Genomic DNA, 57,238 nt, shown 5'->3' with positions numbered 1-57,238 from the left:
TCGCGGGCATGCCCCACGATGCGTTCGCGCAGCGGCTCTTCGTGGAGGTCGTCCTCGTCGTCCAGCCACTGCTGCACCGGCAGGTCCAGCCCGAACTCGCCGTTGAGGGCCTGCTGCAGGCCCTCAACGTCCCACTCGTCCTCGATCGAGCCCGGCGGGATGTACTGGCTGATCTGGGCATTGACGACGTCCTCGACCAGGGTGTCGATGGTGTCGCTGATGTCTTCGGTGGTCAGTAGTTCGGCGCGCTGGTCATAGATCACCCGGCGCTGGTCGTTGGCCACGTCGTCGTATTCCAGCAGCTGCTTGCGGATATCGAAGTTGTGGGCCTCGACCTTGCGCTGGGCGTTCTCGATGGCGCGGGAGACCCAGGCGTTCTCGATCGCCTCGCCCTCCTTCATGCCCAGGCGCTGCATCAGCCCGCGCACGCGCTCGGAGGCGAACACCCGCATCAGGTTGTCTTCCAGCGACAGGAAGAAACGGCTGGAGCCCGGGTCACCCTGACGCCCGGAGCGCCCGCGCAGCTGGTTGTCGATGCGCCGCGACTCGTGGCGCTCGGAGCCGATGATGTGCAGACCGCCGGACTCGAGCACGGCATCATGGCGCTGCTGCCAGTCGGCCCGGATGGCCTCCTGCCGGGCCGTGTCCTCCGGATCCACCTCGGCCAGTTCGGCATCCAGCGAGCCGCCCAGGACGATGTCGGTGCCGCGCCCGGCCATGTTGGTCGCCAGGGTCACGGCTTTGGGACGGCCGGCCTGGGCAATGATCGAGGCCTCGCGCTCGTGCTGCTTGGCGTTCAGGACCTCGAAGGCGATGCCGGTCTTTTTGAGGGCCTGGGCCAGGCGTTCGGAGGCCTCGACGGATGCAGTGCCGACCAGCACCGGCTGGCCGCGATCCACGCACCACTGGATCTCCTTGATGATGGCGGTGTATTTCTCTTCCTGGGTCAGGAACACCAGGTCCTGCATGTCTTCGCGCACCAGCGGTTTGTTGCCGGGGATCACGACCACTTCCAGGTCATAGATGGTCTTGAACTCGTATGCCTCGGTGTCCGCGGTACCAGTCATGCCGGCGAGTTTGTCGTACAGCCGGAAGTAGTTCTGGAAGGTGATCGAGGCGAGCGTCTGATTCTCGCGCTGGATCGGCACGCCTTCCTTCGCCTCGATGGCCTGGTGCAGCCCCTCGGACCAGCGCCGCCCGGCCATGATGCGTCCGGTGAACTCGTCGATGATCTGGACCTTGTCGTCGCGCACCAGATAGTCGACGTCGCGATGGAACAGGGCGTGCGCGCGCAGGGCCGCGTTCAGGTGATGCAGGACCGCGATGCTCGCGGAGTCGTACAGGGTCTGGTGTTCTTCCAGCAGACCCGCCTGGCGCAGCAGTTCCTCGGCCTTCTCGTGACCCTCTTCGCTGAGGAAGACCTGTTTGGCCTTCTCGTCGACAAAGTAGTCGCCCTCGCTCTCCTCGTCTTCCTGACGAGTGAGCTGCGGCGGGATGGTGTTCAGCCGCTCGTAGAGCTCCGAGCTGTCGCCGCTGGGGCCGGAGATGATCAGCGGGGTACGCGCCTCGTCGATCAGGATCGAGTCGACCTCGTCCACCACCGCGAAGTTGAGCGCCCGCTGCACCCGCTGGTCGGCCGAGAAGGCCATGTTGTCGCGCAGGTAATCGAAGCCGAACTCGTTGTTGGTCCCGTAGGTGATGTCCGCCGCGTAGGCCTCCCGACGGGTGACCGGGCGCAGGTGCTCGAACCCGCCCTCCTCGGCGTGATAATCCGGATCGAAGAGATAGGAGGCGGAGTCCACGCCCAGGCCGCCGGAGCTGTTGACCACGCCCACCGAGAGCCCCAGCGCGTGATAGAGCCGCCCCATCCAGGCGGCATCGCGCCGGGCCAGGTAGTCGTTCACCGTGACCACGTGCACCCCGTCGCCGGTCAGTGCGTTGAGATAGGCCGGCAGGGTCGCGACCAGGGTCTTCCCCTCGCCGGTACGCATCTCGGCAATGCGGCCGTCGTTCAGGACCATGCCGCCGATCAACTGCACGTCGAAATGGCGCAGGCCCATCACCTGCGCGCTCATCGCGCGGCACACGGCAAAGGCTTCCGGCAGGAGCTTCTCCAGGTCCTCGCCCTCGCCCAGGCGGCGCTGGAATTCCCGGGTCTTGTGGCGCAGCTCGTCCCGCGACAGCGCCTCGGTGGAGTCGGCCAGGGCATTGATGCGTTCCACCGCGCGGGTATAGCGCTTGAGGATGCGATCGTTGCGACTACCGAAGATCTTCTGAACGAGCTGCTTGACCATGGGGATCCGTAAGGGTTGGCTGAAACCCGCCTAGGATAAACGATCCGCCGGGGAAACGCTGTGCCGGGAAAACGGCTTTCCGGGAGGCCACCGACGCCGAATCCCGCGCCGCGCAGCCACTAGGGAGACGCTGATTGAATCGCACGTCCGCGTTGGTGCCCCCTGTTTTCCGAGACAAGGCGCGTCGTGCAGCGGGTAGTGGTTCTACCCGCAAGGGGCGCAACGCAGGGTCGGGGAATAGGGGGCACCAACCCCGCAAGCGATTGAATGCAGGGGATCGGGCGCCCGTTGCTGATCAAAAACGGGCGCGCGCACGGCGTTGCGGTTCCCTTGTGCAGAGTGACTGCACGGCAGTCACCGCGCCTTGTTCGCACGCAAAAGCGACTCGAGCGCGGACGTGCGATTCAATCAGCGTCCCCCTAGGTGTCAGTCCCGATCGGGAAGGAAGTTGTAGGGGTTGAGGGCCTTGCCGGCATCCACCACCTCGTAGTGCAGGTGGGTGTCGGTCGCGCGGCCGGTGCGGCCCATGGTCGCGATCACCTGGCCGGCCTCCACGCGCTCGCCAGCCTCGACCAGGATCTCCGCATTGTGGGCGTAGCGCGTGTTCAGGCCGCCGCCGTGGGCGATCTCGACCAGGTTGCCGAAGCTGCTGCGCCGCCCCGCGAACACCACCAGACCGCCACCCGCCGCGCGGATCTCGGAGCCGGGCCGACCGGCAAAGTCCATCCCTGAGTGGAACCGCCGATTGCCGGTGAACGGATCCTCGCGGTAGCCAAACGCCGAGCTGATCCAGGCATCATCCTCGACCGGACGAAGCCGCGGCGACAGGGCCTCGCGCGAGGCATCCAGGCGCAGCTCGGAGCCCACGAGGTCCACCGCGGCGCTGTGCCGGCTCAGCAGGTGCTCCAGCGCCAGCAGGCGGTCGTGCACCTCCAGCGGCGAATCCGGTCCTTCCAGCAGGGGCCCGCCCTGCCCCCCGGTCTCCGGCGCCAGATCGGCCACGTCCAGCCCGAGGGAGTCGCCCACCGAGCGGATGCGCAGATCCACACGCGACAACTGGCGTTCCAGCGCCACGACCCGTTCGACCAGATGATTCAGGCCCTCGCGGGCGGCTTCGCGCTCCACCGTCTCGACGGCCACAGGATCCAGGGTATTGGTCACCGGAATCCGGACCACCTCGCGCTGGCTCTGGCCGACCAGGTAGGCCGCCACCACCGCGGCCGCCATCAGCAGCACCAGCACGCCCCCCGACACGGCCATCGCCCACAGGGGCAGGCGTGCACAAAGGCCGTCCGGACGTAGTACGATCAACTGCATGCGAATCCTCTTGTTCTCTCCGCCTTGCGCCACCGGGTTACCGGGATGACACCGCAGCGGATCACCCGCTTCATCGCCCGCGACTGGTCCGCGCACTCCGGCCGCGACCGCGGCGTGGAGCGCGCCCTCGAGGGCCTCGCCGGCAATGCGCTGAAGGCGCGGCGACTGGCGTTCACCCTGCGCGAGGACACCCTGGTCGCGATCTGCGCGGACCGCGGCCTGGCGACGGAGCTGCGTTTCCAGCAACGCGAACTGCTCAAGACCCTGCGTGCCGCGGGCTTCGAGGGCATCGAGCAGATGCGCATCCGGCTGTCCCGGGTGCCCCGCCCTGCCGAACCGGCCGCGCGGCTGGAACGGCGCGAGATCCCGGAAGCCGCCCGGCAGATCCTCGCCGACACTGCCTCTCGCATTGAGGATCCCGAACTGGCCGGTGCGCTGGATCGGCTCGCCCGCGCGGCGCGCCCGTCCCCGCCGAAGCCGGACTGAACCGGCGCCGCGGTATTCAGCCCGCCGGCGTCGGTGCCAGCTGGCCGAAGGAGATCGGCAGGCGCTCGCTCGGGTCCTCGAAGGTGACCTTTTCCCAGGCCGTCTCGTCGGCCGCGAGTTGGCGGATCAGCTGATTATTCAGTGCATGCCCGGACTTGTGCCCGGTGAAGGCGCCGATCAGGCTGTGGCCGAGCAGGTACAGGTCCCCGACCACGTCGAGGATCTTGTGCTTGACCAGCTCGTTGTCGTAGCGCAGACCGTTCTCGTTCAGGATCTTGTAGTCATCGAGCACCACGGCATTGTCCAGGCTGCCGCCCAGCGCCAGCTGGTTGGCCCGCAGGGCCTCGATGTCGCGCATAAACCCGAAGGTTCGGGCACGCGAGACCTCCTTCACGAAGGAGGTGGACGAGAAATCCAGCTCGGCGCGCTGGCTCCCGTCGGTGAACATCGGGTGTTCGAAGTCGATGCAGAAACCGACCTTGAACCCCTCGTAGGGATCGAAGCGCACCCATTTGTCGCCCTCGCGGACTTCCACGCTGCGCTTGACCCGAATGAATTCCTTGGGTGCGTCCTGCTCTTTCAGCCCGGCGGACTGCAGCAGAAACACGAAGGGACCGGCACTGCCGTCCATGATGGGCACCTCGGCGGCGCTCACGTCGACGTGCAGGTTGTCGATGCCCAGTCCGGCTATGGCCGAGAGCAGATGCTCCACGGTCGAGACCCGGACATCGCCATTGACCAGCGTGGTCGAAAGCCGCGTGTCGCCGACATTGTCGGCACAGGCGCGAATCTCCACGGACGGATCAAGATCGCAGCGATGGAACACAATCCCGGTGTTCACCGGGGCCGGCCGCAGGGTCAGCACCACCTTCTCTCCGGTATGCAGTCCCACCCCGGTCGCCCGAATGCTGTTCTTGAGCGTTCTTTGCCTGATCAACGAATTGAGCCTCTCTCTTTCAGGAGAGCGCATAAGGGGAGCCCGGGCCCTCCCGGGCTCCTCATGCACACAACGATTGCCGCATTATTGCAGGATTCCGCTCGTCCTGCATGTGCCGGCGCTCTCAGTCCGCCTGTTTGCGCAGAAAGGCCGGAATATCCAGCACATCAATGCCTTGCTGCTGGTTGTAGTCCACCGCCAGATTGTCGCCACCGCGGCGCTTGACGGTCGGCTGGTCGAGGTCGACTTCGACGTCGGAACCGACGGCCTTCTTCGGCTGGGCATCGACCACCCGCACCTGCGGACGTTCGGACTGCGAGGCCGGGGCCCCCAGGCCGGTGGCCACCAGGGTGACACGCAGCTCGTCGGTCATCTCGGGGTCGATCACCGTCCCGACGACGACGTTGGCGTCTTCCGAGGCCAGGGCCTTCACCGCCTCCCCGACTTCCTCGAACTCGCCGATACCGACATCCATGCCGCCGGTCACGTTCACCAGGATGCCGCGCGCGCCGGAGATATCGATGTCCTCCAGCAACGGGCTGGCGATCGCGGCTTCGGCCGCCTCGCGGGCACGGTCCTCGCCGGAACCGGAGCCGGTCCCCATCATCGCCATACCCATCTCGCGCATCACGTTGCGCACGTCGGCGAAGTCGACGTTGATCAGGCCCGGGCGGGTGATCAGCTCGGCAATGCCCTGGACCGCGCCGAACAGCACGTCATTGGCGGCCTTGAAGGCGTCCAGCAGCGTGGTGTTCTTGCCCAGCACCGTCAGCAGCTTCTCGTTGGGGATGGTGATCAGCGAGTCGACCTGCTCGGTCAGGGCCTTGATCCCGGACATGGCCACCTGCATGCGGCGCTTGCCCTCGAACGGGAACGGCTTGGTGACCACCGCCACGGTCAGGATGTTCATCTCCTTGGCGATCTGCGCCACCACCGGCGCGGCCCCGGTACCCGTACCACCGCCCATGCCGGCGGTAATGAAGACCATGTCCGCGCCTTGCAGCAGGTCCTGGATGCGCTCGCGATCCTCCAGCGCGGCCTCGCGGCCCACGGAGGGATCCGCCCCGGCCCCCAGGCCCTTGGTGATGTCGCCACCCAGTTGCAGCAGCGTCTTGGAATCCAGGCTTTTCAGGGCCTGGGCATCGGTATTGGCGCAGATGAAGTCCACGCCCTCCAGTTGCGAGTTGACCATGTGCTGCACGGCGTTGCCGCCGCCGCCCCCGACGCCGACGACCTTGATCGTCGCGTTCTGGCTATAGGTATCCATCAGTTCGAACGTCATGATTGCGTCCTCTCGTTGCGTGTGTACAGGTACTTCTGTTGGCCTGCGTCATGGCCGGAGAGCGGTCCGACCCCCAAAGATTCCGGTGTCCCGATCATCAGAACTGCCCGGAAAACCAGCGCTTCATGCGCGCCCATACGCCCTGGAACCCGCTGCTCACGGGCCGGGCCTCCTGCTCCGCACGCGACTCGCGGGCGTAGAGCAGCAGCCCCACTCCCGTCGCGTGGATCGGATTCTTCACCACATCCAGGAGCCCGGTGACGCGTTGCGGCACCCCCAGGCGTACGGGCATGTGGAAGACCTCTTCGGCGAGGTCCACCACACCTTCCATTCGAGACGATCCGCCGGTCAGTACGACCCCGGCGGCGATCATTTCCTCGGTGCCGCTGCGGCGCAGCTCCGCCTGCACCAGCTGCAGCAGTTCCTCGTAGCGCGGCTCGACCACGGAGGCGAGCGTCTGGCGCGACAGCCGGCGCGCGGCCCGATCGCCCACCCCGGGCACCTCGATGCTCTCGCCCGGGTCGGCCAGCGAGCGCAGCGCGCAGGCGTACTTGATCTTGAGTTCGTCGGCGTACTGGGTCGGCGTACGCAGGGCGACCGCGATGTCGTTGGTCACCTGATCCCCGGCAATCGGGATCACCGCGGTGTGCATGATCGCGCCGTGGGCGAACACCGCGATGTCGGTGGTCCCGCCGCCAATGTCCACCAGGCAGACACCCAGGTCCTTCTCGTCCTCGCTGAGCACCGAATAGCTGGAGGCGAGCTGTTCCAGGATGATGTCGTCCACCCGCAGCCCGCAGCGCTCCACGCACTTGACGATGTTCTGCGCCGCGGACACCGCGCCGGTGACCAGGTGCACCTTGGCCTCCAGCCGCACCCCGGACATCCCGATCGGCTCGCGGATGCCCTCCTGCTCGTCGATGATGTATTCCTGCGGCAGCACGTGGAGGATGCGCTGGTCGGCCGGGATCGCGATCGCGCGCGCGGCGTCGATCACCCGGTCGACGTCGCCCGCGACCACCTCGCCGTCCTTGATCGCCACCACGCCGGTGGAGTTGTAGCTCTTGATGTGAGAGCCGGCGATCCCGGTGTAGACCGAGTGGATCTCGCAGCCGGCCATCAGCTCGGCCTCCTCGACCGCGCGCTGGATCGACTGGACGGTGGACTCGATGTTCACCACCACACCCTTCTTCAGCCCGCGCGAAGGGGAGGAGCCGATCCCGATGATCTCGATCTCGCCTTCCTCGGTCAGCTCCCCGACCACCGCCTCGATCTTCGAGGTCCCGACGTCCAGGCCGACGATCAGACCGGGTTCCGACTTCTTTGCCATCATCTTTCTGCGTCCTGTCGTTCGTGTCATCGGGCGTCTCCCGCACCGTCATCCGCCGCATCCGCCCAGGCCACCGCGAGCCCGTGCGGATAGCGCAGGTCGATCCGTTCCACCGGGGCATCGCGATAATCGCGAATGGCCGGCACCGCGCGGACCAGCTGACCCAGGCGGCTCAGATCGGCATCCCGCCCCATCAGCACGCGCACGCCGTCCGCCAGGTGGATACTCCAGTCATGGCGGGCCCCTTCCTGCAGCCCGGTGACCTCCAGCCCGGCATCGGCCAGGCGCGCGGAGACCTCCAGGTAGCGATGCATCAGCACCACCTGCCGCCCATCCGTCCCCGCCAGGGCCGGCAGCCCCTCCCAGTCATCCAGCGCCACCGGCCCGAAAAGCCGGCCGTGGCGGTCGACCAGGTGGTCGTCGCCCCATTGCGCCACCGGCACCGGCTCGCGGATCTCGACCACCAGCGTGTCCGGCCACTGGCGGCGCAGGCGCACCGTGTCCACCCAGGGCTGGGCCTCCAGCGCCGTGCGCAGGCGCTCCAGCTCGACCCCGACAAAGCCCGATGCATGGGCGCGGGCCAGCTCCTGCACGGCCGCGACATCCGCGTGCTGCGGGTTGCCGGTCACCTCGATGCGCTCGATCGGCAGCCAGGCATCCGGGTCGAACTGCAGCCAGGCCAGCGTGCCCAGCACCAGCACCCCGGCCAGGCCCATGCCCGCCATCAGGCGCAGCCCCGGCCCGGCCAGCCGGCGCAGGGGCGACGGCCTTTGGGATTGCGGCCGGCGCGCGGGTCGCGTTGTGCGGCGTGCGTTCAACGCAGCCCTCCACACTCGAAACTGGAGTCGAGGATGCGCAGGCACAGCTCGTCGAAGTCGATCCCGGCCTGCGCGGCCGCCTTGGGCACCAGCGAGTGGTCGGTCATGCCCGGGATCGTGTTCACCTCGATCAGGAAGTTCTCGCCGTGCTCGTCCTGCAGGATGTCCACCCGGCCCCAGCCGCAGCCCTCCAGCGTCGCGAAGGCCGCGATCGCCAGGGACTGCAGCTCCAGAAGCGCGCTCGAATCCAGCGGGGGCGGGCAGACGTAGCCGGTATCATCGGCCTCGTACTTGGCGTGGTAGTCGTAGAACCCACCCGGGGTACGGATCTCCACCACGGGCAGCGGCTCGTTGCCAAGGATCGCGACGGTGTACTCGCGCCCGCGGATCCACTGCTCGGCGAACACCTGGCCCGGCTGCAGCCGGGCCGCCTCGAACGCCGCCGGCAGATCCGCGACGCGATCGACCCGCGTGATGCCGAGGCTGGAGCCCCCGCGGGCCGGCTTCACGATCAGCGGCAGGCCCAGGGCCTCGGCGACCGCCTCCGGATCGAAACCGGGTGTCAGCAGGCGGTAGGGCGCGCTGGGCAGATTGCTGCCCGCCCAAAGCCGCTTGCAGGCCAGCTTGTCCATGCCCAGCGCGGAGCCGAGCACGCCGGTCCCGGTGTATGGCACACCCGCCATGTCGAGGCAGCCCTGCAACGTGCCGTCCTCGCCACATTCGCCGTGGAGCACGATGAACACCCGGTCGAAGCCCTCCAGCGCCAGGCAGCGGGCACTCTCGCGGGTCAGGTCCAGCGGGTGGGCATCCACGCCCTGACGCTGCAGGGCCGCCAGCACGGCCTGGCCACTCTGGAGCGAGATGTCGCGCTCGCCGGACCAGCCACCCATCAGGACCGCGACCCGGCCGTAGTCTTGTGCGCTTCGCTTGCTCATGCCGTTCCCTCGCTTGTCTCGTCCGCACCCGCGGCGCGTCCCAGCACCCGGACCTCCGGCTCCAGGTGCACCCCGAAGCGCCGCTCCACCGCGTCCTGGGCGTGGCGCAACAGCCATTCGATATCGGCGGCGCGGGCCGTCCCGTCGTGGGTGATGAAATTGGCGTGCTTGGGCGAGATCTCCGCCGCGCCGCGGCGCAGGCCCTTCAACCCGGCCGCCTCCACCAGACGCGCCGCGTGATCCCCCTTCGGATTACGGAAGACCGAACCGCAGGACGGCAGGCCCAGCGGCTGCTTCGCCGAGCGCTCGCGCAGCAGTTCGCGGATCCGTCGGGTTCCGGCTTCGGGGTCGCCCGGGGCCAGCCGCAGCACGCAGCCGGTGAACCATTCGTCTTCCGGGCCTCGGACACTGCGGTAGCCGATGGAGTAACCCGCCGGCGTGCGGGTATGCAGTTCACCGCGCACATCCACCGTGGCCACCGATTCCACCAGCGGCCAGATCTCGCCGCCCCAGGCCCCCGCATTCATGTACAGCGCGCCCCCCACCGTGCCCGGGATGCCGGCCAGGAACTCGGCCCCGACCAGCCCCTCGCGGGCCCCGAAGCGCGCGGCCTGGGCACAGGCCAGCCCGGCGCCCAGCAGGAGACGATCACCGTCCAGACGCCGGCGCTCGTTGAGGACACCCGACAGGTGCACCACCAGCCCCTCGACACCCCCGTCGCGGATCAGCACGTTGCTGCCAAGCCCGAGGAAGGTCACCGGCATCTGCGGGGCGTGGGTCGCGTGGTCGCGCAACGCGGCCACCAGGTCGTCGAGGTCGACCGGCTGGAACAGCCAGTCGGCCGGCCCGCCGACCCGCCACGACGTGAGCCCGGCCAGCGGCACCCGGGCCTGCAGCCGCCCGCGCGGCTCCCCGGCGAACGGCGTCGCCATCGGCTCGATCTCGCGCGCCGCCATCATGTGCCCCCCTCGCCGGACGCGCTCAGCTGTTCGGGGAGCAGACCGGCCAGGCGGCCAATGTCGCCGGCGCCCTGGGCAATGACCACGTCATCCGCGCGCAGCATGCGCCCGAGGACATCGACGACGTCGTCGGCCCGCTCGACAAACACCGGTTCGACCTGACCGCGCAAGCGGATGGCCCGCGCCAGGCTGCGGCCGTCGGCACTGGGGATCGGCTCCTCGCCGGCGGCATACACCTCCAGCAGGATCAGCACATCGGTCTCCGACAGCGCCTCGACAAAGTCCTCGAACAGGTCACGCGTGCGGGTATAGCGATGCGGCTGGAAGATCGTGATGCGCCGCCGATCCGGCCAGGCATCGCGCGCGGCGGCCTGAGTCGCGGCGATCTCCCGCGGGTGATGGCCGTAGTCGTCGACCAGGGTCACCGGGCCGCTGGGGGCCTGCCAGGACTGGACCTGGAAGCGCCGGCCGATGCCCTGGAAACGCTCCAGCGCGGCCTGGATCGCGGTCGGCGCCACCTCCAGCTCGTGCGCGACCGCCGCCGCGGCCAGGGCGTTCAGCACGTTGTGGCGGCCGGGCAGGTTGAGGGTCACGGGGAATGCGGCCTGCCCCGGCAGGGCCAGATCGAAGTACATGCGCACGCCTTCCTGGCGCACATTCAGGGCGCGCACGTCGGCCGGCTGCTCGATGCCGTAGGTCAGGCGCGGGCGCTCCAGTTCCGGATACAGGTCGCGCACCTGCGGGTCGTCCGCGCACAGCACGGCGATGCCGTAGAACGGCAGGTGATGCAGGAACTCGAGGAAGGTGGCGCGCAGCTTGCCGAAGTCGTTGCCATAGGTCCCCAGGTGATCGGCATCGATGTTGGTCACGATGCTGATCATTGGCTGCAGATGGAGGAACGAGGCATCGCTCTCGTCGGCCTCGGCCACGAGGTAGTCACCGGCCCCGAGGTTGGAGTGACTGGCCGTGCTGTTCAGGCGCCCGCCGATCACAAAGGTCGGATCCATGCCCGCCTCCGCCAGGACACTGGCGACCAGGCTGGTGGTGGTCGTCTTGCCGTGGGTGCCGGCCACCGCGATGCCGTAGCGAAAACGCATCAGTTCGGCGAGCATTTCGGCGCGGCGCACAATCGGGATACCCCGACGACGGGCCTCCTGGACCTCTGGGTTGGACGGGTTGATCGCGCTGGAAACCACCAGCACGTCCGCGTCCGCCACATTCGCCTCGGTATGGGCCGCCACCACCGGGATGTCCATCGCCTTCAGGCGCTCGACCATCGCCGACTGCCCCAGGTCGGACCCGGAGACCCGGTAACCCAGCTGGTGCAGGACCTCGGCGATCCCGCTCATGCCGGAACCCCCGATCCCGACGCAGTGGATACGGCGAATGCGGCGCATTGCGTGACGCGGCAGGCGCGTGGCGTTCATGACGATCCCTCCGGGCGGGCACCCGCCATCTCCATGCAGGCGTCGGCCAGGCGCTGCACCGTGTCCGGGCAGGCCTGCTCGCGCGCCAGGACCGCGCGGGCCCGCAGGGCCTCGCGATCCAGCGGCCCGACCCGGTCAAAGATGGCTTGGGCCGTCAGTTCGGCATCCGCGATCATCCAGGCCGCGCCCGCGCGCACCAGGGCCTCGGCGTTCGCGGTCTGGTGGTCATCCACCGCATGTGGATAGGGGACGAAGATCGCCGGCACCCCGGCGGCGGCCACCTCGGCCACGGTCAGGGCCCCGGCGCGACAGATCACCAGGTCCGCCCAGGCGTAAGCGGCGGCCATGTCCTCGATAAAGGCGGAGATCTCGGCCGCCAGCCCGGCTTCGGCGTAGGCGGACCGGGCCTCCTCCAGGGTGCGTTCGCCGGCCTGGTGGCGGATGTTCAGGGGCTGTTGCGCCGCCACCATCGCCAGGCCCGCGGGCAGGGTCCGATTAAGAGAGCGCGCGCCCAGGCTGCCCCCCAGGACCAGGATGTTCAGCGGGCCTTCGCGCTCGTCGAAGCGGACCTCCGGGACGGGCAGGCCGGCGATCTGCGCGCGCACCGGGTTGCCCACGACCGTGACCGCCACCCGTTCGGGAAAACTGTGCTCGAAGCCGGAGTACACCCGGTCGGCGACCTTCGCCAGCCAGCGGTTGGTCAGGCCGGCCACCGCGTTCTGTTCGTGGATCGCCAGGGGGCGCCCCAGCGCGGCCGCCATCAGGCCGCCGGGCCCGGCCGCGAAGCCGCCGAAACCGATCACCGCGTCCGGGCGCAGGCGCGTCATCAGGCCCAGCGCCGCCCACAGCGACAGACCCAGCCGCCACGGCGCCAGCGCCAGTCCGATCACGCCCTTGCCGCGAATCCCGGCGATGGGGAGGGTTGTCAGTTCGATGCCGGACTCCGGTACCAGGCGCGCCTCCACGCCGCGGGTGGTACCCAGCCAGCGCACCTCGGCACCACGGGCACGCAGCTCCTCGGCCACCGCCAGCCCGGGGAACACATGCCCTCCGGTGCCGCCAGCCATGATCAGGATGCGCGGGGCCCTCATGCCGCACCTCCGCGCCGGCGACGGGAGGGCTGCGCCGCCCGGGGAGCGGGCACCTGGGCCTCGCGGTAGACGCGCATCACCAGGCCGATGGCCGCCAGCGAGACAATCAGCGAACTGCCGCCGTAACTGAGAAACGGCAGGGTCAGCCCCTTGGTCGGGAGCAGCCCCATGTTCACGGCGAGGTTCAGGAAGGCCTGCAGGCCCATCCAGATCGCCACGCCGAACGCCAGATGGGAGGCGAAGGCGTGCCCGGCGCGCTCGGCATACAGGCCGATACGGATGCAGCGCCAGACCAGCACCCCGAACAGCGCGATCAGGGCGATAACGCCGACGAAGCCGAACTCCTCGGCAAAGACCGCAAACAGGAAATCGTTGTGCGCCTCCGGCAGGTAGAACAGCTTCTGCACGCTGTTGCCCAGCCCGGCCCCGAACCAGCCACCGGAGCCGATCGCGATCAGCGACTGCGTCAGCTGGAAGCCGGTGGCGAACGGGTCTTGCCAGGGGTCGAGGAAGGCCGTCAGGCGCGCCACGCGGTAGGGTGCCGCGACCGCCACCACCGCCATGCCGACGCCGATCGTGACCCCCAGCGCGGCGAACTGCCACAGCTTGGCACCGGCGAGGAACAGCATGCCCATGCCGATCGCCAGCATGATCGCCGCCCCCCCGAAGTCGGGCTGCAGCAGCATCAGGATGGTGCCCACCCCGAGCACGATCAGCGGACGGATGAAGCCGAGGAAATGCAGACGCAGCGTCGAGTAGTGGCGCACGATGTAGCCGGCGAGGTACATCACCACCAGCAATTTCACCAGCTCCGCCACCTGCAGGTTGAACATGCCCAGCGGGATCCAGCGGGTCGCCCCGTTCACCGTGCGGCCCACCCCGGGGATCAGCACGGCGATCAGCAGCACCATCACCAGGATCAGCAACCAAGGCCCCGCGCGCTCCCAGCGCGCCAGCGGAACCGACCACAGGAAGGTCGCCACCGCCAGACCGATAGCGGCGAAGATCACCTGGCGCTGGAAGAAGTGCCAGGTATTGCCGAAATAGCGCTCGCCCAACCCCATGGAGGCCGAGGCGACCATCACCAGCCCGATCCCCAGCAGGGTCGCCGCGACCGCCAGCAGAGGCAGGTCCACGTGATCGCGCAGGCCGGCCACCAGGCCGCGATCCGGCAGTCCGAGGCGGCTACTCGAGACACTCATGCCGCGAGCCCCCGCACCGCGCGGGCGAAGTCGTCGCCGCGCGCCTGGTAATTCTCGTACATATCCAGGCTGGCACAGCCCGGCGACAGCAGCACGGTATCCCCGGGCTCCGCCCAGGCGGCGGCCTGGGCGACCGCGGCGGCCATGTCGTCGACCCGCTGCACCGGCACCACTGATGCCAGGGCGCGGGCGATGGCCGGCGCGTCTTCGCCCAGCAGGACCACCCCGCGGACCTTGCCCGGGATGTAATCCGCCAGCGGGGCGAAGTCCTGGCCCTTGCCCTGCCCCCCGGCAATCAGCACCAGCGGCCCCGGCGTGCCACGCAGCGCGGCCAGGGTGGCACCCACGTTGGTACCCTTGGAGTCGTTGATGTATGCGACCCCGTCGACCTCGGCAATCCACTGCGAGCGGTGCGGCAGCCCGGGGAACTCGGCCAGGGCCGCCAGTGCGCGGGCCCGGGGCGCGCCTGGCTCCAGCCACGGCCAGGCCAGCGCCAGCGCGGCCAGGGCGTTGGCCCAGTTGTGCTGCCCCCGCAGGCGCAGGCGACCCGTGGCGAGAAGGCCCTCGTCGCCACGCACCAGCTCGGGGCCCTCCTCGGGGGCCGGACGCACGCCGAAGTCGACCGCGCGCGGCGGGGCGTCAAGACCGAAGGAGATCACCTGCAGGTCCTGCGGCAGCGCAATCTCGCGCAGCCAGGTGTCCTCGCGATTCAGCACGCCGCGCTGGGCGCGATCCAGGATCCGGGCCTTGGCGCGTACATAGGCGTCCAGATCGGCGTAGCGGTCCAGGTGATCGGGGGAGATATTCAGGATGGCGGCGGCGGCCGGCGCCAATGTGTGGCTGCGCTCCAGCTGGAAGCTGGACAGCTCCAGCACGTACAGATCGGGCGCCGATTCCAGCAGGTCCAGCGCCGGGGTCCCGAAGTTGCCGCCGACCGCGACACGGTAGCCAGCGGCCAGGAGCAGCTCGCCCACCAGGGCGGTCACGGTGCTCTTGCCGTTGGAGCCGGTGATCGCGATCACCGGGGCGGTCGCCTGCTCGGCGAACAGATCGATGTCCCCGATCAGGCGGGCGCCGGCCGCCTGCGCCTGCTGCAGGACGGGGTGTTCCAGGGCGACACCGGGCGAGACCACGATTCGGGAGACCCCCGTGGCATCCAGATCGTCCAGCGGCCCCACCCAGGCGGCGTTCACCCAGTCCGCGCCCGTAGCCAGCGCGGCGGGGGCCGCCCGGGTATCGGTGAGCGCAAACGACTGGCCCTGCGCGCGCAGGAAGCGGGCCACCGACAGTCCGGTCGCCCCCAGGCCCACGATCAGGTTGTCGCCGCTGGCTCGCATCATGGGATCAGCGCACCTTCAGGGTCGCGAGACCGATCAGCACGAACACCACGGTCAGGATCCAGAAACGCACGATCACGCGCGGCTCCGGCCAGCCCTTGAGTTCGAAGTGGTGATGCAGCGGCGCCATGCGGAAGATGCGCCGCCCGGTGAGCTTGAACGAGGCGACCTGCAGCATCACCGACAGCGTCTCCAGCACGAAGATGCCGCCCATGATCAGCAGGACGATCTCCTGCCGGGTCAGGATCGCCAGCATGCCCAGGGCCGCGCCCAGCGCGAGGGCCCCGACATCGCCCATGAATACCTGGGCCGGGTACGTATTGAACCACAGGAACCCGAGCCCGGCGCCGACCAGCGCGGCGGTGAAGATCACGACCTCGCCCACCCCGGGCACCGCCGGGATGCCGAGATAGTCGGCGAACACCGCATGACCCGCCGCGTAGGCAAACACGCCCAGGGCCCCGGCCACCAGCACCGCAGGCATGATCGCCAGGCCGTCCAGCCCGTCGGTGAGGTTCACCGCGTTCGAGGAACCGACCACGACCAGCCAGACCAGCGGGATGAACAACCAGCCCAGGCTGAACTGGATGTCCTTGAACACCGGCAGGTAGAACGTGGTCTCCACCGGGCCCTGCGCGGTGTACATGATCACGCCGGCCGCGATCAGGGCGAACAGGGTCTGCCACAGGATCTTGGCGCGCGCCGACAGCCCCTTGCTGTTGCCATAGCGCAGCTTCAGGTAGTCATCCCAGCCGCCGACCGCACCGAACGCGAGGGTCGTCAGCAGCACGAGCCAGACGAAGCGGTTGGTCAGGTCGCTCCAGAGCAGGGTGGCGATGGCCACCGCGACCAGAATCAGCGCGCCGCCCATGGTCGGGGTGCCGGCCTTGGTCAGGTGCGACTCGGGGCCGTCGTCACGGATCTGCTGGCCGACCTTGCCGACAGTGAGGCGGCGAATCATCGCCGGGCCGATCAGCAGCGCGATCGCCAGCGCCGTGACCACCCCGAGGATGGCGCGAACGGTCAGGTACTGAAAGACCGTGAACGCGGAATAGAACTGGCTCAGGTACTCAGTCAGCGCGTAGAGCATCCGCCACCTCCGGCGCTGCCGAGGCCAGATCCAGCCCCTCGATGATCCGTTCCATGTGCTGGCTGCGCGAGCCCTTCACCAGCACCGTCGTACCCTCGGCCAGGAGCGCCTCCAGGCGCGCCTGCAATGCGCCGTGATCGGCAAACCATTCGCCACCGTCACCGAACGCCTCGGCACTGTCGCGCGCGGCGTCGCCCAGGGCGAGGCAGTGGTCGATGCCCATGGCCCGGGCCAGCCGGCCCGTTTCGCGATGCAGTTCGCGGGTCTCCGAGCCCAGCTCGCCCATCGCGCCCAGCACCAGGATGCGCCGGCCGGGCATGGCCGCCAGCACCTCCAGCCCGGCCCGCAGCGAGTCCGGATTGGCGTTGTAGCTGTCGTCCCACAGGCGTGCGCCAGTGACATGCCACAGTTCCTGCAGGCGCCCGCGGACGGGCTTCCAGCGCGCCAGGCCCTCGACGATGCGGTCGATCCCGATGCCCACCGCGTTGGCCGCGGCGGCCGCGGCGACGGCGTTCGCCGCGAGATGGCGCCCGGGGCCGGCCAGGCGCAGGTCGCGCCCGGCGCCGAGGATCGCCAGCCGCAGCCGGTCCGGGGCCTGCCACATCCCCTCGACCTCGCCGCCGCCCTCCAGCGAGAAGCGCTGGCAGTGGTGGTGCTCGTTCAGGGACAGCCAGTAGTCGGCAAACGGGTCGTCCAGATTGATCACGGCGGTACCGCCCTGGGCGGGCAGCCCGGAGTAGATCTCGGCCTTGGCATGCGCCACGCCCTCGAGGCTCCCGAAGCCCTCCAGATGTGCGCGCCCGGCATTGGTGATCATGGCCACCTGCGGCTCGACCCAGCGCACCATACGGCCGATCTCGCCGGCGTGATTGGCGCCCAGCTCGATCACCGCGTAGTCCACGTCCTGCGGCATGGCCAGCAGCGTCAGTGGCGCGCCGATCTCGTTGTTCAGATTGCCCGCGGTGGCATGCACGGAGCCTGCGCCCTCGAGGATGCAGCGCAGCATCTCCTTGGTGGTGGTCTTGCCGTTCGAACCGGTCAGGGCGATCACCCGCGCCCGGCTCTGGCGGCGCCAGTGGCGGCCGAGTCGCCCCAGGGCCTCCCGCGTATCGGAGACAATGACCTGCGGCTGCGGGACATCCAGGGCGCGCTCCACCAGCAGCACCGGCGCCGGCAGATCGGCGGCCACCTGCGTGTGGGCATCGAAGTTGGGCCCCTTCAGCGCGATAAACAGCGCCCCGGGGCGGGGCTCGCGGGTGTCCGTGAACACGCCCTCGAAGGCCACGTCGCCCGCCCCCTGCAGGCGCCCCTTCACGGCCTCGGCCAGTTCCTGGCTGGTCATGCGAATCATTCTCCCTCCTCCCCGGTCGCGCGCTGCGGGTCGCGCGTGTCCTGCAGATGCCGGCGCCCCACGGTTCGCACCTGCTCGCGGTCGCTGAACGGATACCGCTGCCCGCGAATCTCCTGAGTGGTCTCGTGGCCCTTGCCGGCCACCAGCACCACATCGCCCGCGCCGGCCTCCGCCAGGGCACTGGCGATCGCGGTGGCGCGGTCACCAATCTCGTGGCATTCGGCGGCCGCGGCACAGCCGGCAAGAATCTCGGCTCGGATCTCGGCCGGGTCCTCGCCGCGCGGGTTGTCGTCGGTCACGAAGACCACGTCCGCACGCTCGCAGGCCACCCGTCCCATCGCCGGACGCTTGCCGCGGTCGCGCTCGCCACCGCACCCGAAGACCACGCTCAGGCGTCCCTCGGTGTGAGGCCGCAGGGCGCGCAAGGCGGCGTCCAGCGCCTCGGCGGTGTGGGCATAGTCGACCACCGCCAGGGCCCCGTTGGGCAGCGGGAAGCGCTCCATGCGCCCGGGCACGCCGGGCAGCCGCGCGAGGGCGGCGATGGCCTGTTCACGCTCCAGGCCCAGCGCCTGCAGCGTGGCAAGGGTCGCGAGCAGGTTGCCCACCTGGAACAGGCCGAACAGCGTGGACTGGACCGTGCGGGTCTGGCCCTCGGTCTCGAGCGTGAAGCACAGCCCGTCCGGCGTCGCCGCCACGTCGCGGGCGCGCAGGTCGGCCGGCGCCCCGGTCGTGCTGTAGGTCAGGGCGCGAACACCCGGCGGCAGTCCCCCGGCGATCCGGCGCCCGAAGGCGTCGTCGACATTCAGCACCGCCGTCTGCAGGCCGGGCCAGGCGAACAGGCGGGCCTTGGCCTCGGCATAGGCGTCCTGACTGCCGTGGAAATCGAGGTGGTCGGAACTCAGGCAGGTCAGCACGCCGACCGTGATCGGGGCCCCGGCAAGGCGCCCCTGCGCCAGACCGTGCGAGGAGGCCTCCAGCGCCACGGCCTGGCAACCGGACCCCGCCAGATCCGCCAGATGACGATGCAGATCGAGCAACCCGGGCGTGGTGTGCCCGGTCGCCTCCAGCTGCCCGGGACGCCCGACGCCGAGGGTGCCGATCAGGCCGGTGGGCCGGCCCAGGGCCTCCAGGGCCAGCGCGATCAGGTGGGTCACCGTGGTCTTGCCATCGGTGCCGGTCACCGCCACCAGGGGGGCCGCCTCCGGCCACGCCCCGAACAAAGCGCGCGCCATCTGCGGCAGCCGGTCGCGCAGGCCCGGCACATGGATCAGCGGGACCTCCACGGCGGATTCCGGGGGCTCGCCCTCGTCCCAGAGGATGACCCGGGCGCCACGGCCAGCCGCATCGGCGGCGTGCGCCAGACCGTGCCCGTGGGTGCCGGCCAGGGCCACAAAGACCGCGCCGGGGCCGACCTTGCGGCTGTCCTGGACCAGGTCGGCGACCGGCAGGGCCGCCTGGTCGGGGCGCAGGGACCCGGCGGGCAGCAGATCGCCCAGCACGGGTGCAGCCTCGCCTCGGGTATCGCGGGCGGCCATCATGTGGCCCCCTCGTGTTCCGCCGCCACCCGCATCGGGATTTCCGGTATCGCGTCCGGACGCACATTAAACATGCGCAGGGCCGAGCCCACCACCTGCCGGAACACGGGGGCCGCGACGGCGCCGCCGTAGTAGACCCCGGCATCGGGTTCGTCGATCACCACGGCCATCACGAAGCGCGGATCAGAGGCCGGGGCCAGGCCGACAAAGCTGGAGAAATAGCGGTCCTCGGTATAGCCACCCGGCCCGCTCTTGCGGCTGGTGCCGGTCTTGCCGGCCACCCGGTAGCCATCGATCGCCGCCTGGCGGGCCGTGCCCTCGGTGCCGATCACGTGTTCCATCATCGCCAGTACCTGGCGCGCGGTGCGCGGGGACATCACCCGCGCCGGTTCGCGCAGATCGTCGGCGGTGCGCACCAGCCGGACCGGCACGCGCTCGCCGTCGTTGGCGAAGGCGGTGTAGGCGGCCGCCATCTGCAGCGGCGACAGCGACAGGCCGTAGCCATAGCCGAGCGTGGCCTGCTCGACCTCGCGCCAGGTGGTGAAGTCCCGCAGGCGCCCGCGGGCCTCGCCGGGGAAATGGGTGCCCGGCGCCTGCCCGAACCCGGCCTGGTGGAGGGTCTGCCAGAAGCGATCCGCCGGGGTTTCCAGCGCCAGCTGCGTGGCCCCGACGTTGCTGGAACGGGCAATCAGGGTGGTCAGGTCGATGGTCCCGTAATCGCGCAGGTCACGAACGGTCAGGCGCCCGACACGCATGGTACCGGGGCCTGTCTCCAGCGTGGCGTTGGCATCCACCACCCCGGCATCCAGGGCCGCCGCGACGGTGAAGGGCTTCATCACCGAGCCCGGCTCCATGGTATCGGTGATGGCGCGGTTGCGAGCGCGGTCGGAACGGATGGCACCACGGTTATTCGGATTGAAGCCGGGCTGGTTGACCAGCGCGAGCACCTCGCCGCTGCGGGCGTCCAGCATCACCGCGGAGCCGCCCCGCGCGTTGTGTTCGGCGACCGCGGCCTTCAGCTCGCGGTAGGCCAGGTACTGCAGGCGCTGATCCAGGGTCAGCGCCAGCGTATTGCCGTCCCGCGCGGGGCGAATGCTGGCGACGTCGCGGATGGTGCGGCCGTGGCGATCGCGCAGCACGCGCTTGGCTCCCGGCTGGCCCGAGAGCCACTGATCGAAGGCCAGCTCGACCCCCTCCTGGCCCTGATCGTCGATGTTGGTGTAGCCGAGTACGTGCGACGTCGCCTCGCCGTGCGGATAGTAGCGACGGAACTCGCGGGTCAGCCCCACCCCCTGCATGCGCAGCGCGGCCACGCGTTCGGCCTGTTCCGGCAGCATGTGGCGGCGCAGATAGACGAACTCGCGCGAGGACCGGCTCTCGATCCGCTCCGCCAGCCACGCAGGCTCCACCTCCAGCGCCGCCGCCAGATCCGACCAGCGATCGCGCTGTTCCATCAGGTCCTGCGGATTGGCCCAGGCGGTCTGCACCGGGGCCGAGATCGCCAGCGGTTCGCCATGGCGGTCGGTGATCATGCCGCGATGGGCGGACTCGGTCAGGGTGCGCACCTGGCGCTGTTCGCCCTGCGAGGTCAGGAAGTCGCGCTCCAGCACCTGCAGGTCGACGGCGCGCAACAGCAGCGCGATGCCCGCCAGCGCGAACACGCCGATCACGACCTTCAGGCGACCGCCGCTGATCTGCCGCTTCAGCGCGCCCACGCATCACCCCCGATCACCACGATGCGGTCGGAATCCGGCTGGATCATGTCCAGCTGCCGGCGCGCCTGTTCCTCGACCCGGCCCTGGGTCGCCCAGGTCGACTGCTCGATCTGCAACTGCGTCCATTCCAGATTCAGGACATCGCGCTGGGCGAGCGCCTGCTGCTGGTCGACGAAGGCCTGGCGGGCCTCGTGCTTCGCCGCGACGACCCCGATCGCCGAGGCAAACACGCCGGTCGCCAGCGCCACTGCCAGAAGTCCGCGCGCGACCATCAGAGTCGCTCCCCGACACGCAGCACGGCCGAGCGCGAGCGCGGATTAATGCGCTGTTCCTCGCGATCGGCGTGGACCGGCTTGCCGACCGGCCGCAGCTTGCGCTCCGGCTCCTCCGGCATCACCGGCAGGCCCTTCGGCAGCCGCACGTCGGACATCGGCTTGCGCAGGGCCTGCTTCACCATGCGGTCTTCCAGCGAATGAAAGCTGATGACCACCAGCCGCGCGCCGGGCGGCAGGACGTCGGGGATCGTGGCCAGCCACTGCTCCAGCTCGGCCAGCTCCCGGTTCACAAAGATGCGCAGGGCCTGGAAGGTGCGGGTCGCTGGGTGCTTGCCCGGCTCGCGCTTCGGCACGGCCCGGCGCACGATCTCGGCCAGCGCGGCGGTACGGGTAATCGGCGCCTCGGCGCGCGCGGCCACGATGGCGCGGGCGATGCGCCGCGAGTGGCGCTCCTCGCCATAGTGGTAGATCACATCGGCGATCTCTCCCTCGTCGGCGCGCGCCAGCCAGTCCGCGGCGCTCTCGCCGCTGGCGGGGTCCATGCGCATATCCAGCGGACCATCATGCTGAAAGCTGAAGCCGCGCTCGGGCGTATCGAGCTGCGGCGAGGACACGCCCAGATCCAGAAACACCCCGTCCGGGCCGCGCTCGGGGAAGCGCCGGCGCAACGTGTCCGCCATGGTCGAGAACGGCCCGGCCTCGAAGGCGAAGCGGGGGTCGTCGGCCAGCGCCTCGGCGGACGCCGCGGCTTCCGGATCGCGGTCCATGGCCAGCAGCCGGCCCTCCGGCCCCAGCCGCTCCAGGATGGCCCGGCTATGGCCACCGCGGCCGAAGGTGCCATCGACATAGAAGCCGTCAGCTCGCACGGCCAGGCCCTCCAGCACCGCGTCGCGCAGCACCGGAATATGGGAGACGGATTCCATGCCCGTCACAACGCGATGGACTCGAGCGCTTCGTCATCCACGTCACCCCCCAGCACCTGGGCGCAGGTCTCCTCCCAGGTGGCCTCGTCCCAGATCTCGAACTTCTTGCCCTGCCCCAGCAGCACGACCCGCTTTTCCAGGCCGGCGTACTGACGCAGGGGCGTGGGCAGCAGCAACCGGCCGCTGCCATCCAGCTCGCATTCGGTGGCATGACCCACCAGCAGGCGCTGCAGATTGCGCACCTTGGGATTCATGTTGGGGCGGGACATCAGGTTCTGCTCGATGCGCTCCCATTCCGGAAACGGGTAGAGGAGGAGGCAACGGGAGGGATCAACGGTAATCACCAGCTGGCTGTTGCAGCTCGCAGCGAGGTCGTCGCGATACCGCGCCGGCATGGCCAGGCGGCCCTTCGCATCCAGATTGAGCTGGCTGACGCCTCGAAACATGGCTGGTAGCGGTGGTTACCCACCTTTCCCCACTTTGACCCACTTTTCGACACTATAGGTACGGGCATCCTCCAGAGTCAAGAAAATCGACCCCGAAAAACAAAAAATAAGCGTTGAATCACAGAGACTTAGCGCGACCGACGCGAGGGCGCCGAAAGAGCTGGAAGAAGGGTATTAAAAGCCTTGCGTTGAGGCCCAAACTTCATGCATCACTTTACAAGTTTGCCGCGGACACAGCGGGACCGGCCCGAACCGGCACGGCGGCGGGAGACTCGCAGGTGGGAAAAAGTGGGAGCCGGCCATAAGCCGGGTTCTGTCGTGGACAGTCATTCATCTGGGACGTCCGTCACCGGACGCCTCGTGCAGCCTACCCGGGTGCGATGCGGGCCACACCATGCACCCCTATTTGGCCTTGCTCCGGACGGGGTTTACCCTGCCACGAACTGTTACCAGTCGCGCGGTGCGCTCTTACCGCACCATTTCACCCTTACCTGTGCCCGAAGGCCATCGGCGGTGTATTTTCTGCGGCACTTTCCGTCGGCTCGCGCCGCCCAGGTGTTACCTGGCGTCCTGCCCTGCGGAGCCCGGACTTTCCTCCACATCCGAGGATGCAGCGACTGCCCGGCCGACTCCCGCGCTCCTTGTACGCCGCCCCGCCCCGGAACGCAAGGCTTTTCAGGGGCCTGGCCGCCGACGCCCCCCTTTTGTTCACCACGAAGCACACGAAGGCACGAAGAAGGGCAAGGTCAAAAGCAATGACAGGAAGGCTGGAAGGATAGAAGGGCGTTACTGCTGGCAGGATTGGCCGGACACTCATTGCTACACCGTCCGAGCCCAGTGGGTTCAACCCGCATTCATTCCTTCAAACCTTCGCGACTTCCTGTGAAGCGCCCTTGACCTTGCCCTTCTTCGTGCCTTCGTGTGCTTCGTGGTGAAAAACAGGCCTTAGCTTTGGGCGTCCTTGAGGGCCAGGGCGCGGGCGTAGACGCGGTTGCGTGGCAGGTCGGTGGCATCGGAGAGCAGGCGCGCGGCACGCTTGAGGGGGAGCTCCTGCAGTAGCGCGGCGAGCAGGCGCTCGTGTTCGGCCGCCAGCGGCTCGTCGGCCTCGCCGCCGGTTTCCGGGGCCGGCGCCGCCCCCAGGATCAGGACAAACTCGCCGCGGGTGCGGTTGGCATCCGCATCCAGCCAGGCCGGGAGGTCCGCAGCGACGCCCCGGTAGTGCTCCTCGAACTGCTTGGTCAGCTCGCGCGCCAGGAATACCTCGCGCTCGGGCGCCAGTCCGGCAAGGTCCCCGGCCGCAGCCCGGATACGATGAGACGACTCGAACACGATCGTGGTAACCGGCTGGGCCAGCAGCACCTCCAGCTGCCGCCGACGCGCCCCGGCCGCGTGCGGCAGAAAGCCCTCGAAACAGAACCGGTCGGATGGCAAGCCCGCCACGGCCAGCGCCGCCAGCGGGGCGCTGGGGCCCGGAACGGCCCGCACCGGCGCGCCCACCTCCCGCGCCGCGCGCACCAGACGGAAGCCGGGATCGGACACCAGCGGCGTGCCCGCATCCGAGACCAGGGCCACCGACTCCCCCGCCTGCAATGCCTCGAGCAGCGCCGGGATTCGCTCGGCCTCGTTGTGCTCGTGCAGGCTGACCAGCGGCGTATGCACACCCAGGTGGGCCAGCAGTCCGGCGCTGTGTCGCGTATCCTCCGCGGCAATCCGCTGCACCCGGGCCAGGATCTCGCCCGCACGCGGGCTCATGTCGCCGAGATTACCAATCGGCGTGGCCACTACCCACAACGTGCCCCAGTTCGTTGACACGGCCTGATGCGCTTTCAATACTGACTCCTCATTCGCCAGGGAAACCTCGTGACCACCATCGTGCCCCGACCCTTTCATCGCGCCGGACACGCCCGGCCCCTGTCCCGCCTTGCCCTGTTGCTGCTGGCCGCGGCCATTGTGGTCGGGTGCGCCACGCCGCGCCCGGACCCGGAACCGGCCCCGGAGCCCGAACCCCGCGTGGATCTGGCCGAACTCCCGCCGGAGGTCCGCGCCAGCCTGCTCCTGAGCGAGGCGCGCTCGCGCCCGGAACCGGAGACCATCCGGGGTGCGATCGAAGCCGTCCTGGCACTGGACCCGGCGACGCCGGATCAGCTGGAGCGGGCCGACACCCTCTGGACCGAGCTGCCCGACGCCGAACGGGACTCCCAGGCCGGCCGCCTGCTGGGCGCGCGCCTGGCGGCGGCCCAGCGCGACTGGGACCTGGCCCGAGAGCGTCTCGGAGCGGACGATCCGGACGATCCGACGCGTTCACCGGAGGTCTATCGTGAAGGCCTGTCGCTCCACGCCCGGCTGCTGGAACACGAAGGCCAATGGTATCAGGCCCTGGACGCCCGCCTGCGCCTGGACGGGCTCCTGATCATGGAGCCGGATCTGCACAGCGAGAACCAGCAGCGCTTGTGGGGTCTGCTTGCGGCCCTGCGCCCGGCCCAGCGCGAACGAGTGACCGGCAACCACCCGCCGGATGGCGATGCCTGGGTCAGCCTGTTCCGGCTGCTGCGCGGCGCCGACACGCTGGACGCGGCACGCCAGGCCGCTGGCCAGTGGCGGGAACGCCATCCCTCGCACCCGGCCAACAGCCTGCTGCCGGAGCTGCTGGCGTCCCATCCCCTGACGCCGGACGCACCCGGCGACACTCTGGTGCTCCTGCCCCTGTCGGGCGATCTCGGCGAGCTCGGCAACGCCGTCCTGGACGGCATCACCCGCGCCTACTACGCAGAGGGGACCAGCAACGGGCGCCTGATCGTTCGCGACACTCGCGGGGAGCCGGATGCCGCGGCCGCGCTCTACCGGCGCGGCGTGGAATCGGGCGTCGCGCGCATCATCGGCCCACTGCGGCGCGAATCGGTTCAGCAGGTCGCAACCAGCGATCAGGCCGTTCCATCCGTGCTGCTGAACCGGGCCGGCACCATTGCCCACGAAGCGATGACCACGCTGGCTCTGAACCCGGAAGAGGACGCCCGGGCCGTGGCCGATCGCGCCGCGCGCGCCGGCTGGCTGCACCCGCTGGTGATCCTGCCGGAGGGGGCCTTCGGCGATCGCGTGGCGAGCGCCTACCAGGCGACGCTCGCCGAGGACGATCGACGCCCGCGCGACGTGATCCGGGTCCAGCCCACTGCGGGCGAACTGAACGCCACCATTGGCAATGCCCTGGGGATCCCGCAAAGCGAATCCCGCATTCGCGAGGTGGCGCGCCGGACCGGGCTGGAACTGGAGGCGGATCCGCAGGTACGTGCCGATGTGGACCATCTGTTCATCGCCGGGTCGGCCCCGCAGGTGCGGCGTATCGTGCCGCACGTGCACTTTCACCGCGCGAGCCACCTGCCGATGATGGCGACGGCCCATGTCTATTCGGGCCGTCCGGATGCGAATCGCGATGCCGACCTGAACGGGATCGTATTTCCCGACGCGCCGCGCCTGTTCGACCGAGTAAGCCCGCTGGGCGAAGAAGCGGACGCCGGCGACGAGGCACTGCCCCGTTTTGTCGCCCTGGGGATGGACGCGCTGCGCCTGAGCCTGCGCCAGGAAGCGGTGCGCAGCGCCCCGCATCACCAGCTGGTCGGCGCCACCGGGACCTGGGGCCTGAACCCGTTCAATCATGAATGGGTGCGGGAGCCGGCCTGGGCGCGCTTCGAGCGCGGCGAACCCCGGCGCATCGACCTCCCCGCCGGAGGCTCCTGAGTGTTTCGCCCGGGCGTCTCGGGACAGGCCGCCGAGGACCGGGCCGCCGCCTACCTCGAGACCCGCGGCCTGGAGATCCGGGCTCGCAACGTCCGCCGCCCGTATGGCGAGCTCGACCTCGTCGCCCAGGAGGGTGACACGCTCGTGCTGGTGGAGGTACGCAAACGCAGCCACCCCGGGTTCGGGGGCGGCGCGGAGAGCATCGACCGGCGCAAGCAGGCGCGCCTGCTACGGGTCGCCGAGGCCTATTTACAGGAGCATGCCTGGAACGGGCCGGTGCGTTTCGATGTCATGACCCTGGATGGTCGCGACCGGATCGACTGGCTGCAGGACGCCATCCAGGCACCCACCGATTAAGCCCACCCCATGACTCCACTGGCCCGCGAACTGGAACAACTGCTGGCACCCGGCGACCGGTTGCTCGATCCGGCGGACTGCTGGACGTATGGCGCGGACAACTCGAAGCTCCACGCGGTCCCGGACGCGGTGGCCTTCCCGCGCGACGCGGATACCGTGCGCGAGCTGGTGCGACTGTGCCGGCGGCTGGGCGTTGCACTCACCTGCCGGGGGCGCGGGACGGGCACCACGGGCGCCGCGGTGCCGGACCACGGGGGGCTGGTGGTGTCCTTCGAGCACATGAACCGCATCCTCGAGGTGGACCCGGACAATCGCTGGCTGATCGCGGAACCCGGCGTCACCAACGGCGAGATCCAGCAGGCTGCGGGACGCCACGGCTTTTTCTGGCCACCGGATCCGACCAGCAGCGCCTACTGCACCCTGGGCGGCAACCTGGCGTACAACTCCGCGGGGCCGCATGCGGTGAAGTACGGCACCCCGAGAGACAACACCCTGGGCCTCGCTGGCGTCGCCGGAACCGGGGAGGCCTTCCGCACCGGGGTCCACACCACCAAGGGCGTCGTGGGCTACGACCTCACCCGGCTGCTGATCGGCTCCGAGGGCACGCTGGCCGTGATCACGGAGGCCACGCTGCGCCTCACCCCCAGGCCGGAGGCGACCCGCCTGATCCAGGCGGTATATCGCGATGTCGGCGGCGCTGCCCGCGCCGTCTCGCGCCTGATGGCCCGAGCGGAAGTCCCCTCGGCACTGGAATTCATGGACCACTCCGCCATTGCCATGATTCGAGACTATGATCCGGACTGCCCCCTGCCCGCGGACGCCGGCGCCATCCTGATGATCGAAACGGATGGCACCGAGGCCGGTATCGACGCCACCACCGCCGGCGTGCGCGCCGCGGCCGAGGGCCCCGGTTGCCTGGAGACCCACAGCGCCGACACCCCCGAGGCGGCACAGGCCCTGTGGGCCGTACGCAAGGCCCTGTCCCCGGCGCTGCGGACCGTGGCGCCGAAGAAGATCAACGAGGACGTGGTCGTGCCGGTCTCGCGCATCCCCGAGCTGATCGCGGGCCTGGACCGCCTGGCGACGGAGCACGCGATCAAGATCGTGAATTTCGGCCATGCCGGCAACGGCAACATCCACGTGAACCTGCTGGTCAACCCGGACGACCCTCAGGAACTGGCGGCGGCCGAACGCTGCCTGGACGGGGTCTTTACGCTGGTCCTCGCGCTCGGCGGCACCCTGTCCGGGGAACACGGCATCGGTCTGGTCAAGCGGCCCTATGTGGCGCGCGAGTTGGACCCGGTGGCTCTGGGGCTGATGGCGGGCATCAAGCGCGAGTTCGATCCCGACAACATCCTCAACCCCGGCAAGGCACCCGGCCCGGCCTGAGGCGACGCCCCCTTCGTACGGCACACATCCCCGGAAAAGAAACGGGCCCCATACGGGGCCCTGCGCACTACTTGACGACCTTGAGCGACGGCCCCTTGCGCCTGGGCGCCGGGGCATCCTCTCTGCCCCCGCCATCACCGGACCCATCCGGCGGCGCGCCTGGACCATCGTCCTCGGGGCCGGGCCCCGGCTCGCTGCCGAACATCATGCCCTGCCCGTTCTCGCGGGCGTAGACCGCCAGAACCGCCGGCATCGGCACGAACACATCCATCGGGTTGCCAGCGAAGCGGGCCGAGAAGGCCACGGCGTCGTCCCCGATATTCAGGGCCTGTACCGCGGAGGGACCAACGTTCAGGGTGATCTTGCCCTGATCCACAAAGGCCTCGGGCACGACCACGCCCTCGACCGTGGCGTCGACCAGGATATGCGGCGTGAAGCCGTTATCCGTGACCCACTCCCACAGCGCGCGGAGCAGATAGGGGCGCGACGAAGTCACAGGCGCAGCTCGCGCTCGGCCTCGGTCAGACTCACCTGGAAAGACTCGCGCTTGCACACACGGTCGGCGTATTCCTGGATCGCCTGCGGCAGCGAGGTCAGGTCGATACCGACCGCCGGAAGCCGCCACATTACGGGGGCAATGGCACAGTCGACGATGGAGAACTCGTCACTCAGGAAGTACGGCTTGAGTTCGAAGATCTCCGCCGAGCTCACCAGGCTCTCGCGCAGGATCTTGCGTGCCTTGGTCAACCCCGAGCCGGAGGCCTTGTAGACCGCGTCCAGCCCCTCGTACCAGTCGCGTTCCACGCGATAAAGCGCCAGCCGCGCGGCCGCCCGCGAAACCGGATCCACCGGCATCAACGGCGGATGCGGAAAACGCTCGTCCAGGTATTCGGTGATGACATGCGTCCCGTACAGGGCCAGATCGCGATCCACCAGGGTCGGGACCTCGTTGTACGGATTCAGATCGGAGAGATCCTCGGGCAGCTCGTCCGGCCCGAGATTCACGACATCCACGGCGATGTCCTTCTCCGCAAGGATGATGCGCACCCGGTGGCAGCGCACACAGTCGTGAGCAGAAAACAGGGTCATAACGGAACGACGGTTGGCGACCAGCGCCATGGCTTTCTCCCTAGCCCGGCCAGGCACGAGGCCACGCCGGGCAGACGGTCAATAACACCGGCGCGCGATCATCCTTGATCAGTGCGCCGGCGACGGTTCAGGCCGCCTAGTGTACGTCTTTCCAGTACTCCTTTTTCAAGAAGTAGGCCAGGATCGTGAAGATCCCGAGGAAAATCAGGACGTACAGGCCGATCCGCTGGCGGTCCAGCTGCATCGGCTCGCCCATGTAGGAGAGGTAGGTGACGATGTCGCGCACGGCGCGGTCGTATTCGCTGGGCGTCATGCTACCGGAGCGCACCAACTCGAGACGCTCGTTGCCGTCCTCGTCGACAACCTTCTCCTGCCAGCCCTGGAGCTCCCACAGCACGTGCGGCATGCCGACGTTGCTGAACACGGTATTGTTCGCGCCCAGCGGACGCGACTCATCCACATAGAAGCTCTTCAGGAAGGTGTAGACCCAGTCCTCGCCATGGATGCGGGTGGTCATGGTCAGGTCGGGCGGGACCACGCCGAAGGCCTCTTCGCCGTAATCGTCGCTCATGGCGTTCTTCATCAGCGAACCCACACCGACCGGATCACCGGCTTCGTCGGTCATGAAGATGAAGTTCTCTTCCATGTGCTGCTCGGTGAGCCCGATATCCCGCGCGACGCGGTTGTAGCGCATGTACTCCGTGGAGTGGCAACCCATGCAGTAGTTCATGAACAGGTTGGCACCGCGCTGCAGCGAGGCCTCATTGGTCACGTCAATATTGGCCTTCTCCAGGTCACCGTCGTACCCGGCCGCCGAGGCGGCCGGGACGGTGAACAGGGCCGCAGCGGCCAGGAACGTAGTTGCAATCAGCGTTTTCATTACGAAGTCACCCTTTCCGGAACGGCACGGTCACGGCCCAGGCCACGCGCGAAGGCGGGGGCCACCATGGTCACGAACAGATACACGGTCGGAATCAGCCAGGACCACATGATCAGACTCGCGTCACTCGGATCGAAACGCAGGATGTCGTAGATCGTGTAGATGCCCACCACCACGGCGAATGCGATCAGGCTGAAGACCGCGGAGCGTTCCTTGCTGAGGAACCACAGCAGGAAGAAGAACGCGAAGTAGACCGTGGAGAAGCGCAGGCTCATCTCGCTCACTTCCGTGGTGGCCTGCTGCAGACCCAGCCAGCCGAGGATCACGAAGGCCACCACGAACACCGCCAGGTTGAACTTGGCCGCGAACGAGCGGTAGCGCATCGACAGTACCGGATTGCGATCCAGCCACGGGATGAAGAACAGCATCACCACCGCAAGGCCCATCGCGACCACGCCGAGGAACGGATCCGGCACGGATCGCAGCACCGAATACATCGAGGTGAAGTACCACACCGGCGGGATGAGATCCGGGGTGACCAGCGGGTCGGCCGGGATCATGTTGTCCGGCTTCAGGAACAGGCCGCCACCGGTCGGGAAGAAGAACATGATCACGGCAAAGACCATCAGGAACACGCCGACACCGACCAGATCCTTCACGGAGTAGTACGGGTGGAACGGGATGCCATCCTTCGGGATGCCGTTCTCGTCCTTGTTTTCCTTGATGTTGATGCCGTCCGGGTTGTTGGAGCCCACTTCGTGCAGCGCAATGATGTGCGCGGCCACCAGCATGATCAGCACCAGCGGCAGGGCAATCACGTGCAGCGCGAAGAAGCGGTTCAGCGTGGCATCGGAGAGCAGGAAGTCACCGCGAATCCAGGTCACCAGGTCCGGCCCGATGTACGGGATGGTCTGGAACAGGTTCACGATCACCTGCGCGCCCCAGTAGGACATCTGGCCCCACGGCAGCAGGTAGCCGGCGAAGGCCTCGGCCATCAGCACCAGGTAGATCAGCACACCGAAGATCCAGATCAGCTCGCGCGGCTTCTTGTAGGAGCCGTACAGCAGCGCCCGGAACATGTGCAGATAGACGACCACGAAGAACATCGAGGCGCCGGTGGAATGCATGTAGCGGATCAGCCAGCCCCACTCCACGTCGCGCATGATGTACTCGACCGACGCGAACGCGAGTTCCGCATCGGGCTTGTAGAACATGGTCAGGAAGATGCCGGAGACGATCTGGATGACCAGCACCAGCAGCGCCAGGGAGCCGAAGAAATACCAGAAGTTGAAGTTCTTCGGCGCGTAGTACTGCGCCAGATGCTCGTTCCACATCTGGGAGAGCGGGAAGCGGGCATCGACCCAGCCCAGCAGACCGCCCTGGATCTTGGTATCAGGATTGCTGGCCATTTAGATCGCCTCCCCGTCTTCGTCTTCACCAATGACAAGCAAGGTGTCCGTGCGGTACATGTGGCGCGGGATCACCAGGTTGGTCGCCGCCGGCATGTTGCGATACACGCGGCCGGCCAGGTCGAAGCGGGAGCCGTGGCAGCCGCACAGCCAGCCACCCTGCCAGTCGGAACCCATCTCGGGGTCGCCGATCTCCGGGCGGTAGGTGGGCGAGCAGCCCAGATGGGTGCAGATGCCGATCACGACCAGGAACTCGGGATTGCGCGAACGGTGCTCGTTCTGCGCGTATTCCGGCTGCTGGCTCTCGACCTCGGACTCCGGATCACGCAGACGGTCGGTCACCTCGGACAAACCGGCGATCATCTCTTCGGTGCGTCGCACGACCCAGATGGGCTGGCCGCGCCATTCGACGCTGACACGCTGGCCCGGCTCGACAGCGGACACGTCGAACTCGACAGGGGCCCCGGCCGCCTGAGCGCGCGCGCTGGGCTGCAAGGACGCCAGGAACGGGGCCGCGACAGCGGCGACCCCGGCTCCGCCTACGACAGATGTCGCGGCGACGAGGAACCGGCGCCGGCCTCGGTTTACGCCTTGGTTTGCCATGTTTGTCTCTCCAAACAACGTGTTGAAATCGTATTCCCGCAGCCACGCAACCAAGGCGCAGCCTGAACGCGAGGGGCCTTGGCCGCACGCGCGAATACCCATCTGGGCGGGCTGTAAAATCCGATAGAATTCCCGAACACGCTAATAAGGTCAAGTAGATTACTGCCTTAAGACCGAGCATTGCGCTTGGTCACGCGCGCCAAAAACCTCTATAACCAACTGATTACAGAAGGGCGCGGACGGGGCATCCGGCACGCCCCCAAAGCGAACAGGCTGCACTGCAATCTCGCACGCGGTCGCGTGCGGGCGGGATCGCCCCCGCTCAGGCGGGATTGTCGATCTCGATAAACTGGTGTTCGAGACCGAAGCGCTCCGCGCACCACTGGCCCAGGGCCGGGGCCCCGTAGCGCTCGGTCGCATGATGTCCGGCAGCGAAGTAGTGCACCCCCAGCTCGCGCGCCTCGTGGGTGGTCTGCTCGGAGATCTCGCCACTGATATAGGCATCCACTCCCTGTGCCGCGGCCTCGGTAAGCAGGGACTGGGCCCCGCCGGTACACCAGGCGATGCGGCGGATGGGATGGTCACCGGCCTCCACGCACAGCGCCTCGCGCCCCAGCACGTTGCTGATATGCGCCTGCATGTCGGGCGCCGACATCACCCGCGCCGGGCTCCCCACCTGGCCGACGCCGTCCTCGCGCAGTACACCATCGATCGCGAATCCCAGGCGCCCGGCCAACTGGGTGTTGTTGCCAAGCACAGGGTGGGCATCCAGCGGCAGGTGGTAGGCGACCAGGTTGATGTCATGCGCCAGCAGCAGGCGCATGCGCTCGCGCTTCATGCCGGTCACCTCCTGCGGTTCGCCCTTCCAGAAGTACCCGTGGTGCACCAGGATCAGGTCGGCCCCGGCCTCCACCGCCGCCTCCACCAGCGCCAGGGAGGCGGTCACCCCGCTGACGATCCGACGGATCTCGCGGCGCCCCTCCACCTGCAGACCATTCGGGCAGTAATCGCGGAAGCGCTCCGGCTCGAGCTCCGCATTCAGTGCCTGCATCAGTTCATCGCGATTGACCACGGCGGGATCCCCTGTTGAACGCTGATTCGGTATATTCGGCATATGGTGAATTTCTCTCGCTTTCTGCTGCAAGCCGCGCTGACCGGCATTGCCCTGGCCGTGGTGATCGCGGTGTTCTTCCCCGAGATCCTCGGCCGCGACGAATCCGGCGCCGATCTGCAGGTCGCCGAACCCGTGCCGGCCCCGGGCGCCACGGGTGCGCCGGCCAGCTACGCCGACGGCGTACGCCGCGCCGCGCCCGCGGTCGTCAACATCATGACCTCGCGCACCATCGACCGGCCCTCCGGCCTCGGCCTGCATGAATTCTTCGGCCAGCCCCTTCCGCCGGGTGAACAGGAGCAGTCCAGCCTCGGTTCCGGGGTCATCATGACCGAACAGGGGCACATCCTCACCAATCACCACGTGATCGAGGAGGCTGATGCCATTGCCATCATGCTCCCCGGCGGCGAGGCCCACCCCGCCGAGATCATCGGCATCGATCCGGATACCGACCTTGCCGTTCTGCGCGTGCGCGCGCCGGGGCTCGGTGTGGCCACGGTGGGGCACTCCAGCGACCTGCGGGTGGGCGACGTCGTGCTCGCCATCGGCAACCCCTTCGGCGTCGGCCAGACGGTGACCCAGGGGATCGTCTCCGCCACCGGGCGCAACCAGCTCGGGATCAACACCTTCGAGGACTTCATCCAGACCGACGCGGCGATCAATCCGGGCAATTCCGGCGGCGCGCTGATCAATGCGCGCGGCGAGGTCGTCGGCATCAACACCGCGATCTTCTCGCGCTCCGGCGGCTCCCACGGCATCGGCTTCGCGATCCCGGTGGATCTGGCGCGCAGCGTGATGACCGAGATCATCGAACAGGGCTATGTCGCCCGCGGCTGGCTGGGGATCGAGGTCCAGGCGATGAACCGCGAACTGGCCGAATCCTTCGGCCTGGACACGCCGCGCGGCGTGCTGGTCGCCGGCATCCTGCGCGAGGGGCCTGCGGAAGAAGCTGGAATCCGACCGGGGGACATCATCACCCACCTGGACGGCAGCAGCGTGAACACCCCGCGAGAAGCGCTCAACGTGATCGCCCGCACCTCGCCCGGCGCGACCCTGGACATCCGTGTCCAGCGCGAGGGCGAGGACGTCGAACTCGCCGCCACGGTCGCCCAGCGACCCATCTGACGACGAACCGCTAGCGCCCGCGTCGCCTATCCACCGGCCGGTGAACTGACCGTGGTCAGTACCGCGGTCAGCAGCAGGATCGACGCGACCAGGCCGCCCTCCAGCGCGATACTGCGGCGCAGCCGTCCGGGAGCCCCGGGTTCGCCGCGCTCGAACGCCGGTACCAGCCGCCACTTGTTCGCGGCGGCCAGCAGCAGGAGCAACCCGACGATCAGGACCTTGCCGATCAGGAACTGCCCATAGCCCGAGGTGAGCAATGGCGTGACACCGCCCAGCAGCAAGGCCGCCAGCACCACACCGGCAAGCACCAGCAGCCCGACCCCGAACACCGCCACCTGGCCGAAGCGCGCCAGGATGCGCGCGGCATCACGACCCGCCGGCGGGTGCCCCGCCAGGCGATACAGCGGCCACAACGAACCGACCCAGAAGGCCGCGGCCAGCAGATGCAGCACCAGCAGCCCTCCCAGCAGGGCGCGCGGCTCGTCCACCGTGTGCCCGACCTGCACGAAGGCGAGCATCACCAACAATACGCCGGCAAGGCTGAGACCGTAGCCCAGCCCCGGCAGCCGACGGGCATCCAGCAGGATCGCCTGCACCAGCAACAAACCGCTCACGGCCAGGACCAGCCGGGTTCCCTGCGCCCCCTCGAACACCATGCCGAGCAGCATGGGGTCGAAGGCGGCCGCACCATTGCCACCCCCGAGGTATCCGGCCTGCAGCGGCCACTGGACCAGCGCCAGCACGATCGCGACCCAGGCCGCGATCGCACCCATGCGGCTGGCCGCCCGACGTTCCGGATCGGGCAGATCCGGAAACGCCAGGCGAAACAGCACCGCCCCGGCCGCCAGCAAGGCACCGGCATAGAACCCGGCCGCCACCAGCATCATGGCGACCGTCCAGGCATCCACATCGGACAGCGCAGACAGCCAGGCCACGGCCTAGTTCTCCACCGTGAAGCGGAAGCTCCCGGACATCATGTGGCCGTCGCGGGCCAGACCGCGCCAGCGCACCTCGTAACGACCCGGTTCCAGGTCGCCGGCCGGGCGCACATGGTACTCCTCGGTCGGATCACTGCCCGGCTCGTTCTCCAGAGACACGCGGCCTTGCGGGCCGATCACGTCGAACTGGGTGATGCGCATCGCGCCATCGAAGTGAATCCCGATCTCCTCCGGGGTGCCCTGCACCGTGGAGCCATCCTCCGGGACCTGTCCCATTTCGCCCTCGTGGGCCAGCAGGGGGCTGGCGAAGGCCAGCAGCAGGGCCGCAAGGGCGGAACGCAGGATATTGCGGTTACCAATCGTCATCATGTCGTCCTCAAGTTGTTCAAGTGCAGTCGTGTCGTGTCGGAATCCGCCGGCCACAGGCCACCGGGGGCCGCCTTGCGGCGCTCCCGGTGCCCGCACCGGTGGAAACTCAGTGGTTGTGGCCTCCGTGGCCGTTGTGTCCTCCATGCCCCCCGTGGCCGCCATGGCCTCCGTGCCCGCCATGCGCATCGCGGCTGGGGGTCGGGAGCCCGTCGGAATCCGCACCCGCGACCTTGCCGCGGCGCACCGGATTGCCGAAATCCGGATCGCGGCTCACGCGGCGGGCCACCTCCCCGTCCGGGTGCCAGTACCAGCCGGGATCGCGGAAGTCCCCGGGCTCCAGGTCGTCGCGCACCTTGATCAGGGTGAACATGCCGCCCATGCCGATGTTGCCGAACGGCCCCTGGCCCATCCCCATCGGCAGGGTGTTCTCCGGCCCGCGCATGTGGCCGCCGTCGGTATGGTCCTGGTGATCCGCCATGCCGTGTTCGCCCATGGCCATATAGCCGGGCAGCAGCGTACGGATCTCCTCCTCGAGGCCGGACTGGTCCACACCCAGGGTGTTGGCGATGCCGTGCCCCATCGGGTTCATGGTGTGGTGGGACATGTGGCAATGGAATGCCCAGTCACCCGGTGGCGCGACGAACTCGATATCGCGGGTCTGGCCGACCGCAACGATCTCGGTCGTCTCCTTGCGCCACTGCGCGCGCGGCCAGCGACCGCCATCGGAGCCGGTCACCTCGAACGACACCCCGTGCACATGCATCGGGTGGTTCCACATCGACAGGTTGCCCATGCGGATGCGCACCCGCTCGCCGGTCTTCGCCACCAGCGAGTCGATGGCCGGGAAGACCTTGGAGTTCATCGACCACAGATCGAAGTCGACCATGATCGACGGGTCCGGCGTGCGCGTGCCCGGGTGCAGCCCCCAGTTGTGCAGCAGGATCGCGTAGTCGCGGTCCACCGGCTCGATCTCGCCGTCCTTCGGGTGGATGATGAACATCCCCATCATCCCCATCGCCATCTGCACCATCTCGTCGGCATGCGGGTGGTACATGTGCGTCCCGTGCTGGTTCAGCTCGAACTCGTAGACGAAGGTCTCCCCCGGGTGGATCGGCGGCTGGGTCACGCCCTTCACCCCGTCCATGCCCGAAGGCAGATGGATGCCGTGCCAGTGCACCGAGGTGTACTCCGGCAGGCGGTTGGTCACGTAGATGCGAACCTTGTCGCCCTCCACCGCCTCGATGGTCGGCCCCGGGGTGGTGCCGTTGTAGCCCCAGCACTTGGCCACCGAACCGGGCGCGAACTCGTGCTCGATCTCCTCGGCGACCAGGTGGAACTCCTTCACGCCGTTGTTCATTTCGTACGGCAGGGTCCAGCCGTTCGGCGTATGCACCGGCATGTAGCCCTGTTCGGTGCGTTCGCCGGGCGTCGCATCGCCCTCGTTGTGGTGCTCGTGACCCGTTTCGGCCATCACCCGGGTCAGGGTGGTTGCCGGCAGCATTGCCGCGCCGGCGGCCAGCAGGAAGTTACGCCGTTTCATCAGTGATGCCCTCCGTGACCGTCGTTGCCGTGGTCACCGTGGTCGCCATGGTCATGATCTCCGTGATCCCCGTGATCCCCGTGATCCCTGTGATCCCCGTGATCCCCGTGATCCCCGTGATCCCCGTGATCCCCGTGATCCCCGTGATCCCCGTGATCCCCGTGATCCCCGTGGTCCCCGTGGTCCCCGTGGTCCCCGTGGTCCCCGTGGTCCCCGTGGTCCCCGTGACCGCCGTGACCGCCGTGACCGCCGTGACCGCCGTGACCGCCGTGACCGCCGTGACCGCCGTGACCGCCATGGTCTCCGTGATCCATCGCGGACGGGTCATGTTCGAGCGCGTCGGTTTCGAGATAGCCCTCGTCACCCGGCGCCCCGCCCGGCAGCTCGCCGGCCACGGTGAAGGCCAGGTCGACCCGGGCCCGCCAGTACTCGCCCAGTGCGGCCACCGCGCGCTGCCAGTCGGCCAGCTCTTCCTGCTTGGTCACGAGCAGGTCGAAGACATCGTCGAACATGAAGTTCACGCGCTCCTGCACGCGCTCCAGCTCGATCTCCCGGGCCGGCAGCAGTTCGTAGCGCTTGGTGCCGAACTTGTCGCGGTGATGGGCCAGGCGGACGAAGTGCTGGTGCACATCGGCGGTGACCGCCTGCTCCAGCCGGGCCCGGCGGGCCTCGCCGTCCTCCAGCCGCGCCTCGGCGCGGGCGATGCCGGCCTGGTTCTGGTTGAAGATCGGCAGGGTGAAGGAGATACCTCCGCCCCACAGGCGGGTGCCGTCCGTCTCGCGCTCGAACTCGATACCGGGCTCGATGTCGCCCAGCCAGCGATAGCGGCGCACCAGGGCCACACCCTCGGTCAGCCCCTCCAGGGCATGATCCAGGGCCCGCAGGTCCAGACGCTGCTCCAGGGCCTGCGCGACCAGGGCATCGCGATCCTCCACACCGGCCAGCGGCAGTGGCAGCTTGCCGGGGACCTCCCAGCCATCCACCTGGCCGGGCAGCCCCATCAGGTGGGCCAGGCGCAGACGGGTTTCGCGCTCGCGCTGCCGCGCATCCTCGAGCTTCAGCCGGGCCTCGGCCGCACGGATGCGCAGCTGTACCCGCTTCAGGTCGGGGATGTTGCCGGCGTCATAGAAGCGCTCGCCCAGCAGCGAGCCGAGATCCGCGGCGCGGGTCTCCAGCGCCTGCACCTGCGCCCGCTGGCGCGCGGCCACCGCGTCATACCAGGCACGCTCGGTGTCCGAGGCCAGGGCCACCATGCCTTCGGCCAGCTGCAGACGTGTGGACTCCCAGTGGGCCTCGGCAATGTCCTGACGCGCACTGCGCATCAGCAGGCCGGAAATCCCCCAGGCCAGGCCGACCCCCGTCTCGTTGCCGCCACCGCCCTCGGGGCGCATCACCGACAGCGACAGGGTGGGATTGGAAAACTGGGCGGCCTCGACCACGTCGGCGGCCGTCAGATCCAGCTTGGCGTAGGCCTGCTGCATGCGCGGGTTGCGCCACAGGGCCTGATGAATGGCCTCCTCGAGCGTCAGCTCGCCGGAGGGGCGGGGCATCTCCGACTCGGGCAGGTCGATCCCCTGCACCGAGATGTCCTCCGCCAGTTCGGAGCGGTCCAGCTCGGGCGCGGTGACCGCACAACCGGCGAGGAACAGCACCGAAACGACGGGGAGCAGCAATCGGGTTGCTCGCATCGTGAAAATCTCCTTGATCGGACTTCGATTCCGCATCCCGCGCGAACGCGCGACACGGCCTTGCCGCCCGCCGGCACCGAGTGGAACCCGGACGTGCGGACAGCCCCGGCGCTCGGGCCGGTACAGTCAGATCAGGAGAGGATCGGGGGTCGGTATAACGCGGCCGCGGGCGGGCCGCTCTGGAAGGAATACAGGCGCATGGCCTGCGTGACCGGGGTCAGCAGATGCATGCCGGTGATGGACAACAGGCCCTGGCAGTGGCTGCAGGCCGAGCAACTCGCCAGGCAGGCGCCATCCACGCAATCCGCGTGCACGATCACCCCGCTGGCGTCGGAGGAATCCGAAGTGTCTTGGGTGTGATCGTCGGCATGCCGAGTATCGGCGTGACCGTCCTGCGCATGGTGATCGTGGTCGTCACCGTGCGCGTGATCATGGGAGTGGTCGTGGGCCGCGTGATCCGCGGGCTTATCGCCATGCGACTGGGCCCCATGCATCGCATGCCCAGCGTGACTGCCTCCCTCGCTCGCGACGGCTGCAAGTGCCGGCAGGCCGGCAATCGCCAGCACCAGCATCCAGCACAGCAGTCGATGGAAGACCCGTTTCACGTCGGCCAAACCCTCATCTCAGGAGGCATCACCCCGATAACCCGCCGATACGCTACCACAGCCAACAGCCCCCGTAGGAGCGGGCTTGCCCGCGAAGCCCCCGCCAAAGCCGGATGCGGGCAGGGGCATTCGCGTGCAGGCACGCTCCCACACACATTCCCGTCGCCGCATCGGCGAGAGAGTCGCCGCCTACTCCGCCAGCGCGCGCTCGAATGCTCCTGCCCGCGTCCGGCTTTGGCGGGGGCTTCGCGTGCAGGCACGCTCCCACACACGTTCCCGTCGCCGCAGCAGCGAGAGTGTCGCCGCCTACTCCGCCAGCGCGCGCTCGATCACGTCGCGCAGGTCGCGCGACAGTTCGAGCGCGGCGAGGCGTTCGAGTTCCGCCCGCATCTGTTCGCCGCGAACGCTGTCCACCTTTTGCCAGCGCGTCAGCGGCTGGGCCAGGCGCGCGGCGGTCTGCGGGTTCATCGCGTCCAGCTTCTCGACAAAGCCGCCCATGCGACGATAGCCCTCGCCGTCTTCCTGGTGGAAGTGGCGTTCGTTGCGGGCCATGAACGGCCCGAGCACCGCGCGCACCCGGTTCGGGTTGGTCCAGCGGAACCCGGGGTGCTCCAGCAGCGCCTCCAGGCGCTCGAAGCCTCCGGGGACCTGGCTGCCGGCCTGCAGACCGAAGTACTTGTCCAGCACCAGCGGGTCGTCGCGGTAGCGCTGCTCGAAGTCCGTCAGCAGCACCTCGCGGGCCTCGTGATCCAGTTCGTTCACCGCGTTCAGCGCACCCATGCGCATGGTCATGCTGCGCGCCTTCTGGTACTGCGCCAGGGCCTCGGGCACCGCGGCCTGGTCGCGGGCCGCCACACGCAGCGCCAGCAGACGGTTGCGCAGCTGGCGCAGGCCCATCGCCTCGGCGGTGAAGGCACCATTGTCCACGTCGTCCAGCTTCGGCTGGATCTGCTGCATCGCGCCGGTCAGCGGGGCATAGAGGCGCTTCTCCAGGTCGTCGCGCTCCATGCGCAGGCGCACCGGATCGACGCGCTCGAACAACTCGGCCAGCTCGCGCGTGGGCGGCAGCTGCAGGATGGTCGCCAGCAGCACCGGCTCGATCGCCGGATCCTCGATCAGGGCGTGCAGGGCGTGCTCGATGGCGGCCTCCAGCGCGGAGTCGGCGGCGTCGTGCTCGATGCGCGCACGGATGGCGCGACGGAACAGGGTCTGCGCGGCCTCCCAGCGGGCGAAGGCATCATCGTCATGCGCCAGCAGGTGCGCCAGTTCGTCCACGCCCTGGTTGGCGTTCAGGATCACCGGGGCGGAGAAGCCGCGTAGCCAGGAGATCGCGGCCACCTCGGCGGACAGGTCCTCGAAGCAGAAGGTGTGCTCGGCGGCGTCCAGCTCCAGCACCCATTCGTCGCGCGCGGCTTCGTCGCCGTCCCGGCGCGCGCGGATGCGCTGGCCGTCGGCATCGAGAAAGGCCATGCGCACCGGGATCACCACCGGCTCCTTGTGCGCCTGGCCCGGGGTCGGCGGGGTCTCCTGCGCGAGTGTGATACGGGCCGGTCCGCCGGGGCCGTCGAACGCGGTGCCTGCGGTCACATGCGGCGTGCCGGCCTGGGTATACCAGCGCTTGAAACGGGCGAGATCGCGCCCGCTGGCCTCGGCCATCACCGCGACAAAGTCGTCCGTCGTCACGGCCTGGCCGTCGAAGCGCTCGAAGTAGAGGTCCAGCCCGCGACGGAAGGTCTCGCGCCCGATCAGGGTGCGCAGCATGCGGATCAGCTCAGCGCCCTTCTCGTAGACGGTCAGGGTGTAGAAGTTATTGATCTCGGCGTAGTGGTCCGGGCGCACCGGGTGCGCCAGCGGGCCGGCGTCCTCCGGGAACTGGAAGGCGCGCAGCATGACGACATCGTCGATGCGCTTGACGCCGAACAGGGTGCAGTCGGTGGTGAACTCCTGGTCGCGGAAAACCGTGAGCCCCTCCTTCAGCGACAGCTGGAACCAGTCACGGCAGGTCACGCGGTTGCCCGACCAGTTGTGGAAGTACTCGTGGGCGATCACCGATTCGATGGCGACAAAGTCGCTGTCGGTGGCGGTGTCGGGGCTGGCCAGCACGTACTTGGCGTTGAACAGGTTCAGACCCTTGTTCTCCATCGCCCCCATGTTGAAGTCGTCCACTGCGACGATCATGTACACGTCCAGATCGTATTCGCGGCCGAAGGCCTCCTCGTCATAGCGCATCGCGCGCTTCAGCGAGGCCAGCGCATGGTCGCAGCGATCGGCGTTGTGCGCCTCCACAAACAGCTCCAGCGCGACCTCGCGCCCGGACATGGTGGTGAAGGTGTCGCGCTGGCAGGCCAGATCCCCGGCGACCAGCGCAAACAGGTACGACGGCTTGGGGAACGGGTCCTCCCACACCGCGTAGTGGCGCCCGCCGTCCAGCTCGCCGGCCTCCACGCGGTTGCCGTTGGCCAGCAGCACCGGATACTGCGCCCGGTCCGCTTCCAGGCGCACGCGGTAGGTGGTCAGCACATCCGGACGATCGGGGAAGAACGTGATGCGGCGAAAGCCCTCCGGCTCGCACTGGGTACACAGCATGCCGCTGGAGGCGTACAGGCCCTCCAGCGCGGTGTTCTGCTCCGGGTGGCAGCGGCTGACGATCTCCAGCCGCGCCGCCTCCGGCAGGCCGTGCAGCAGCAGGCCCTCGGCGTCCTGCTCCAGCAGGCCCTCGCCCGGCTCCGCGCCATCCACCGTCAGCGACGCCAGCTCCACACCATCGCCGTAGAGCCGCAGCGCCCCGTTCGGCTCCGCCGCCTGCGGGTTGCGGCGCACCGCCATGCGCGTGGTCACCTCGGTGGTCGCCGCGTCCAGCTCAAAGTCCAGCTCCAGGCTCTCCACCACAAACGCCGGCGGCTGGTAATCGCTCAGATAAACCGCCTGGGGACTCGCATCACGCATTCCAAACTCCAAATCATCAATAACCGTTCAACACGTATCACGCCCACGCGGTCCACACCCCAAACCCGGACAAGGACCCCGTCATTGCGAGGCCCCGCAGGGGCCGTGGCAACCTCCATCCGCACCCCCCACGCTTCTCCGTCCCGGCCCGGGCCACCCCCACAGATCGCCACGTCGCTACGCTCCTCGCGATGACGCCGATTATTCCCCCGTCATTGCGAGGAGCGCAGCGACGAAGCAATCTGCCGGCCCGAAACCACCGGAGCCCTCGAATCCACCGCGCTGCCAGCCGCAGGAGATTGCTTCACCGCCTTCGGCGCCTCGCAATGACGGCGCCGGGGATCTGGCGCTGCGCGTCCAATCCGTTAGCATACCGCGCATGGAATGGATCGATATCTGCTTCAACCTCACCCACGAATCCTTCAACAAGGAACGCGACGAGGTCCTCGAGCGCGCCCGCGAGGCCGGCGTCTCCTGGATGCTGATCACCGGCGCCGACGCCCACCAGAGCGAGAAGTGCCTGGAGATCGCCGACCAGTACCCGGACTGCTGCCGCGCCACCCTGGGCGTGCATCCGCACCTGGCAAAGCAGTGGACCGACGCGATCGCCGCGCGGTTCAGTGACCTCGCCCGCGCGGACGCCAACGTCGTCGCCATGGGCGAGATGGGGCTGGACTACAACCGCGACCACTCGCCGCGCCCGCAGCAGCGCATCGCCTTCGAGGCCCAGCTGGAGCTGGCCGCGGATCTCGGCCTGCCGGTGTTCCTGCACGAGCGCGACGCCCACCACGACTTCGCCCAGATCCTGCGCCGCTGGCGCGACAAGCTGCCGGCCGCCGTGGTGCACTGCTTCACCGGCGAGGCTGACGCCCTGGCCGAATACCTCGACCTCGACTGCCACATCGGCATCACCGGCTGGGTCTGCGACGAACGCCGCGGCACCCATCTGCACCCGCTGGTCCCGCGCATCCCGCGCGGCCGCCTGATGATCGAGACCGACGCCCCCTACCTCCTGCCGCGCACCCTGCCCAAGGGCAGCGGCAAGAAGATCGGCAACGGCCGGCGCAACGAGCCCGCCTTCCTGCCCCACATCGGCGAATACGTGGCCCAGCTGCGCGACGAGACCCCGGAAGACCTCGCCACCCACACCACCGCCACTGCCCGCGCCTTCTACAACCTGCCCGCAACGGCCAGTGCCTGATACCCCGGACAGCGGACCGCAACGGGTCGCGCTGGTCACCGGCGCGGCGCGCGGGATCGGCCTCGGCATTGGCGAGCGCCTGGTGCGGGATGGCTGGCAGGTGGTGCTGGCCGATATCGACGGCCCCGAGGGCGAACGGGCCGCCGCGCAACTGGGCCCCGCCGCCCGGGCCATCACGCTGGATGTCCGCGACGAGGAACAGGTCCGCGAGGCCATCCGGCGCACGGAGGAATGGCACGGTGGCCTCGATGCCCTGGTCAACAACGCCGGCATCAGCGACCCGCACTCCGGGCCACTGGATGAGCTGGAGCTGGCCGACTGGCAGCGCTGGCTGGATACCAACCTCACCGGCGCCTTCCTGCTCGCCAAGCATGCCCTGCCCCTGCTGCGGCGCCGTCGGGGCGCCATCGTGAACATCAGCTCCACCCGCGCCCTGCAGTCAGAGCCGGACACGGAGGCCTACGCCGCCAGCAAGGGCGGGCTGGACGCCTTCACCCACGCCCTGGCCATCAGCGCCGGGCCGGAGGTCCGCGTCAACGCCATCCGCCCCGGCTGGATCGACACCCGCAGCCCTGATCAGCAGCAGGCCGAACCGCTATCCGCACAGGACCACACCCAGCACCCGACCGGCCGCGTCGGCCAGCCCGCCGACATCGCCGCCCTGACCACCTTCCTGCTCGGCCCGGACGCAGGCTTCATCACCGGCCAGATCTGGAGCGCCGACGGCGGCATGACCCGCCGCATGATCTACACCGACTGACGCCATTTGGAGGGAAAGAGTAGCCCTAAGCCCGCAATCGACCTTCCACACACTCTGTTGGTCGGGTGAGATCCGCCACTTACCGAGACCCGACCTCGTTATGCAGCTCGCGCTGGTCTCGAGAGACCTCGGCCCGGATCAGCTCGGATCGCAGGCTGGAAGCAGGTACCTCGAAACGTTCGAGCGAAGCCCCCCAGCGCAGGTGCTCCGCAAAGTCCACGTCAGTTAGCCGGTAGGCCCGGCCGAGTCGCTCGGTCGGCATCACCCGCTCGGCAACCTCAAGGTCGTTATCCAGCACGGCCAGAACCTGAATCGACGCGTCGCTCGTCGCGTCTCGAAAGATGTAGCCCTCACGGAAACCGAAAAGCAGTCGGGCCTGCTCCTGGCTGCGCGCCTCCCAGATATCGACTGCCCGGTCGACATACGCCCGGCGATGCACCGCATGCTTTGCCCGTTCCTTGGGGTCGGTCATCCCCTCCGCCTTCAGGCGGTCCCGCAGTGCTTTCGTCTTCTCGCGGTGCACGAGCAATGTGCTAACCACCCCAAGGTTCTCCCAATGGTGCCGGCCGATCTGATAGACCCAGTCGGAAAAATATTTCCACGGATCCTGAATTTCTCGGGTCTTTGCCATCAATACGCTTCCGGTATCAGGTGTTCCATTTGTTCGAGAAGTGCTTCAACGGCCGCTGATGGCCGCACAAAACGCTTCGAGAGATTGGGGCCGGCAATGGCCCACCGCTTCGGGCGGGGTGGATCAACATAGAGGAGGTAGACCGGGTTCTTCCTTGGAGCACCGTTCTTCTTCGGCTCATGCAGCCCCACGCAATTCCCTTGCGGAATCACATGCCAGGGCGTTCGGGTCAGACGAGACCCAATCACCAGGCCGGCTTCATCAATCGCCACTTCCGGCCGCATGCGATCAAGAGGGTGCAGCTCCGGATCGCTCGATTCATCCGGAGATTTGAGCCACTCCCTGTCAATGCTATCGAGCCCCAGAATCTGGTCGCGCGGCCACAGCTCCCCCGTTTTCACGCTCACCACGTCCGAGCGGATGTTCGATCCCCGAAAGCGTCGATGCTGATTACGCAGAATCGACCACCCCTCTACGTACAACACCGCGTCTTTCACGAACAGCCTTTTCGCCACTAGGTCCCGCTCGGTGATTGCACCCCGCGCGTCCTGGTACATGAAGCGCAAGCGGTGATCCCCCACCCACAATTCCACTTTTGCCTCCGCACGAAAGTTCGGCTCTAAAGCTGAGCATGGCCCGGATGTCCGCCGGGGTCCACCTTCAGGTTTTGCATGGCCTTAGAGGGTCAGACCTCGCCTTTTGCCTCCAGAAAAGGGCCTCAGACTAGAAAACACAACCATGGATCGATCATGCTTTTAGCAGTCCAAGTGCACGAACGCCACCGGCCGTACTTGGGCAACCCATAAGTCGAGCTCTTGGGAATCATTCGTTCGACACGTAGGTACCCGTTGGCGCGTTGCCGCCGATGACCTGCGGGCGCAGGATATTGGGTCTGTTGGCGAAGGGTGCGGGGATTGTGCGTATGAAGACTTCGGTGATTCTGACCGTGATCGGGCCGGACCGGCCGGGGCTGGTGAGCGCGGTGGCGGCGCGGGCTCGGTCGGCGGGCGGCAACTGGCTGGAAAGCCGGATGACGCAACTGGCCGGACAGTTTGCCGGAGTGGTACTGCTGGAGGTGGATACCGAGAATGCCGACGCGCTGGAGGCCGCGCTGCGCGGGCTGGCAGGCGACTCGCTGCAGGTGCATATCCAGCGCGGCAGCGAGCTGCCCCCGGCGGCGCGGCATCCGGTGGTGCTGGACCTGATCGGGCACGACCGACCGGGGATCGTGCAGGACATCACCGCCGTACTCTCGCGCCACGGCGTGAGTGTCGAGACGCTGGAGACGGCCTGCGAGCCGGGCTCGATGACCGGCGAGCCGATGTTCCGCGCGAAGGCCCGCCTGGGCGTGCCGGAAGGCCTGGACCTGCACACGCTGCAGGACGACCTGGAGGCCCTGGCCAACGAGTTGATGGTCGACCTCGAACTCCACGACCCGCTGCAGGAACCACCCGAGGCCGTGGCCTGACCGTCTCCCGACGCAGGTAGGCAACATCCTGCAATCGCAGGGTGCCGTTGAGCGCAGCGAAACGCACCACTCCCTGCGCGGTCCGAGCCCCGATGCGATTCGCTTCGCTCATCGCATCCTGCGACGTGGCGACGGGCAGACCCCGTTCCAATCAGGGTGCTGCGCGGTGGCGGCGGGCGGCGTCGAGGCGGCGGACGAAGTCCTGCATCAGGGTGGTGTAGAGGGTTTCGCCGAGGACCTTGTCCTCAATGCCGGCGTCGAGGTTGGGGTTGTCGTTGACCTCGATGACCATCACGCCGCGCGGGGTCTGCTTGAGATCGACGCCGTAGAGGCCATTGCCGATCAGGTTGGCGGCCTTGACGGCCGTCTTGACCACGGCGGCGGGCACGTCCGCCAGTGCCAGTGTGCGGAAGCCGCCCTCGCGCGGGCCGCCCTTGGCGTCGTGGTTGACGATCTGCCAGTGCTTGCGCGACATCAGGTACTGCGAGGCGTACAGCGGCTGGCGGTTGAGCACGCCGATGCGCCAGTCGAACTCGGTGTAGACGAACTCCTGGGCGAGGATCAGATCGCTCTCCTTCAGCAGCCGCCGGGCGATGGATTCCAGCTCGGCGCGGTCGTTCGCCTTGAATACGCCGCGCGAGAAGCTGCCGTCCGGGATCTTGAGCACCACGGGATAGCCGATCTGTTCCTCCGCGCGCAGGATGGTCTCGCGGTTGAGGATCACGGTCTTTGGCGTCGGCACGCGATGGGCGGCCAGGCGCTCGGCCAGATAGACCTTGTTGGTGCAGCGCAGGATGGAGTCGGCATCGTCGATTACCACCATGCCCTCGGCCTCGGCCTTGCGCGCGAAGCGATAGGTGTAGTGGTCGATGGCGGTGGTCTCGCGGATGAACAGGGCGTCGAACTCCGCCAGTCGTGGCAGATCGCGCGCCTGGATCAGCTCGACATCCATCCCCTGTTCCTGCCCGGCGCGGGCGAAGCGCTTGAGCGTGGCCGGCGTGGACGGGGCCATCGCCTCGTCCGGGTTGTGCAGGATGGCCAGCTCGTAGCGCGCGCTGCGTGCCCCGCGGCGGCGGCGCCAGGGTTTGGAGAGGTAGCGCTCCAGCGCGGCGAAGAAGGCCGGCTCCTGCTCGGGTTCCAGCGCGTTCAGCGCGAACGAGCGAAGGGCGTGGATCTGCCAGCGTCCCTGAAGCCGGAACTCCACCCGGAACATCGGCGCGGGGAACAGGGCGAACAGCTGCGCGGCGATCTCCTGCAGCGCCGGCTCGTCGCACTGGCCGAACAGCACGGTCAGCTCCAGCCGCTCGGGCTGCACGCCCTGGCGGCTGCGGCCCAGAACGCGCGCCACGCGCTCGTCCAGCTCCTCGGTATCCAGACTGTAAATGGACTTGCGCGACAGGTCCTGCAAGGTACGCACGCTGGGGATCACCCGGTGCCCGCGCGCCTCCGCCAGCAGCGAGCCGTAGTACCCGGCGGACAGGTAACGCTGGCTGCGGCACAGGTTGATCACACGCAGGGTGGCCGGGTCGTCGGCGGCCGGGCCGCGCAGGTAGTCGTCGATGGCCATGACCGGAAGGTCGGGGAAGTGCGGCTTCCAGTCCGCCCGGCGCTCGACCAGGATGCGGTGCTCAGGCATGCGCGCCCTCCGCCGCCCGGCGCGGGCCGACGATCACCGCTGCCTGCAGGCCCGCGCGGCCGTAGCGCGCCATGCGCTCGAAGTCCGCACGCGCGATCGGCATGTTCACCGAGTCCACCGCGCGCTCCCCTTGCTCCACGTCCACGAACGGGTCATGCACGTAGACAAAGCGCTCGTCGAAACCCGTCACCGTGACCCAGTGCGGGAAGCGCTCGGCATACAGCCGCACGCTGCTGATCAGAACCACCGGCACCCCGCCATCGCCAAAGCGCGCCTCCAGCTGGGACACGTTCACCGGGCCGTGCACCACCGGCACCCCGAGCTGTTCCAGCTCCTCGACCATGTCCTCCTGCACCAGCTGCATCACCTCCTTCTTCTCCGCGCTGCGCACGGAATCCGCGAAGGCCACGCCGCGATCGCGCACCAGCAGTTGCACCTCGAACCCACGATGGGCGGCCGCCAGCGCGAGCCCGTACGGCCCGCAGCCGCCGTGGCCCGAGGTCATAAAAATCGTGGTGGCGTCGCGCCACAGGCGCAGCTCCAGGCGCCGGTCCAGCTTCAGCGCCGGGTCCACCGCGCGCATCGCCATCATCAGCGCAGCCGGGCCACAGGTGAACTCCAGCGTCTGCGCGTAGTACGGGGCGCGTACCAGCGCCGGATCGGGGCCGGTCGCCAGCGACTTCTGCAGCCGCAGCGCATCCATGTGGTCCTCGTAGTAGTCGTCGATGGTGCCGAGGTCGCGATACCCGAGCCCGCGGAACAGGGCCAGGCTGGCCGCATTGTCGCGCCGCACCTCCAGACGCAGATCGGTCCGCCCGTGCTGGCGCGCCGCGTCTTCCGCCGCCTCCACCAGGCGCCGGCCCAGCCCCTGGCCGCGCGCCCGCGCGCTGACCGCAATCGAGTACAGCCGCGCCAGCGACGTACCACGACTGAACAGCAGCATCACGTAGCCGAGCAAGCCCTCCCCACCGGGACCCTCCGCCACCAGCGTGACCGCATGCCCACGCGTGAGCAGGTAGCGAAACTGCCGCCGCGAGATGCGATCGATCTCGAACGCCGCATCCTCCAGCGCCACCAGCGCCTCCAGATCCTCCAGCGTGGCCGGACGGATCAAGGGCGATTCTCCGGCGGGCGCGACCCGTTGCTTGACCTGCTGGCTCACGCTCCTCTCCCGGCGGCGGCCCGACCTCCATCGTAGCGCAACCACCAGGCGCCAATAGGCCGCTCCAGCAGGAATATTTGCCGACGGCAAGACCCCGGCTAACGTAGTGCCCCGGACAGTTCGTCCAGGCCGCCGATGGTGGCCGTGGGCTCCCCGCCCCAGGGGTCGAACAGACCCTGCCGCGCCCGGTCGAGCCAGACCGTACGCATGGCCGCAGCCTGCGCACCGATCACGTCGAAGGGGTTGCCTGAAACCAGCCACGCCTGCTGGGGCAGCGCATTCGCCCGCTGCAGGAAATGCCGGTACACGCGCGGGTCCGGCTTGAAGCAGCCGATCTCGTCCACGCTGACGAGATCCTCGAAGCGATCCTCCAGGCCGGCGTTCCGCAACAGCCCGCTGACCGTCTCAGTGGTCCCGTTGGAGAACGCGAACAGACGGTGTCCCTCCGCCCGCAACTCGTCCAGGGCCGACCCCGCATCGGCGAAGGCCGGGAGCTCTCGGTAGCACCGCAACAGCTCCGCCTCCTGCTCCGCTTCGAGCGCGATACCCAGTACCTCGCAGCAGTACCGCAGCGCCTGCTCGGTGCAGGTATCGAAATCCGCGTACGCCCCCATCAGCCCGCGCCGGAAGGTGTACTCCAGCTGCTTCTCGCGCCAGGCCCGCGCCAGCACCGGTGCCCGCTCGCCCATCCACCCTTCGAGCGTCGCCGTAACCCCCTGGGTATCGATCAGCGTCCCGTACACATCAAACGCCAGCGTCTGCCGCATAGCCCCTCCCGGATGTAACCACCAAACCGCCATCTCGCACTACCGGCCGCAAGATGCCAGTATGAGAATTCCGCTTGCGCCGGTCATCGCCCCCCAGCGATACCAGGAAGATGGTGACATGAAGATCAAAGACCTTATTGACGAAGCCGAGTCCCTGCCCGTGGAAGAGCGCGCTCTGGTGGTCGATTCCCTTCTGCGCAGCCTGAACCCGCCCGATGCGGGCGTGGACCGCAAATGGGCGGAGGTCTCGCGGAAGCGCCTGAAAGAGATCCGCTCGGGCACAGTCGAAGCGATTCCGGGCGAACAGGTCTTCGAGAGGATATGGAGCCGGTTTGAACGATGAGTTTTCGCTTTCACCCGGAAGCGGAGCAAGAACTCACCGAGGCCGTTCAGTACTACGAAGAAATCGAGCCCCGCCTCGGGAACGATTTTGCAGTTGAAGTGTTTGCAGCGGTGCAACGCGCCATCGCCTACCCGCGTGCCTGGACCGTTCTGGAGGGCGAAGTGCGGCGCTCATTCGTGAAGCGGTTTCCGTATGGGGTTCTCTACGCAGAAGAGGACGGGGGCATCCTGATTCTCGCGGTCATGCACCTGCACCGCCACCCGGATTACTGGAAGGAACGCACACGGGAAGGCTGATGACTGCCCCCCCAGACAGCGGCAGCCATGCGGCTGGCCAAGGATCTGGACATGCGGGTACGACACGGCACACTGAGTGCGATGTCCCGTCAATCGAAGCACTGGAGTCGTCGATGAGCATGCAGGAGACCATTACCCGGAAGCTGGAGGAGCGCTTTGCGCCCGAGCATCTGGAGGTGGTGAACGAGAGCCACATGCACAACGTGCCGCCGGGCTCGGAGTCGCATTTCAAGGTGACGGTGGTGTCCGAGGCCTTTCGCGACCAGAAGCTGATCGCGCGGCACCGGCTGGTGAATCAGGCCCTGGCCGACGAGCTGGCCGGGGGCATCCATGCCCTGGCGCTGCACACGCTGGACCCGGACCAGTGGTTCGAGCGTGCCGGCAAGGTCGCCGACTCCCCGCCCTGCATGGGTGGCGACGGCGGCAAGGCCTGATCGCTTGTCGATGACGGCTAACGCCGCGGCCGACTCGGTCGTGGATGACATCCTGCGCGCCCGGCTGGAAGCGCCGGGGCTGATGGACCTGCTCGGCCAGATCGAGGCCAGCCTGAACCCGGTGGCCAGCCACCCGCCGCTGGCGGGTGTATCCGAACACCTGGGGCCGGACCGCCATATCGTGCTGTGGCTGATCGACGGTTTTGCCACCCGCTATCGCCGCCACACGCCGCTGCTGGGCGCGGACTACGTAACCGACCTCGAGACCGTGTTCCCCAGCACCACGGCGACCGCGATCACCAGCATCCTGACCGGGCGCGCACCCGCGCAGCACGGCCTGCTCGGCTGGCACACCCGGCTGCCGGCTGCCGAGCGCACGCTGACGGTGCTGATGGGCCAGGAGCGCGACGCCGAGGACCGCCCGGCCACGCTCGGCTACCGCGAGCTGACCGGCCGCGTACGGCCAGACCGCCTGGTCGACCGGCTCGGCTGCCACACCACCATGATCGGCCCGGACTGGATCGGCGGGACACCCTACAACCGCATGATGAACGGCTCCGCCGCGTTCATCGGCTTCGAGGACCTGTCCGAGCTGCCGGCACGGGTGGCCGCGCATGTGAACGCGACGCCGGGGCCGCATTTCACCTACGTCTACTGGTCGGAGCTCGACCACCTGGGCCACGCCTACGGCCCGGAGAGCCCGGAGGTGGAGCGCCATCTGAAGCAGCTGGACCTGGCCTACACCGCGACCTGCGCGCAGATCCAGCGCCCGGAGAGCGTGTTCCTGACTACCGCCGACCACGGCATGCGCACCATGGAACGCCGCCTGGACCTGCGCGAGCACCCGGCGGTGCAGGCCTGCCTGCGCCACCGCCTGACCGGCGAGCCACGTGCCGCCATCGCCCATGTCCGCGAAGGACGCGACACGGACTTCCTGACGGCCCTGGACGCCGCCTTCGGCGCGGACGTAGCCGCAGTCCCCGCCGCGGACTGGCTGGGGCCCGGCACGCTGGGCCTGCCCCCGGGGCATCACCGTGAGCACCCCGAGCTGCGGGCACGCGCCGGCGACTACCTGCTGCTGCCCGCGGAGGACGCCTACCTGGTGGACCCGCCGGACGACGACGAGGGGCCGTTCTTCGTCGGCGCCCACGGCGGCCTGTCGCCGGAAGAGCGGCATATTCCCCTGTTTCTTCGGAATATCGGCCAGTCGCGGTAAACTGCCGGGTTCTGTGCCGGTCAAACGGGCTGGCGCTGGCTGAAACAAGACTGTCCCGAGATCCCATGAACGACACCGCCGACCAGACCTACAACAACGCCGCCCAGCACCTGATCGAGCTGGCGAACCGGCTCGCCGATGACGGCCAGGCCGCCGAAACCGGCGACGTCGCCGACGGCCTGCTGGCCGGTGCCGTGCACTTCTGGCTGTACAGCCGCCAGCCCTGCGGCGATCCGTTGTGCGAGGACTGCGCCCCGTTCTCGGACGCCGAGAGCCGCCTGGCCATGCTGCACGAGCTGATCGACGAGCTGGCGCGCGACAGCGACTACTTCCACGCCACCACCGACACCACCGTCGGCCACGCCTGACGCGTCATACGCGAGCCGATGCCGGTCACGCCCTTTCGCCCCGCGACCGATACCTGGTTCGGCGAGGCCTTCGGGCAGGCGACCGCGATCCAGTCGCGCGGCTGGCCCGCGATCCGGGCCGGCCATCACTGCCTGCTGATCGCCCCCACCGGCAGCGGCAAGACTCTCGCCGCGTTCCTGAGCGCAATCGACCGCCTGACCGGCGAACCCGCGCCCGACGCCCGCCGCGGCTACTCGGTGCTGTACATCTCGCCGCTGAAGGCGCTGGCCACCGACATCGAACGCAACCTGCGCGCCCCGCTGACCGGGATCGCGCAGACCGCCACGCGCTTGGGTGATGATGCCCCGCGCGAGCCGGTGGTACACATCCGCACCGGCGACACCCCGCAGGCCGAGCGCCGCGCGCAGGCGCGCGAACCCGGCGACATCCTGGTGACCACCCCCGAGTCGCTGTACCTGCTGCTGGGCTCGAAGGCCGCCGAGAACCTCGAGTCCATCCACACTGTGATCATCGACGAGGTACATGCGCTGGCCGGCAACAAGCGCGGCGCGCATCTCGCCCTGTCGCTGGAACGCCTGGCCGAGCGCTGCGGCGAGGACCCCCAGCGCATCGGGCTGTCCGCCACCGTGCACCCGGTGGAGGTGGCGCGCGGCTTCCTCGGCGGTGATCGCGAGGTGGAGGTGATCGACGCCGCCGAGCCACCGCGCCTCGACTTGGAGATCCTCGCCCCCGAGGAACCACCCGCCGAGCACGCACCCGCCACCGTCGAGGGCCCGGATACGACGAGCCCCTCAGCCGGCCCGATCCCGTCCGGCTCCATCCTCGGCGCGGTCTACGGCCAGGGCACCGGGCAGCTCCCCACCGCTGGCGGCGACCGCGCCGCACGCCTGGAGCCGCGCCTGCTGGCCGCGATCCTGGAGCACCGCTCCACCATCGTGTTCGTGAACAGCCGCGGGCTGTGCGAGCGCCTGGTCCAGCGCATCAACGAGGCCTGGCGCGAACAGCAGCCGGAGGATGCCGAACCGGTGGAGGACCTGGTCGCCGCCCACCACGGCAGCGTGTCCCACGAGCGCCGCGCCGAGATCGAGGGCCGGCTGAAGACCGGGCGCCTGCGCGGCATCGTCGCGACCAGCTCGCTGGAGCTGGGCATCGACATGGGCGCGGTGGACCTGGTGATCATGGTCGAATCCCCCGGCGCGGTCGCGCGCGGGCTGCAGCGCGCCGGGCGTGCCGGGCACGGCGTGGGCCAGGTCTCGCGCTCGCTGCTGCTGCCGCGCTTTCGCGGCGACCTGCTCGAATGCGCGGTGATCGGCGAGCGCATGCAGGCCGGCGCGCTGGAACCGATCCACGCCCCGCACAACCCGCTGGACGTGCTGGCCCAGCAGCTCGTCGCGATGGTCTGCGAACGCCCGCGCACGGTGGACGAGCTGCATGCGCTGGTCCGCCGCGCCGCGCCCTGGCGCGAGCTGTCACGGCCGCTGCTCGAGGCCACGCTGGACATGCTCTCCGGCCATTATCCCAGCACCGACTTTGCCGACCTGCGCCCCTGGCTCGCCTGGGACCGCGCCCGCGACGAGCTGACCCCGCGCCGGGGAGCGGCTCTCGCCGCGCGCCTGAACGCCGGGACCATCCCGGACCGCGGGCTGTACGGCGTGCACGTCGGCGAGGGCGGGCCGCGCATCGGCGAACTGGACGAGGAGATGGTGTTCGAGCTGAAGACCGGCGAGAACGTGACCCTGGGCGCCAGCACCTGGCATGTGGAGGCGATCACCCGCGACCGCGTGCTGGTCTCCCCCGCCCCCGGCGAGGTCGGCAAGCTCCCGTTCTGGCATGGCGACGGCCCCGGCCGCCCGATCCAGCTCGGCCAGGCCATCGGCGCCGCCACCGAGCGGCTGGCACGCATGGGCCGCGCCGAGCGCACGGCCTGGCTCAGGGAACACGCGCCACTGTCGGAGGCGGCGGTGGAGGCCCTCTGCGACTACATCGACGAGCAGCGCGAGGCCACCGGGCAGCTGCCATCCGACCAGCGCATTGTGGTCGAGCGCTTCCGCGACGAGGTCGGCGACTGGCGCGTCTGCATCCTGACCCCGTTCGGCGCGCGCGTGCACGCCCCCTGGGCGCTGGCCCTGCAGGGCGCACTGACCAGCCGCTCCGGCTTCGAGGTGCAGGTGATGTACACCGACGACGGCATCGTGCTGCGCCTGGCCGACAGCGAGGACCTGCCCGAGCTGGACGCCTTGTTCCCCGACCCGGATGAACTGGAGGAGGCGGTCACCCGCGAGCTGGGCAACTCCACCCTGTTCGCCAGCGCCTTTCGCGAAAACGCGGCGCGCGCCCTGCTACTGGTGCGCAACCGGCCCGGCCAGCGCACCCCGCTGTGGGCGCAGCGGCTGAAGTCGCAGCAGCTGCTGGCCTCAGTGCGCGAGTACGCGAGCTTCCCGGTGGTGCTGGAGACCTACCGCCAGGTGCTGGCCGACGTGTTCGACCTGGACGCCCTGCGCCAGATCCTGCGCGGGGTGCAGGAACGCCGCATCCGCGTACACGAGGTGGAGACGCCGCAGGCCTCGCCGTTCGCCCGCAGCCTGGTGTTCGCCTACGTCGCGGCCTACATCTACGAGCAGGACGCGCCGATGGCCGAGCGCAAGGCCCAGGCGCTGACGCTGGACCGCGGCATGCTGGCCGAACTGCTGGGCCAGGCCGAGCTGCGCGAGCTGATCGACCCCGAGGCCCTGGCCGAGCTGGAGGCCGAGCTGGCGCACGCCACCGAGGCGACCCGGGTGCAAGACGCCGACGCGCTACACGACCTGCTGCGCCGGCGCGGGGACCTGACCCCGGACGAGGTCGCGGCCGCCTGCGCCGAGGCGCCGGGGCCGTGGCTGGAACAGCTCGCCCGGTCCCTGCGCACGGTGCAGGTGCGCATCGCCGGCGAGTCGCGCTGGATCGCGGCCGAGGACGCCGCGCTGTACCGCGATGCCCTCGGCGTGGTGCCCCCGCCCAGCCTGCCCGCCGCCTTCCTGGAACCGCCGCAGCGCCCGCTGGAACAGCTGCTGCGCCGCTACGCCCGTACCCACGGACCTTTCCGCAACGAGGACCTGGGCGCTCGCTACGGCCTCGCGCCGGGCGCACTGCTGCCGGCGCTCGAAAGCCTGGAACGTGCCGGCGTGCTGCTGCGCGGCGAGATCCGCCCGCAGGGCACGGGCGAGGACTGGTGCGAACTGGACATCCTGCGGCGGCTGAAGCGCCGCACCCTGGCGCGGCTGCGCGACGAGGCGGCCGCGGTGGACGCCCGTGCGCTGGGCCGCTTCCTGCCCGCCTGGCAGGGCCTGACCGAGCCCGGCCGCGGGGCCGGTGCCCTGCGCGACACGCTGACACAACTGGAGGGCATCGCCCTGCCCTGGTCCGCCTGGACCGCCCACGTACTGCCGATGCGGGTGCGCGACTTCTCGCTGGATGCGCTGGACCGCATCACCGCCTCCGGGGAATTCGTCTGGGTGGGCAGTGGTGCGCTGGGCCAGCGCGACGGGCGCGTCGCCTTCCTGCGCCGCGAACAGGCGATGGTGCTGCTGGAACCGGAGGCCGATGCCACGAATACCCTCGCCAACGACGACCCGCTGGCGCAGGCGATCCTGGAGACCCTGGACCGGCGCGGCGCCTGCTTCTACCTGGAGCTGGAACGCGCGGCCCGCAGCGCACAGCCGGACGCCCGCCAGGACGCGATCGAGGCCGCGATCTGGGACCTGGTCTGGGCCGGGCAGATCACCAATGACACCTTCGCGCCGCTGCGCAGCCTGGGCCAGCGCAGGACCTCCGCGCGCGGCCGGCGACGCCCGGGACAGGGTCTGGCCGGCGGGCGCTGGTCACGGGTCGCCGAGCTGATCGACCCCGGCGTGTCGCTGACCGAGCGCGCCCGCGAACAGGCCGAGAACCTGCTGGCCCGCTACGGTGTGGTCAGCCGCGATATGGCCCGCGCCGAGGGCCTGCCGGGCGGCTTCGGGCGCGTGTATCCCGTCTACCGCGCGATGGAGGACACCGGCAAGCTGCGCCGCGGCCACTTCGTGGAGGGCCTGACCGGCGCGCAGTTCGCCCGCGCCGGCGCAGTGGACCGCCTGCGCGCCCTGGAACGAGCGGCCGACGACACCCCCGAACCGCAGTGGCTGGCAAGCGTCGACCCGGCCAGCCCCTGGGGCCAGCTCCTGCCCTGGCCGCAGCCGCCGGAAGCGGCCGAGGGCCGCCTGCGCCGGGTCGCCGGGGCGCTGGTAGCCCTGGCCGGCGGCCAGCCGCTGCTGTACCTGGCCGCCTCCGGTCGCCAACTGTTCGTCTGGGAGACCATCCCCGGCATCGACACCGGCGAGGCCCACGCGGCACTCGTCACCGAGGCGATTCGTCAGCTCGCCAGCAGCGCCTGGCTGCCGAAGCGCCGCGGC

Annotated in this window: 51 protein-coding genes and 1 other RNA gene (2 of these 52 only partly in view); 14 read left to right on the top strand and 38 right to left on the bottom strand. The window is 68.9% G+C overall.

Going from position 1 to position 57,238, the window contains the following annotated elements; all coding sequences use genetic code 11:
• A protein-coding gene (gene secA, locus H609_RS0104000) for a preprotein translocase subunit SecA (RefSeq protein ID WP_018865661.1) crosses the window boundary here: on the bottom strand, positions 1–2,294 show its 5' portion. Its footprint begins 505 nt before the window's first position; only the first 2,294 of its 2,799 coding nucleotides appear in the window; the start codon lies at positions 2,292–2,294; its stop codon lies beyond the left edge, outside the window.
• Positions 2,295–2,720: 426 nt separating this feature from the next.
• Positions 2,721–3,611, bottom strand: coding sequence for a M23 family metallopeptidase (locus tag H609_RS0103995; protein WP_028484373.1), 891 nt, complete (start codon positions 3,609–3,611; stop codon positions 2,721–2,723).
• A 45-nt stretch (positions 3,612–3,656) separates the two neighbouring features.
• Here H609_RS0103995 and H609_RS0103990 point away from each other — a divergent pair, with 45 nt between their 5' ends.
• Positions 3,657–4,097 (top strand): DciA family protein, encoded by a 441-nt coding sequence (locus H609_RS0103990; protein WP_028484372.1) that lies wholly within the window; start codon positions 3,657–3,659, stop codon positions 4,095–4,097.
• A 16-nt stretch (positions 4,098–4,113) separates the two neighbouring features.
• Here H609_RS0103990 and lpxC read toward each other — a convergent pair whose 3' ends face one another.
• The 19 genes from lpxC to rsmI form a co-directional block, all read right to left on the bottom strand.
• Complete coding sequence (gene lpxC / locus H609_RS0103985) at positions 4,114–5,034, bottom strand: UDP-3-O-acyl-N-acetylglucosamine deacetylase (RefSeq protein ID WP_231369959.1); 921 nt, start codon at positions 5,032–5,034, stop codon at positions 4,114–4,116.
• Between the two features lie 124 nt (positions 5,035–5,158).
• Entirely contained in the window at positions 5,159–6,316 is a 1,158-nt protein-coding gene (ftsZ, locus tag H609_RS0103980) for a cell division protein FtsZ (RefSeq protein WP_017942791.1), read from the bottom strand.
• Positions 6,317–6,413: 97 nt separating this feature from the next.
• Positions 6,414–7,649, bottom strand: coding sequence for a cell division protein FtsA (gene ftsA / locus H609_RS0103975; protein ID WP_018865657.1), 1,236 nt, complete (start codon positions 7,647–7,649; stop codon positions 6,414–6,416).
• 23 nt (positions 7,650–7,672) lie between these two features.
• Positions 7,673–8,395, bottom strand: a complete 723-nt coding sequence (locus H609_RS0103970; RefSeq protein WP_028484370.1) for a cell division protein FtsQ/DivIB — start codon at positions 8,393–8,395, stop codon at positions 7,673–7,675.
• Between the two features lie 65 nt (positions 8,396–8,460).
• Complete coding sequence (locus H609_RS0103965) at positions 8,461–9,399, bottom strand: D-alanine--D-alanine ligase (RefSeq protein ID WP_018865655.1); 939 nt, start codon at positions 9,397–9,399, stop codon at positions 8,461–8,463.
• Entirely contained in the window at positions 9,396–10,358 is a 963-nt protein-coding gene (murB, locus tag H609_RS0103960; RefSeq protein ID WP_028484369.1) for a UDP-N-acetylmuramate dehydrogenase, read from the bottom strand. Before murB ends, H609_RS0103965 begins: the two co-directional genes overlap by 4 nt.
• Positions 10,355–11,785 (bottom strand): UDP-N-acetylmuramate--L-alanine ligase, encoded by a 1,431-nt coding sequence (gene murC, locus H609_RS0103955; protein ID WP_018876475.1) that lies wholly within the window; start codon positions 11,783–11,785, stop codon positions 10,355–10,357. Before murC ends, murB begins: the two co-directional genes overlap by 4 nt.
• Positions 11,782–12,876, bottom strand: coding sequence for an undecaprenyldiphospho-muramoylpentapeptide beta-N-acetylglucosaminyltransferase (gene murG / locus H609_RS0103950; RefSeq protein WP_028484368.1), 1,095 nt, complete (start codon positions 12,874–12,876; stop codon positions 11,782–11,784). The genes murC and murG overlap by 4 nt, the downstream gene beginning before the upstream one ends.
• Positions 12,873–14,078 carry a putative lipid II flippase FtsW gene (gene ftsW / locus H609_RS0103945; protein WP_028484367.1) on the bottom strand — a complete coding sequence of 402 codons (1,206 nt, stop codon included), beginning with the start codon at positions 14,076–14,078 and terminating at the stop codon, positions 12,873–12,875. Before ftsW ends, murG begins: the two co-directional genes overlap by 4 nt.
• The gene (gene murD, locus H609_RS0103940; RefSeq protein WP_028484366.1) at positions 14,075–15,418 is read right to left on the bottom strand and encodes a UDP-N-acetylmuramoyl-L-alanine--D-glutamate ligase; all 1,344 of its coding nucleotides are present in this window, start codon (positions 15,416–15,418) and stop codon (positions 14,075–14,077) included. Before murD ends, ftsW begins: the two co-directional genes overlap by 4 nt.
• 4 nt (positions 15,419–15,422) lie before the next feature.
• Positions 15,423–16,505 (bottom strand): phospho-N-acetylmuramoyl-pentapeptide-transferase, encoded by a 1,083-nt coding sequence (mraY, locus tag H609_RS0103935; protein ID WP_018881643.1) that lies wholly within the window; start codon positions 16,503–16,505, stop codon positions 15,423–15,425.
• The gene (gene murF, locus H609_RS0103930; RefSeq protein WP_018865648.1) at positions 16,486–17,856 is read right to left on the bottom strand and encodes a UDP-N-acetylmuramoyl-tripeptide--D-alanyl-D-alanine ligase; all 1,371 of its coding nucleotides are present in this window, start codon (positions 17,854–17,856) and stop codon (positions 16,486–16,488) included. The genes mraY and murF overlap by 20 nt, the downstream gene beginning before the upstream one ends.
• Complete coding sequence (locus tag H609_RS0103925; RefSeq protein WP_028484365.1) at positions 17,853–19,394, bottom strand: UDP-N-acetylmuramoyl-L-alanyl-D-glutamate--2,6-diaminopimelate ligase; 1,542 nt, start codon at positions 19,392–19,394, stop codon at positions 17,853–17,855. Before H609_RS0103925 ends, murF begins: the two co-directional genes overlap by 4 nt.
• Positions 19,391–21,106 (bottom strand): penicillin-binding protein 2, encoded by a 1,716-nt coding sequence (locus H609_RS0103920; RefSeq protein ID WP_028484364.1) that lies wholly within the window; start codon positions 21,104–21,106, stop codon positions 19,391–19,393. Before H609_RS0103920 ends, H609_RS0103925 begins: the two co-directional genes overlap by 4 nt.
• On the bottom strand, positions 21,094–21,378 hold the full coding sequence (gene ftsL, locus H609_RS0103915) for a cell division protein FtsL (protein ID WP_018881645.1): 285 nt from the start codon (positions 21,376–21,378) through the stop codon (positions 21,094–21,096). The genes H609_RS0103920 and ftsL overlap by 13 nt, the downstream gene beginning before the upstream one ends.
• Positions 21,378–22,304 (bottom strand): 16S rRNA (cytosine(1402)-N(4))-methyltransferase RsmH, encoded by a 927-nt coding sequence (rsmH, locus tag H609_RS0103910; RefSeq protein WP_028484363.1) that lies wholly within the window; start codon positions 22,302–22,304, stop codon positions 21,378–21,380. The genes ftsL and rsmH overlap by 1 nt, the downstream gene beginning before the upstream one ends.
• Positions 22,305–22,309: 5 nt before the next feature.
• Positions 22,310–22,750, bottom strand: coding sequence for a division/cell wall cluster transcriptional repressor MraZ (mraZ, locus tag H609_RS0103905; protein ID WP_017942776.1), 441 nt, complete (start codon positions 22,748–22,750; stop codon positions 22,310–22,312).
• A 287-nt stretch (positions 22,751–23,037) separates the two neighbouring features.
• Positions 23,038–23,383, bottom strand: an RNA gene (gene rnpB / locus H609_RS13500) — RNase P RNA component class A.
• A 312-nt stretch (positions 23,384–23,695) separates the two neighbouring features.
• Positions 23,696–24,532: a 16S rRNA (cytidine(1402)-2'-O)-methyltransferase gene (rsmI, locus tag H609_RS0103900; RefSeq protein WP_026280791.1), complete on the bottom strand. Its 837-nt coding sequence runs from the start codon at positions 24,530–24,532 to the stop codon at positions 23,696–23,698.
• Positions 24,533–24,610: 78 nt separating this feature from the next.
• Between rsmI and H609_RS0103895 the strand changes: the two genes are divergently transcribed.
• Genes H609_RS0103895 through H609_RS0103885 form a run of 3 tightly spaced genes read left to right on the top strand, consistent with a single transcriptional unit; the run spans position 24,611 to position 28,228 of the window.
• Positions 24,611–26,482, top strand: coding sequence for a penicillin-binding protein activator (locus tag H609_RS0103895; protein WP_019583708.1), 1,872 nt, complete (start codon positions 24,611–24,613; stop codon positions 26,480–26,482).
• Positions 26,483–26,839 (top strand): YraN family protein, encoded by a 357-nt coding sequence (locus H609_RS0103890; RefSeq protein ID WP_018865641.1) that lies wholly within the window; start codon positions 26,483–26,485, stop codon positions 26,837–26,839.
• A gap of 9 nt (positions 26,840–26,848) precedes the next feature.
• Positions 26,849–28,228, top strand: a complete 1,380-nt coding sequence (locus H609_RS0103885) for an FAD-binding oxidoreductase (protein WP_028484362.1) — start codon at positions 26,849–26,851, stop codon at positions 28,226–28,228.
• Positions 28,229–28,295: 67 nt separating this feature from the next.
• On the opposite strand, the gene H609_RS0103880 is transcribed toward H609_RS0103885, so the two are convergent.
• The 6 genes from H609_RS0103880 to H609_RS0103855 all read right to left on the bottom strand — a co-directional run bounded on the left by H609_RS0103880 (position 28,296) and on the right by H609_RS0103855 (position 33,281).
• Entirely contained in the window at positions 28,296–28,724 is a 429-nt protein-coding gene (locus H609_RS0103880; RefSeq protein WP_028484361.1) for a ClpXP protease specificity-enhancing factor, read from the bottom strand.
• A complete protein-coding gene (locus tag H609_RS0103875) occupies positions 28,721–29,347 on the bottom strand; it encodes a glutathione S-transferase N-terminal domain-containing protein (RefSeq protein ID WP_018876487.1) in 627 nt (208 codons plus the stop codon). Before H609_RS0103875 ends, H609_RS0103880 begins: the two co-directional genes overlap by 4 nt.
• Positions 29,348–29,453: 106 nt before the next feature.
• Entirely contained in the window at positions 29,454–30,197 is a 744-nt protein-coding gene (locus H609_RS0103870; RefSeq protein ID WP_018878158.1) for a cytochrome c1, read from the bottom strand.
• Positions 30,197–31,606 carry a cytochrome b N-terminal domain-containing protein gene (locus H609_RS0103865; RefSeq protein ID WP_018865637.1) on the bottom strand — a complete coding sequence of 470 codons (1,410 nt, stop codon included), beginning with the start codon at positions 31,604–31,606 and terminating at the stop codon, positions 30,197–30,199. The genes H609_RS0103870 and H609_RS0103865 overlap by 1 nt, the downstream gene beginning before the upstream one ends.
• Complete coding sequence (petA, locus tag H609_RS0103860) at positions 31,607–32,209, bottom strand: ubiquinol-cytochrome c reductase iron-sulfur subunit (RefSeq protein ID WP_026279149.1); 603 nt, start codon at positions 32,207–32,209, stop codon at positions 31,607–31,609.
• Positions 32,210–32,531: 322 nt separating this feature from the next.
• Entirely contained in the window at positions 32,532–33,281 is a 750-nt protein-coding gene (locus H609_RS0103855) for a Nif3-like dinuclear metal center hexameric protein (protein ID WP_018881394.1), read from the bottom strand.
• Between the two features lie 42 nt (positions 33,282–33,323).
• Here H609_RS0103855 and H609_RS0103850 point away from each other — a divergent pair, with 42 nt between their 5' ends.
• Positions 33,324–34,445, top strand: a complete 1,122-nt coding sequence (locus H609_RS0103850; RefSeq protein WP_018865634.1) for a S1C family serine protease — start codon at positions 33,324–33,326, stop codon at positions 34,443–34,445.
• A 26-nt stretch (positions 34,446–34,471) separates the two neighbouring features.
• On the opposite strand, the gene H609_RS0103845 is transcribed toward H609_RS0103850, so the two are convergent.
• The 6 genes from H609_RS0103845 to pepN form a co-directional block, all read right to left on the bottom strand.
• Entirely contained in the window at positions 34,472–35,380 is a 909-nt protein-coding gene (locus tag H609_RS0103845; RefSeq protein WP_028484360.1) for a copper resistance D family protein, read from the bottom strand.
• Between the two features lie 3 nt (positions 35,381–35,383).
• Entirely contained in the window at positions 35,384–35,752 is a 369-nt protein-coding gene (locus H609_RS0103840; protein WP_018881396.1) for a copper resistance CopC family protein, read from the bottom strand.
• Between the two features lie 106 nt (positions 35,753–35,858).
• Positions 35,859–37,292 carry a multicopper oxidase family protein gene (locus H609_RS0103835; RefSeq protein ID WP_028484359.1) on the bottom strand — a complete coding sequence of 478 codons (1,434 nt, stop codon included), beginning with the start codon at positions 37,290–37,292 and terminating at the stop codon, positions 35,859–35,861.
• Positions 37,292–38,965, bottom strand: a complete 1,674-nt coding sequence (locus H609_RS0103830; protein ID WP_028484358.1) for a TolC family protein — start codon at positions 38,963–38,965, stop codon at positions 37,292–37,294. The genes H609_RS0103835 and H609_RS0103830 overlap by 1 nt, the downstream gene beginning before the upstream one ends.
• A 146-nt stretch (positions 38,966–39,111) precedes the next feature.
• Positions 39,112–39,552, bottom strand: a complete 441-nt coding sequence (locus H609_RS0103825; RefSeq protein ID WP_051206747.1) for a hypothetical protein — start codon at positions 39,550–39,552, stop codon at positions 39,112–39,114.
• A 339-nt stretch (positions 39,553–39,891) separates the two neighbouring features.
• Positions 39,892–42,531: an aminopeptidase N gene (gene pepN / locus H609_RS0103820; protein WP_028484356.1), complete on the bottom strand. Its 2,640-nt coding sequence runs from the start codon at positions 42,529–42,531 to the stop codon at positions 39,892–39,894.
• A 379-nt stretch (positions 42,532–42,910) separates the two neighbouring features.
• Between pepN and H609_RS0103815 the strand changes: the two genes are divergently transcribed.
• Positions 42,911–43,732: a TatD family hydrolase gene (locus tag H609_RS0103815; RefSeq protein WP_028484355.1), complete on the top strand. Its 822-nt coding sequence runs from the start codon at positions 42,911–42,913 to the stop codon at positions 43,730–43,732.
• Complete coding sequence (locus tag H609_RS0103810) at positions 43,725–44,492, top strand: SDR family oxidoreductase (RefSeq protein WP_018876497.1); 768 nt, start codon at positions 43,725–43,727, stop codon at positions 44,490–44,492. Before H609_RS0103815 ends, H609_RS0103810 begins: the two co-directional genes overlap by 8 nt.
• A 79-nt stretch (positions 44,493–44,571) precedes the next feature.
• On the opposite strand, the gene H609_RS0103805 is transcribed toward H609_RS0103810, so the two are convergent.
• Both H609_RS0103805 and H609_RS0103800 read right to left on the bottom strand, forming a co-directional pair.
• Positions 44,572–45,123: a hypothetical protein gene (locus tag H609_RS0103805; protein ID WP_018876498.1), complete on the bottom strand. Its 552-nt coding sequence runs from the start codon at positions 45,121–45,123 to the stop codon at positions 44,572–44,574.
• Positions 45,123–45,716, bottom strand: a complete 594-nt coding sequence (locus H609_RS0103800) for a WYL domain-containing protein (RefSeq protein ID WP_018876499.1) — start codon at positions 45,714–45,716, stop codon at positions 45,123–45,125. Before H609_RS0103800 ends, H609_RS0103805 begins: the two co-directional genes overlap by 1 nt.
• A 329-nt stretch (positions 45,717–46,045) precedes the next feature.
• Here H609_RS0103800 and H609_RS0103795 point away from each other — a divergent pair, with 329 nt between their 5' ends.
• Positions 46,046–46,591, top strand: coding sequence for a glycine cleavage system protein R (locus H609_RS0103795; protein ID WP_018876500.1), 546 nt, complete (start codon positions 46,046–46,048; stop codon positions 46,589–46,591).
• 151 nt (positions 46,592–46,742) lie between these two features.
• Here H609_RS0103795 and H609_RS0103790 read toward each other — a convergent pair whose 3' ends face one another.
• From H609_RS0103790 to H609_RS0103780, 3 genes are all read right to left on the bottom strand, one after another.
• The gene (locus H609_RS0103790) at positions 46,743–48,227 is read right to left on the bottom strand and encodes a RimK family protein (protein WP_018876501.1); all 1,485 of its coding nucleotides are present in this window, start codon (positions 48,225–48,227) and stop codon (positions 46,743–46,745) included.
• Positions 48,220–49,389 (bottom strand): GNAT family N-acetyltransferase/peptidase C39 family protein, encoded by a 1,170-nt coding sequence (locus H609_RS0103785; RefSeq protein ID WP_028484354.1) that lies wholly within the window; start codon positions 49,387–49,389, stop codon positions 48,220–48,222. The genes H609_RS0103790 and H609_RS0103785 overlap by 8 nt, the downstream gene beginning before the upstream one ends.
• 98 nt (positions 49,390–49,487) lie before the next feature.
• Positions 49,488–50,156, bottom strand: a complete 669-nt coding sequence (locus H609_RS0103780; protein ID WP_028484353.1) for a haloacid dehalogenase type II — start codon at positions 50,154–50,156, stop codon at positions 49,488–49,490.
• Positions 50,157–50,274: 118 nt separating this feature from the next.
• Between H609_RS0103780 and H609_RS0103775 the strand changes: the two genes are divergently transcribed.
• The 6 genes from H609_RS0103775 to H609_RS0103750 all read left to right on the top strand — a co-directional run.
• Entirely contained in the window at positions 50,275–50,499 is a 225-nt protein-coding gene (locus tag H609_RS0103775) for an addiction module protein (RefSeq protein WP_018876504.1), read from the top strand.
• Positions 50,496–50,795 carry a type II toxin-antitoxin system RelE/ParE family toxin gene (locus H609_RS0103770; protein ID WP_018995083.1) on the top strand — a complete coding sequence of 100 codons (300 nt, stop codon included), beginning with the start codon at positions 50,496–50,498 and terminating at the stop codon, positions 50,793–50,795. The genes H609_RS0103775 and H609_RS0103770 overlap by 4 nt, the downstream gene beginning before the upstream one ends.
• Positions 50,796–50,908: 113 nt before the next feature.
• Positions 50,909–51,229, top strand: a complete 321-nt coding sequence (locus tag H609_RS0103765; protein ID WP_017925236.1) for a BolA family transcriptional regulator — start codon at positions 50,909–50,911, stop codon at positions 51,227–51,229.
• Positions 51,230–51,239: 10 nt separating this feature from the next.
• Positions 51,240–52,445: an alkaline phosphatase family protein gene (locus H609_RS0103760; protein WP_028484352.1), complete on the top strand. Its 1,206-nt coding sequence runs from the start codon at positions 51,240–51,242 to the stop codon at positions 52,443–52,445.
• A gap of 65 nt (positions 52,446–52,510) precedes the next feature.
• Positions 52,511–52,813, top strand: a complete 303-nt coding sequence (locus H609_RS0103755; RefSeq protein ID WP_018865618.1) for a hypothetical protein — start codon at positions 52,511–52,513, stop codon at positions 52,811–52,813.
• Positions 52,814–52,831: 18 nt separating this feature from the next.
• Positions 52,832–57,238, top strand: partial view of a DEAD/DEAH box helicase gene (locus H609_RS0103750; protein ID WP_028484351.1) — the 5' portion only. Its footprint extends 126 nt past the window's final position; only the first 4,407 of its 4,533 coding nucleotides appear in the window; it begins with the start codon at positions 52,832–52,834; its stop codon lies off the right edge, out of view.

This window comes from Thioalkalivibrio sp. ALE17, from assembly GCF_000425605.1.
GTDB lineage: Bacteria > Pseudomonadota > Gammaproteobacteria > Ectothiorhodospirales > Ectothiorhodospiraceae > Thioalkalivibrio.
The sequence above is the reverse complement of the archived record's forward strand: the minus strand, read 5'-3'. Positions and strand labels throughout refer to the sequence as shown.

Excerpts from the sequence above, each read along its gene's own strand:
- H609_RS0103995 (WP_028484373.1), bottom strand. The coding sequence starts at position 3,611 with ATGCAGTTGATCGTACTACGTCCGGACGGCCTTTGTGCACGCCTGCCC.
- H609_RS0103990 (WP_028484372.1), top strand. The coding sequence starts at position 3,657 with ATGACACCGCAGCGGATCACCCGCTTCATCGCCCGCGACTGGTCCGCG.
- ftsZ (WP_017942791.1), bottom strand. The coding sequence starts at position 6,316 with ATGACGTTCGAACTGATGGATACCTATAGCCAGAACGCGACGATCAAG.
- ftsA (WP_018865657.1), bottom strand. The coding sequence starts at position 7,649 with ATGATGGCAAAGAAGTCGGAACCCGGTCTGATCGTCGGCCTGGACGTC.
- H609_RS0103965 (WP_018865655.1), bottom strand. The coding sequence starts at position 9,399 with ATGAGCAAGCGAAGCGCACAAGACTACGGCCGGGTCGCGGTCCTGATG.
- murB (WP_028484369.1), bottom strand. The coding sequence starts at position 10,358 with ATGATGGCGGCGCGCGAGATCGAGCCGATGGCGACGCCGTTCGCCGGG.
- murC (WP_018876475.1), bottom strand. The coding sequence starts at position 11,785 with ATGAACGCCACGCGCCTGCCGCGTCACGCAATGCGCCGCATTCGCCGT.
- murG (WP_028484368.1), bottom strand. The coding sequence starts at position 12,876 with ATGAGGGCCCCGCGCATCCTGATCATGGCTGGCGGCACCGGAGGGCAT.
- ftsW (WP_028484367.1), bottom strand. The coding sequence starts at position 14,078 with ATGAGTGTCTCGAGTAGCCGCCTCGGACTGCCGGATCGCGGCCTGGTG.
- murD (WP_028484366.1), bottom strand. The coding sequence starts at position 15,418 with ATGATGCGAGCCAGCGGCGACAACCTGATCGTGGGCCTGGGGGCGACC.
- mraY (WP_018881643.1), bottom strand. The coding sequence starts at position 16,505 with ATGCTCTACGCGCTGACTGAGTACCTGAGCCAGTTCTATTCCGCGTTC.
- murF (WP_018865648.1), bottom strand. The coding sequence starts at position 17,856 with ATGATTCGCATGACCAGCCAGGAACTGGCCGAGGCCGTGAAGGGGCGC.
- H609_RS0103925 (WP_028484365.1), bottom strand. The coding sequence starts at position 19,394 with ATGATGGCCGCCCGCGATACCCGAGGCGAGGCTGCACCCGTGCTGGGC.
- ftsL (WP_018881645.1), bottom strand. The coding sequence starts at position 21,378 with ATGGTCGCGCGCGGACTTCTGGCAGTGGCGCTGGCGACCGGCGTGTTT.
- rsmH (WP_028484363.1), bottom strand. The coding sequence starts at position 22,304 with ATGGAATCCGTCTCCCATATTCCGGTGCTGCGCGACGCGGTGCTGGAG.
- mraZ (WP_017942776.1), bottom strand. The coding sequence starts at position 22,750 with ATGTTTCGAGGCGTCAGCCAGCTCAATCTGGATGCGAAGGGCCGCCTG.
- H609_RS0103885 (WP_028484362.1), top strand. The coding sequence starts at position 26,849 with ATGACTCCACTGGCCCGCGAACTGGAACAACTGCTGGCACCCGGCGAC.
- H609_RS0103875 (WP_018876487.1), bottom strand. The coding sequence starts at position 29,347 with ATGGCGCTGGTCGCCAACCGTCGTTCCGTTATGACCCTGTTTTCTGCT.
- H609_RS0103870 (WP_018878158.1), bottom strand. The coding sequence starts at position 30,197 with ATGAAAACGCTGATTGCAACTACGTTCCTGGCCGCTGCGGCCCTGTTC.
- H609_RS0103865 (WP_018865637.1), bottom strand. The coding sequence starts at position 31,606 with ATGGCCAGCAATCCTGATACCAAGATCCAGGGCGGTCTGCTGGGCTGG.
- petA (WP_026279149.1), bottom strand. The coding sequence starts at position 32,209 with ATGGCAAACCAAGGCGTAAACCGAGGCCGGCGCCGGTTCCTCGTCGCC.
- H609_RS0103850 (WP_018865634.1), top strand. The coding sequence starts at position 33,324 with ATGGTGAATTTCTCTCGCTTTCTGCTGCAAGCCGCGCTGACCGGCATT.
- H609_RS0103840 (WP_018881396.1), bottom strand. The coding sequence starts at position 35,752 with ATGATGACGATTGGTAACCGCAATATCCTGCGTTCCGCCCTTGCGGCC.
- H609_RS0103835 (WP_028484359.1), bottom strand. The coding sequence starts at position 37,292 with ATGAAACGGCGTAACTTCCTGCTGGCCGCCGGCGCGGCAATGCTGCCG.
- H609_RS0103825 (WP_051206747.1), bottom strand. The coding sequence starts at position 39,552 with ATGCTGGTGCTGGCGATTGCCGGCCTGCCGGCACTTGCAGCCGTCGCG.
- pepN (WP_028484356.1), bottom strand. The coding sequence starts at position 42,531 with ATGCGTGATGCGAGTCCCCAGGCGGTTTATCTGAGCGATTACCAGCCG.
- H609_RS0103815 (WP_028484355.1), top strand. The coding sequence starts at position 42,911 with ATGGAATGGATCGATATCTGCTTCAACCTCACCCACGAATCCTTCAAC.
- H609_RS0103805 (WP_018876498.1), bottom strand. The coding sequence starts at position 45,123 with ATGGCAAAGACCCGAGAAATTCAGGATCCGTGGAAATATTTTTCCGAC.
- H609_RS0103795 (WP_018876500.1), top strand. The coding sequence starts at position 46,046 with ATGAAGACTTCGGTGATTCTGACCGTGATCGGGCCGGACCGGCCGGGG.
- H609_RS0103790 (WP_018876501.1), bottom strand. The coding sequence starts at position 48,227 with ATGCCTGAGCACCGCATCCTGGTCGAGCGCCGGGCGGACTGGAAGCCG.
- H609_RS0103780 (WP_028484353.1), bottom strand. The coding sequence starts at position 50,156 with ATGCGGCAGACGCTGGCGTTTGATGTGTACGGGACGCTGATCGATACC.
- H609_RS0103775 (WP_018876504.1), top strand. The coding sequence starts at position 50,275 with ATGAAGATCAAAGACCTTATTGACGAAGCCGAGTCCCTGCCCGTGGAA.
- H609_RS0103770 (WP_018995083.1), top strand. The coding sequence starts at position 50,496 with ATGAGTTTTCGCTTTCACCCGGAAGCGGAGCAAGAACTCACCGAGGCC.
- H609_RS0103765 (WP_017925236.1), top strand. The coding sequence starts at position 50,909 with ATGAGCATGCAGGAGACCATTACCCGGAAGCTGGAGGAGCGCTTTGCG.
- H609_RS0103760 (WP_028484352.1), top strand. The coding sequence starts at position 51,240 with ATGACGGCTAACGCCGCGGCCGACTCGGTCGTGGATGACATCCTGCGC.
- H609_RS0103755 (WP_018865618.1), top strand. The coding sequence starts at position 52,511 with ATGAACGACACCGCCGACCAGACCTACAACAACGCCGCCCAGCACCTG.